This window comes from Streptomyces sp. NPDC004284 (assembly GCF_042874035.1).
In the GTDB taxonomy this organism is placed as follows: Bacteria; Actinomycetota; Actinomycetes; order Streptomycetales; family Streptomycetaceae; genus Streptomyces.
Map to the genome: position 1 here is coordinate 475,485 of NZ_JBIAMJ010000003.1, position 54,588 is coordinate 530,072.

Sequence of the window (54,588 nt, forward strand, 5' to 3'; positions counted from 1 at the left end):
CCCTGCTCACCGAGGACGGCCGGATCACGCTCAGCGCACCGAAGCTGATCATTCGTGCCGGGGGCGAGCGCGAGGAGCGGATCCTCGACGGCGAGGAAGAGGTGAGGAGCGCGTACCGGGAGCTGTTCGGCATCGAATTCGACGTCCTGCCGGCCGTGCGAAGCGGAATCCCCAATTCGGACTCTCGGTAACACTTGCCTCTACTCACCCCGTTTGCCTCGAACGCCTCAATGGTGATCGAATGCAACTTCGTTGCATGATGAATGATTCGCACGGGGGTGCGTGAAGAATGTTCGATCGTCTCTTCGGGAAGCGCGCGGCGGGAGCCGCTCGCGGCGGTCCACTCGCCGGCCTCGCCGTCCCCTCCTCGGCGGGCCTGCTCAGCTGCCGGGTGCTCGACCCCGTGCACGAACCGGTCCGGCAGGCCGAGTTCGTCGTCAGCGACGCGGCCGGCCGCAAGGTCCTGGGAGGCGAGACCGACCCGTACGGCACGGTCCTCGCGACCGTCCCGGCGGGGGAGTACCGGGTCGCCGTCACCTCCGAGGGCTACACCCCGTACCACGGCAGTGCCGTCGTCGCCGAGGGCGAGCACCACGGCCTCGGCGACGTCATGCTCCAGGTCGCGCCCCAGTCGCAGCTCCCGGAGCCGGGCGACTGGGAGATCGACCCCCTGCACTCGCAGATCGGCTTCACGGCGCGCCACATCGGCCTCGCCCGGATCCACGGACGGTTCAACAGCTTCGCGGGGGCGGTGCGGATCGCCGAGCGCATGGAGCACTCCGCGATGCACGTCGTCATCGACGCGGCCTCCATCGACACCGGGGTGCAGATGCGCGACGACCACCTGCGCTCCGGCGACTTCCTCGACGTCGGCGCCTACCCGACGCTGGAGTTCTTCAGCGAGCGCTTCGTCCACCGGGGCGGCAGCCGCTGGGGCGTCACCGGAGCGCTCACCCTGCACGGGGTGAGCCGCACGGTGACCCTGGACACCCAGTACCTGGGCCTCGGCAACGGACTGGAGGGCGAGACCCGGGGCGCCTGCCGGGCCACGACCGAGCTGCACCGCGAGGACTTCACCCTCACCTGGCAGACGCTGCTCGCGCGGGGCATCGCGGCCGTCGGGTCCAGCATCAGCATCGACCTCGACGTCCAGATCGTGCCCAAGAAGGGCTGACGCGTACGACCGGCGGTCCTACGGGGCCTCCAGCCAGCCCTCGTACTCGGCGGCCAGCGCGTCCAGTGCCGTCGGGTCGAGGCGGGCGTCCGGGTCCTCGACGACCACCAGCCACTGCGCGTCCTCGGCGTCGTCCTCCCCGGCCAGGGCGTCCCGCACGAGCTGCGGTTCCTCGGCCAGGCCGAAGCGGTCGGGGAGCTCTTCGGCGACCTCCTCGGCGGCGTCGCGGTCGGGGAGCACCAGTACGTGTCGTTCACTCACCCCGCCATTGTCGTCCCCGTCCCGGGCGTCGGTGTCAGTGGCCCGTGGGATGCTGGACCGCGATGGCCACCAGAAAGACTTCCCCCGACGACCTCCTCGGTCCCGTGACGCTCGCCGTGGGGCAGGAGGACCTGCTCCTCGACCGCGCCGTCCAGGAGGTGGTGGCGGCCGCCCGGGCCGCCGACGCCGACACGGACGTGCGCGACCTCACCTCCGACCAGCTCCAGCCCGGGGCGCTGGCCGAGCTCACCAGCCCCTCGCTCTTCGCCGAGCGCAAGGTGCTGATCGTGCGGAACGCGCAGGACCTCTCCGCCGACACGATCAAGGACGTCAAGGCGTACCTGGACGACCCGATCGAGGACATCTCGCTCGTCCTCCTCCACGCCGGCGGCGCCAAGGGCAAGGGGCTGCTCGACGCGGCGCGCAAGGCGGGGGCTCGGGAGGTCGCCTGCCCGAAGACGACGAAGCCGGCGGAACGGCTGACGTTCGTGCGGCAGGAGTTCCGGGCGCTGGGGCGGTCGGCCACGCCCGAGGCCTGCCAGGCTCTCGTGGACTCGATCGGCAGCGATCTGCGGGAGCTCGCGTCCGCGGTCTCGCAGCTCACCTCCGACGTGGACGGGACGATCGACGAGGCGGTCGTCGGGCGGTACTACACGGGCCGCGCCGAAGCCTCCTCCTTCAACGTCGCGGACCGTGCCGTCGAGGGGCGCGCCGCCGAGGCCCTGGAGGCCCTGCGCTGGTCGCTCTCGACCGGGGTCGCGCCCGTGCTCATCACCAGCGCGCTGGCCCAGGGCGTACGGGCGATCGGCAAGCTCTCCTCGGCGCGGGGCGGTCGGCCCGCCGACCTGGCGCGGGAGCTGGGCATGCCGCCCTGGAAGATCGACCGCGTACGGCAGCAGATGCGGGGCTGGACCCCGGACGGGGTGTCAGTGGCCCTGCGGGCGATCGCGGAGGCGGACGCGGGGGTGAAGGGCGGGGGCGACGACCCGGAGTACGCCCTGGAGAAGGCGGTGGTCGCGGTGGCGCGGGCGGCGAGGATGCGGCGGTCCTAGCGGTTGGCCGTGCGGCGCGGGGCGGTTCGGGGCCCTGCCGCGTCGTGTCGTGCGGGTGGTTCGTGGCTGGTGTTCGAGCGGATCCCCCACCCCGCCCGTCCCCGAAACCCTGCCGGGGGCTGGTGGGGGTCGAGGCCGAGTTCCTTCCAGGGGCTCCGCCCCCGGACCCCCGTCCGTAGCTGGGCGGCAGTTTCGTGCCGCCCGCCCGCGGGCCCCGGATCCGGGCCTGTGCCACGGATGCCTGGGCTCCGCCCCCGGACCCCCGTCCGCTGCGGGGCGGCAGCTTCGCGCCGCCCGCCCCGCAGGCCGCCCCGGATCCGGCCCCTGCGCCACGGACCCCGGGCTCCGCCCTCGGGCCCCTGCGTCGTGCCCCCTGAACCCCGGGCTCCGCGCCCCAGGCCTCTGCTGTTCGCGACGCCCGCCCCGGACCCCGAGCCTCTGGCCCCGAGCCCTTGGCCCCGAGCCCCTGGCCCCGGACCCCCGGAGCCCCGAGCCCAGGCCATGTCCACCCCAGAGCCTGGCCCCGACAGCCCCCGCTTCTCACGGCGCCGGCCCTCCGGACTCACGGCCCCGGCCCGTCTCTCCCGTCCCCCGACAGTCCCGCTGTCCACGCCGCCGGCCTCTTGCCCCTGTCCCCCGACAGTCCCGCTGTCCGCGCCGCCGGCCCCTTGCCCCCGCCCCCCCCGCCTGTCCGAGCCGACTGTCCCCGCCCGTCTTCGGGTGCTCGGGTACGGCGAAGGCCCCGCCCCCTCCTGGGGAAGGAGGGGGCGGGGCCTTCGGCGTTACAGCTGGTGGGCTCGCGCCCGCGTGGCGAACGCGTCCGTGCGCGAGTCCGGGGGGCCGGGTGGGAGCGGGGTAGAGGGCCCGCGGGGTCCCGTGCGGCCGGTCACATCAGAGCTCAGCCCTGGAGGGAGGCAACCTTGGTGGCCAGCGCCGACTTCTTGTTGGCGGCGGCGTTCTTGTGGATGACACCCTTCGAGACAGCCTTGTCGAGCTGACGCGAGGCGGCGCGAGCGGCAACGGTGGCCTTCTCGAGGTCGCCGGCGGCGACAGCCTCACGGGCCTTGCGGATCGCGGTCTTGAGCGAGGACTTGACGGCCTTGTTGCGCAGGCGCGCCTTCTCGTTCGTCTTGTTCCGCTTGATCTGGGACTTGATGTTCGCCACGAAAGAGCCTTTACAGGTTCGATGTTCCTTCTGGACGCGCCTCGCAGCTGAGAGGGCATGCGAGACACAGCTGTCCACACTATCAGCCACCCTCAGGGCCGCCCAAACCGGGCGCCGGGCGCCGGGCATGGGACCATGGTGTCTACGTGTCCGTAATGAACATCGCCCGAGACGAGATCCCTGCGTGCCCGCGACTCCTACCAACGTGCCCGAGCCGAGCCGTACCGACCCGGCTCTGATCCGCAACTTCTGCATCATCGCGCACATCGACCACGGCAAGTCCACGCTCGCCGACCGGATGCTCCAGCTGACCGGTGTGGTCGACCAGCGGCAGATGCGTGCCCAGTACCTCGACCGGATGGACATCGAGCGGGAGCGCGGCATCACGATCAAGTCCCAGGCGGTCCGGCTGCCGTGGGCGCCGACCGAGGGGCCGGCTCAGGGCAGTACGCACATCCTGAACATGATCGACACTCCCGGGCACGTCGACTTCACCTACGAGGTCTCGCGCTCGCTGGCCGCCTGTGAGGGCACGATCCTGCTCGTCGACGCCGCGCAGGGCATCGAGGCGCAGACGCTCGCGAACCTGTACCTCGCGATGGAGAACGACCTCACGATCGTTCCCGTGCTCAACAAGATCGACCTGCCGGCCGCCCAGCCCGAGAAGTTCGCCGACGAGCTCGCGAACCTCATCGGCTGCCAGCCGGAGGACGTCCTCAAGGTCTCCGCGAAGACCGGCATGGGCGTCGAGGCGCTGCTCGACCGCGTCGTCCAGGACATCCCGGCCCCGGTCGGCGTCGCCGACGCCCCCGCCCGCGCGATGATCTTCGACTCCGTGTACGACTCGTACCGGGGCGTCGTCACGTACGTCCGTGTCGTCGACGGGCAGCTCAACAAGCGCGAGCGCATCCGGATGATGTCGACCGGAGCCACGCACGAGCTCCTGGAGATCGGTGTCTCCTCGCCCGAGATGACCTCCTCCGACGGCCTCGGCGTCGGCGAGGTCGGCTACCTGATCACCGGTGTGAAGGACGTCCGCCAGTCCAAGGTCGGTGACACGATCACCTCCCTGAACCAGGGCGCCACCGAGCCGCTCGGCGGCTACAAGGACCCGAAGCCGATGGTCTTCTCGGGCCTCTACCCGCTGGACGGCTCCGAGTACCCGGACCTCCGCGAGGCCCTCGACAAGCTGCAGCTCAACGACGCCGCGCTGGTCTACGAGCCGGAGACCTCCGCCGCGCTCGGCTTCGGCTTCCGCGTCGGCTTCCTCGGTCTCCTCCACCTCGACGTGATCCGTGAGCGCCTGGAGCGCGAGTTCGGGCTCGACCTGATCGCCACCGCGCCGAACGTGGTCTACCGCGTGGTGATGGAGGACGGCAGCGAGCACACGGTCACGAACCCGAGCGAGTTCCCCGAGGGCAAGATCAGCGACGTGTTCGAGCCCGTCGTGCGCGCCACGATCCTCGCCCCGAGCGAGTTCATCGGCGCGATCATGGAGCTCTGCCAGACCCGTCGCGGCACGCTGATCGGCATGGACTACCTCTCCGAGGACCGGGTCGAGATCCGCTACACCCTGCCCCTCGCCGAGATCGTCTTCGACTTCTTCGACCAGCTGAAGTCCAAGACCCGCGGTTACGCCTCCCTCGACTACGAGCCCACCGGCGAGCAGGCCTCCAGCCTGGTCAAGGTCGACATCCTGCTGCACGGCGACAAGGTCGACGCCTTCTCGGCCGTCACCCACAAGGACGCCGCGTACGCCTACGGCGTCCGGCTCGTCGCCAAGCTCCGCGAGCTCATCCCGCGGCAGGCCTTCGAAGTGCCGATCCAGGCCGCCATCGGCTCCCGGGTCATCGCCCGCGAGACCATCCGCGCCATCCGGAAGGACGTCCTCGCCAAGTGCTACGGCGGTGACATCTCCCGTAAGCGGAAGCTGCTCGAGAAGCAGAAGGAAGGCAAGAAGCGCATGAAGATGGTCGGCTCGGTGGAGGTGCCCCAGGAGGCCTTCATCGCCGTCCTGTCGAGCGACGAGTCCTCCGGCAAGAAGAAGTAGCCCGGACGGCGAGCAGTAGCTGTCCTGTGCAACGAACGGGTCCACGCGCCATGTGCGCGTGGGCCCGTTCGTTATGGAAGCGACGTGAAGCGACGTCCTGTAGGGCCTTACGCGCCGGTCCTCGGCCCTTTACTCTGAACCCGGCTCGAAGGTTACTCGCCAGTTAGTTACGAACCACCAGCAGGCACCGCCGCCGCCCGGAGGACGTCGTGAGCGACACACAGACCCAGATCGAGAACCGGCCGCCCTCCGTGGCGACCCTCTTCCTTGAGCGCGTCGAGCGGACCCCGGACGCGGAGGCCTACCGCTACCCGGTGCCCGCCGCCTCCGGCACCGGCCCGGACGACTGGAAGACGCTCAACTGGGGACAGGCCGCCGAGCGGGTCTACGCGATCGCCGCCGGCCTCGTCGACCTCGGCGTCGAGCCCGAGGAGCGCGTCGCCCTCGCCTCCTCCACCCGGGTCGAGTGGATCCTCGCCGACCTCGGCGTGATGTGCGCGGGCGCCGCGACCACCACGGTCTACCCGCAGACCAACGCCGAGGAGTCGGCGTTCATCCTCTCCGACTCCGAGTCCAAGGTCCTCATCGCCGAGAACGCCGCCCAGCTGGCCAAGGCCGTCGAGCGCCGCGCCGATCTGCCCCGGCTCCGGCACGTGGTCGTCGTCGACACCGCCGGAGTGGAGAGCGACGGCGAGTTCGTCCTCTCCCTCGCGGACCTGGAAGCGCGCGGCAAGGCCTATCTGGAGAAGCACCCCGAGGCCGTCAAGGAGCGGGTCGCCGCGATCACCTCCACGCAGCTCGCCACCCTCATCTACACCTCCGGCACCACCGGCCGCCCCAAGGGCGTCCGCCTCCCGCACGACAACTGGTCGTACATGGCCAAGGCCATCGCCGCCACCGGCCTCGTCACCCAGGCCGACGTCCAGTACCTCTGGCTGCCCCTCGCCCACGTCTTCGGCAAGGTCCTCACCTCCGGCCAGATCGAGGTCGGCCACGTCACCGCCGTCGACGGCCGCGTCGACAAGATCATCGAGAACCTGCCGGTCGTCCGGCCCACCTACATGGCGGCCGTCCCCCGCATCTTCGAGAAGGTCTACAACGGCGTCGCCGCCAAGGCCCGGGCCGGCGGCGGAGCCAAGTACAAGATCTTCCAGTGGGCCGCCGACGTCGCCCGCGAGTACGCCAAGGCCACCCAGGACAACTTCCGCCGCACCGGCACCGCCTCCGCGCCCTTCGGCCTCTCGGCCAAGCACAAGGTCGCCGACGCCCTCGTCTACGCCAAGATCCGCGAGGCCTTCGGCGGCAACCTCCGCGCCTGCATCTCCGGCTCCGCCGCCCTCGCCCCCGAGATCGGCTACTTCTTCGCCGGCGCGGGCATCCACATCCTGGAGGGGTACGGCCTCACGGAGTCCTCCGCCGCCTCCTTCGTCAACCCGGGCGAGGCCTACCGCACCGGCACCGTCGGCAAGCCGCTTCCCGGCACCGAGGTCCGGATCGCCGACGACGGCGAGATCCTGCTGCGCGGCCCCGGCATCATGGAGGGCTACCACGGCCTGCCGGAGAAGACCGCCGAGGTCCTGGAGTCCGACGGCTGGTTCCACACCGGCGACATCGGCGAGCTGTCCGCCGACGGCTACCTCCGGATCACCGACCGCAAGAAGGACCTGATCAAGACGTCCGGCGGCAAGTACATCGCCCCGGCCGAGGTCGAGGGCCAGTTCAAGGCCGTCTGCCCGTTCGTCTCGAACATCCTCGTCCACGGCGCCGACCGGAACTTCTGCACCGCCCTCATCGCCCTCGACGAGCCCTCCCTCCTCGGCTGGGCCGCCGAGCACGGCCTCGGCGGCAAGCCGTACGCCGAGGTCGTCGCCGCCCCCGAGACCGTCAAGCTGATCCAGGGCTACGTCGACCGCCTCAACGAGGGCCTCCAGCGCTGGCAGACGATCAAGAAGTTCCGCCTGCTGCCCCGCGACCTCGACATCGAGCACGGCGAGCTCACCCCGTCCCTGAAGCTGAAGCGCCCGGTCGTCGAGCGCGAGTACAAGGACCTCATCGAGGAGATGTACGCGGGCTCGCGCGAGGCCTGAGCAGCGGTGTAGGACCTTCACCCGGGCAGTACGGGACAATGGGGCTCATGCCTTCCGTACTGCCCGATGGTGAGCCCGTGCCCGACGACGGGGCGCTGCCCCCGAGCGCCCTCGAAGGGGCCGGGGAGCGGCCGCTCGGGTTCTATCTGCACGTGCCGTACTGCGCGACGCGCTGCGGCTACTGCGACTTCAACACGTACACCGCGAGCGAGCTGCGCGGTACGGGTGGGGTGCTCGCCTCCCGTGACAACTACGCCGAGCAGGTCGTCGAGGAGATCCGGCTCGCCCGGAAGGTCCTCGGGGACGACCCGCGGCCCGTGCGGACCGTCTTCGTCGGCGGCGGCACGCCGACGCTGCTCGCCGCCGGGGACCTCGTACGGATGCTGGGGGCGATCCGGGACGAGTTCGGGCTCGCGGACGACGCCGAGGTGACGACGGAGGCCAATCCGGAGTCGGTGAACCCGGCGTATCTGAGCGAGCTGAGGGAGGGCGGCTTCAACCGGATCTCCTTCGGGATGCAGAGCGCCCGGCAGCACGTGCTGAAGATCCTCGACCGGACCCATACGCCCGGGCGGCCCGAGGCGTGCGTCGGCGAGGCGCGGGCCGCCGGGTTCGAGCACGTCAACCTCGATCTCATCTACGGCACGCCCGGGGAGTCCGACGACGACTGGCGGGCCTCGCTGGAGGCGGCGATCGGGGCCGGGCCGGACCACGTGAGCGCCTATGCGCTGATCGTCGAGGAGGGGACGCAGCTCGCCCGGCGCATCCGGCGCGGTGAGGTGCCCATGACGGATGACGACGTGCACGCCGACCGCTACCTGATCGCCGACGCGGCCTTCGAGGACGCGGGCTTCTCCTGGTACGAGGTGTCCAACTGGGCCACCTCCGAGGCCGGCCGCTGCCTCCACAACGAGCTGTACTGGCGCGGCGCCGACTGGTGGGGTGCGGGACCCGGCGCCCACTCGCACGTGGGCGGCGTCCGCTGGTGGAACGTGAAGCACCCCGGCGCGTACGCCGCCGCGCTCGCGGGCGGCCGGTCGCCGGGGGCCGGCCGGGAGATCCTCGCGGAGGAGGACCGGCGGGTGGAGCGGATCCTCCTTGAGCTGCGGCTCCGGGAGGGATGCCCACTGGACCTCCTCAAGCCGGCGGGCCTCGCCGCCGCCGAGCGCGCCCTCGCCGACGGGCTCCTCGCGCCCGAGCCGTACGCGGCCGGGCGGGCGGTCCTCACGCTGCGGGGGCGACTGCTCGCCGACGCGGTGGTGCGGGACCTGGTGGACTGAGCGGGGGCGCCGCCCGGGGCGGCACCGGAGGGCCGGCGGCGCTGAAGGTCTGGCGGTACCGGGGGTCCGGCGGCGCTGAAGGTCTGGCGGTACCGGGGGTCCGGCGGCGCTGGAGGTCTGGCGGTGCCGGAGGCCCGGTGGCGTCGGAGGTCAGGGCACGGTCACGTGGTCGATCAGTCGCTCCACGGCACCCAGCAGCTCCGGCTCCAGGTCCTTGTAGGACGTCACGCGCTTGAGGATCGCCTGCCAGACCGCGCCCGTGTTGTCCGAGGGCCAGCCCAGGGCCCGGCAGACGCCCGTCTTCCAGTCCTGGCCCCGGGGGACCGCCGGCCAGGCCGGGATGCCCAGGACGGACGGTTTCACCGCCTCCCAGACGTCGATGTACGGGTGGCCCACGACCAGCACGTCCGGGGAGGTCACCTGGGCGGCGATCCTCGACTCCTTCGAGCCCGGGACCAGGTGGTCCACCAGGACGCCCAGGCGGGCGTCCGGCGCCGGGCCGAACTCCGCGACGATCGCGGGCAGGTCGTCGACGCCCTCCAGGTACTCCACGACCACGCCCTCGATGCGCAGGTCGTCGCCCCAGACGCGCTCGACGAGCTCCGCGTCGTGGCGGCCCTCGACGTAGATCCGGCCCGCCCGGGCCACGCGCGCGCGTGTGCCCGGGACCGCGATCGAGCCGGAGGCCGTACGGGTGGGGCGCGACGGACCGGACACCGGCCGGACCAGGGTCACCACCTTGCCCTCCAGGAGGAAGCCGCGCGGTTCCAGCGGGAACACCCGGTGCTTGCCGAAGCGGTCCTCCAGGGTCACCGTCCCCGCCTCGCAGCGGATCACCGCCCCGCAGAAGCCCGTGGCGACCTCCTCCACGACCAGGTCGGGGTCCGCCGGGACCTCCGGGACGGGTGCCGACTTCTTCCAGGGCGGGGTCAGGTCGGGGTCGTAGCTGCGCATCCGGGTGACGTTAGGGCACCTCGAAGCGCCGTGCCAGTTCATCGCGTTGTGCCCGGACGAACGTGGCGTCCACCACCGCCCCGTGCCCCGGCACGTACGCCGCCTCCTCGCCGCCCAGGGCGAGCAGCCGGTCCAGGGCGTCCGGCCAGCGGGAGGGGATCGCGTCCGGGCCGGCCTGGGGCTCGCCCGACTCCTCCACGAGGTCCCCGCAGAAGACGGTCTCGCGCCCGCCCGGGACGCAGAGCGCCAGGTCGTGGCCGGTGTGGCCGGGGCCCACGTTCGCCAGGAGGACCTGACGGCCGCCCAGGTCGAGCGTCCACTCGCCCGAGACCACGTGCCGCGGGGCCACCAGGACCTCCGCGGCCGCCTCCGCCACCGCCGGGTCCAGGCCCTGGGCCACCGCGTCCGTGCGCAGCTCCTCCCGGGCCCGGGCGCCGCCCAGGAGCTCGTCCGTCCCCACCGCGCCGAAGACCTCCGCGCCCGCGAAGACCGCGGTGCCGAGGACATGGTCGAAGTGCGGGTGGCTGAGTGCGATGTGCGTCACCTTTCGGCCGCCCGTGAGGGCCGAGATCTGCGCCCGCAGTTCGGCGCCCTCCGCGAGCGAGGAGCCCGTGTCGTACAGCAGCACCGCCTCCGTGCCCAGGACCAGCCCGACCGTGGCGTCCCAGCCGGGCAGCCGTCGCCGGCCCACCCCGTCCGCGAGCCGCTCCCATCCGTACGCTTCCCAATCCACGTCCATGGGGCGACGCTAACCGGTGCGGGCGCCGCCTCCTTGCCAGGAGCGATGCCCGCCGCCGTACACTGGCCGGGGATCGCTGGCACTCGGGCAGGGTGAGTGCCAAAAGCGGAGCAACCGGAACGACGACAGCTGGAGGTGCGCCACGATGCTCAGCGAACGCAGGCTGGAGGTCCTGCGCGCCATCGTCCAGGACTACGTCGGGACGGAGGAGCCCGTCGGCTCCAAGGCGCTCACGGAGCGCCACAAGCTCGGCGTGTCGCCCGCCACCGTGCGCAACGACATGGCCGTGCTCGAGGAGGAGGGGTACATCGCCCAGCCTCACACCAGCGCCGGGCGCATTCCCACCGACAAGGGCTACCGGCTCTTCGTCGACCGGCTCGCCGGCGTCAAGCCGCTGTCGACGCCCGAGCGGCGGGCCATCCACAACTTCCTCGACGGAGCCGTCGACCTCGACGACGTCGTCGGCCGCACGGTGCGGCTGCTCGCGCAGCTGACCCGGCAGGTCGCCGTCGTCCAGTACCCCTCGCTGACCCGCTCGACCGTCCGGCACGTGGAGCTGCTCTCGCTGGCCCCCGCCCGCCTGATGCTCGTCCTCATCACGGACACCGGCCGGGTCGAGCAGCGGGTCGTCGACTGCCCCGCACCCTTCGGCGAGACCTCGCTCGCCGACCTGAGGGCCCGGCTCAACAGCCGGGTCGTCGGCCGCCGGTTCGCCGACGTGCCGCAGCTGGTGCAGGACCTCCCCGAGTCCTTCGAGGAGATCGAGGACCGCGCCACGGTCTCGACCGTGCTCGCGACCCTCCTCGAAACGCTCGTCGAGGAGCACGAGGAGCGGTTGATGATCGGCGGCACCGCCAATCTCACCCGCTTCGGACACGACTTCCCCCTGATGATCAGGCCCGTGCTCGAAGCCCTTGAGGAGCAGGTCGTGCTCCTCAAGCTGCTCGGCGAGGCCAAGGAATCGGGCATGACCGTACGCATCGGGCACGAGAACGCCCACGAGGGGCTGAGCTCCACGTCCGTCGTCTCGGTCGGCTACGGTTCGGGCGGCGAGGCAGTCGCCAAACTCGGCGTGGTCGGACCGACCCGCATGGACTACCCCGGAACGATGGGAGCGGTACGCGCAGTGGCACGTTACGTCGGACAGATCCTGGCGGAGTCGTAAGTGGCCACGGACTACTACGCCGTACTCGGCGTGCGCCGCGACGCTTCCCAGGACGAGATCAAGAAGGCGTTCCGGAGGCTCGCGCGCGAGCTGCACCCGGACGTCAATCCCGATCCCAAGACGCAGGAACGCTTCAAGGAGATCAACGCCGCCTACGAGGTCCTCTCGGACCCGCAGAAGAAGCAGGTCTACGACCTGGGCGGCGACCCGCTCTCGGCCTCCGGCGGCGGTGGCGCGGGCGGCGGCTTCGGGGCCGGTGGCTTCGGCAACTTCTCCGACATCATGGACGCCTTCTTCGGCACGGCTTCGCAGCGCGGCCCGCGCTCGCGGACCCGGCGGGGTCAGGACGCCATGATCCGCCTGGAGATCGACCTCAACGAGGCGGCCTTCGGCACCACCAAGGACATCCAGGTCGACACGGCGGTCGTCTGCACCACCTGTTCGGGTGAGGGTGCCGCGCCCGGCACCTCCGCGCAGACCTGTGACATGTGCCGCGGCCGCGGCGAGGTCTCCCAGGTCACCCGGTCCTTCCTCGGCCAGGTCATGACCTCCCGTCCCTGCCCGCAGTGCCAGGGCTTCGGCACGGTCGTCCCGACCCCGTGCCCCGAGTGCGCGGGCGACGGCCGCGTGCGGTCCCGCCGCACGCTCACGGTCAAGATCCCGGCCGGCGTCGACAACGGCACCCGCATCCAGCTCGCGGGCGAGGGCGAGGTCGGCCCCGGCGGCGGCCCCGCCGGCGACCTGTACGTCGAGATCCACGAGACCCCGCACGAGGTCTTCCAGCGGCGCGGCGACGACCTGCACTGCACGGTCACCATCCCGATGACGGCGGGTGCGCTCGGCACGAAGGTGCCGCTGCAGACCCTCGACGGCACCGAGGAGATCGACATCCGGCCGGGCACGCAGTCCGGCCAGTCGATCCCGCTGCACGGGCGCGGCGTCACGCACCTGCGGGGCAACGGCCGGGGCGACCTGATCGTGCACGTCGAGGTGACGACCCCGAGCAAGCTCGACGCCGAGCAGGAGCGCCTCCTGCGTGAACTGGCCAAGCTGCGCGGCGAGGAACGGCCCACGGGCCAGTTCCAGCCGGGCCAGCAGGGCTTGTTCTCGCGGCTGAAGGACGCGTTCAACGGGCGGTAGGCGCTCGGCTGGGGGTCCGGGGGTCGTCCCCCGGGTCAGCACGGTCAGCCGGGTCGGCAGGGCTTGTTCTCGCGGCTGAAGGACGCGTTCAACGGGCGGTAGGCGCTCGGCTGGGGGTCCGGGGGTCGTCCCCCGGGTCAGCACGGTCAGCCGGGCCAGCAGGGCTTGTTCTCGCGGCTGAAGGATGCCTTCAACGGGCGGTAGGCGCTCGGCTGGGGGTCCGGGGGTCGTCCTCCGGGTCAGCACGGTCAGCCGGGTCGGCGGGGTTTGTCCTCGCGGTTGAAGGACGCCTTCAACGGGCGGTAGGACCTGAGGAAGGGGCGGCACCCGGTGTGCCGCCCCTTTCCGTTGTCCGCGTGCGGGCATGACACGATGCCCATATGTCCACCACCGCACTGAACGATCTCTCTCGTTTCCCGATCGTGCAGGCCCCCATGGCGGGTGGCGCCTCCTGTCCCGAGCTCGTCGGGGCCGTCTGCGAGGCCGGGGCGCTCGGCTTCCTCGCCGGCGGGTACAAGACGGCCGGAGGCCTGTACCAGGAGGTCAAGCGGGTCCGCGGGCTCACCGCACGCCCCTTCGGGGTCAACCTCTTCCTGCCGCAGGACGGCCGGCCCGCCGACCCCGCCGCCGTCGAGGTCTACCGTCACCAGCTCGCCGGCGAGGTCACCTGGTACGAGACCCCGCTCGGCGAGGCGGACGAGTCCCGTGACGACGCCTACGACGCCAAGCTCGCCATCCTCCTGGAGGACCCGGTCCCCGTCGTCTCCTTCACCTTCGGCTGCCCCGCGCGCGAGACCTTCCACGCCTTCGACCGCGTCGGTACGTACACGATCGTCACCGTCACCTCCGTCGACGAGGCCCTCGCCGCGCAGCGGGCCGGCACCGACGCCGTCTGCGTCCAGGGCGTCGAGGCCGGCGGGCACCAGGGCACGTACCGCGACGACCCGGCCGACGAAGGCGCCCCGGGCACCGGGCTCCTCACCCTGATCACCCAGGTCCGCGAGGCCGTCGCGCTGCCGATCGTCGCCGCCGGAGGCATCATGCGCGGCGCGCAGATCGCCGCCGTCCTCGCCGCCGGCGCCGACGCCGCCCAGCTCGGCACCGCCTTCCTCAGCTGCCCCGAGTCGGGCGCCCACCCCCTGCACAAGCAGGCCCTGACGGACCCGCTGTTCACCCGGACCGCCCTCACCCGGGCCTTCTCCGGGCGCCCGGCGCGCGGCCTCGTCAACCGCTTCATGCGCGAGCACGGGCCGTACGCCCCCGCCGCCTACCCCGAGATCCACCACCTCACCGCCCCGCTCCGCAAGGCCGCCGCCGACGCCGGCGACGCCCAGGGCATGGCCCTGTGGGCCGGCCAGGGCCACCGCCTCGCCCGCGAACTCCCCGCCGGGCAGCTGGTCGAGGTGCTGGCCGCCGAACTGGACACCGCCCTCTCCGAGCTCGCCCACAGGAGCACCTCATGACCGCACCCGTCTTCGTCGTCGACACCGTCCCCGGTGCCGGGAGTTTCCTCCTGGACGGGCCCGAGGGACGGCACGCCGTCTCCGTGAAGCGGCTGCGGGCCGGGGAGGAACTCGTGCTCGCCGACGGGCGCGGCCGCTGGGCCGAGTGCGTGGTGGTCTCCGCCGAGGGCAGGGACGAGCTGACCGTGCGGGTCGACGAGGTCCACGAGGACCCCGAGGAGGAGCCCCGCATCACCGTCGTCCAGGCGCTCCCCAAGGGCGACCGGGGCGAACTCGCCGTCGAGACCATGACCGAGACCGGCGTGGACGCGATCGTGCCCTGGGCCGCCTCCCGCTGCATCACCCAGTGGAAGGGCGACCGGGGCCTCAAGGCGCTCGGCAAGTGGCGGTCCACCGCGCGCGAGGCCGGCAAGCAGTCCCGCCGCACCCGCTTCCCCGAGGTCGCCGAGCCCATGACGACCAAGCAGGTCGCCGCCCTCCTCGCGGGCGCCGACTTCGCGGCCGTCCTGCACGAGGACCGCGACCACCCCAGCGGCGCCCTCGCCACCGCCGAACTCCCCGCCAAGGGCTCGATCGTGCTCGTCGTCGGCCCCGAGGGAGGGGTCTCCCCGGACGAGCTCGCCGCCTTCGAGGCCGCGGGCGCGAAGCCGTACCGCCTCGGCCGCAGCGTCCTGCGCACGTCGACGGCCGGCACGGCGGCCACGGCCCTCGTGCTGGGGCGCACCGGCCGCTGGGGCTAGGGCCCGTCCGGGCCGGTCAGCGTGTCGTAGAGCGGCCAGGCGTCCTCCTCGCGGACGCCGTGGACGGTGGGGAGGAGGTCTCGGGCCCCGGCCTCCTCCAGGAAGCGGCGTACGACCCCGGGCATGTTCAGGTTCAGGATGTCGCCGTCGGCCGAGGCCACGTCGCCCAGACCGAAGGGGTACCCGGCCACGATGCGGCCCGGTCCTTCCCGGAAGACGAGACGCAGCTGCGCGTGAGGGTGCTCCGCGCGGCGCAGCGAGAGCACCGTCCGGCAGTCGGGGTGCCGGTGCCGGACGTTCCACAGCCACACGGTGCCGTCCACGGTCAGTCTGCGCGGTGCGCCTTCCCGTCTCATGCCGCGCACCCTACGCCCCGTACCCGGTGGACAGGGGGCCCCGGACGCTCCTTAGGCTGACCCGCATGGCCGACGAGTCCCCCCTCATCCGCAGTCTGCGCGCCGCCGTGGCCGCCGCCCCCGGTGACGTGCCCCTGCGCCTCCACTTCGCCGAACTCCTCCTCGCGGAGGGGCGGAACGACGAGGCCGTCGCGGAGGCGGCCGTCGCCCTCCAGCACGCGCCCGGTGACGCGGACGCGCGGGCGCTGATGGTGCGGGCGATGGGGATGCAGCCGGCGGGGCCCCCGCCGGTGGAGCCCCCGCCCGCTCCGGCCGCCGAGGCCCCCGCCTTCGACTGGGACGCCGCCGAGCAGCAGGTGCGGGACCTCGTCGGGCCCCGGTTCCTCGACGATCCGCAGGCCGACGGCGGCGAGGGGACCGCCGGGGACGCCGCCGCCTGGGACGTCGACGCGCCCGGTGCCGTCCGCCTCGCCGACGTCGGCGGCATGGAGGAGGTCAAGGAGCGGCTGGAGGCCGCCTTCCTCGCGCCCATGCGCAACCCCGAACTGCGCAGGCTGTACGGCAAGTCGCTGCGCGGCGGCCTGCTCCTCTACGGTCCGCCCGGCTGCGGCAAGACCTTCATCGCGAGGGCCGTCGCGGGCGAACTCGGCGCGAACTTCCTCACGGTCTCGCTCTCCGACGTCCTCGACATGTGGATCGGGGCCTCCGAGAAGAACATCCACGACATCTTCGAGACCGCCCGCCGCCAGGCGCCCTGCGTCGTCTTCCTCGACGAGCTCGACGCCCTCGGCGCCAAGCGCTCGCGCACCCACCACAGCGGCCTGCGCAACGTCGTCAACCAGCTCCTCACCGAGCTCGACGGCATCGCGAGCGGCGCCGGGAACGAGGGCGTCTTCGTGCTCGCCGCCACCAACGTGCCCTGGGACGTGGACATCGCGCTGCGCCGCCCGGGCCGTCTCGACCGCACCCTGCTCGTGCTGCCGCCGGACGCCGCCGCCCGCGAGTCGATCCTCCGCTACCACCTGCGGGAGCGCCCCATCGAGGCCGTCGACCTCGGCAAGCTCGTCAAGGCCACCGAGGACTTCTCCGGCGCGGACCTCGCCCACGTCTGCGAGAGCGCCGCCGAGGCCGCGCTCCTCGACTCCGCCCGCACCGGCTCCGTACGCCTGATCACCACCAAGGACCTGCTCGGCGCGGCCCGGCAGATCAAGCCGTCCACGGAGCCGTGGTTCGCCGCCGCCCGGAACGTCGCCATGTTCGCCAACGAGGGCGGCCTGTACGACGACCTCCTCGCCCACCTCAAGCGGAAGCGCAAGCTGTGACCGTCCCCACCGAACTCGCCCGCGCCGAGGCGCTCTACGAGACCGGGCGGTACGCGCAGGCCGGCGAGCTCGTCGCCCGGCACCTGGCGGGCGAACCGGAGGACGCCGAGGCGCTCGTCCTGCTCGCCCGCTGCCAGCACCGGGCCGGCGACCGGGCCGCCGCCCTCTCCGCCGTCGACCAGGCGCTGCGGGCCGGGCCCGAACTGCTCGGCGGCTGGCTGATGCGCGTCCACATCCTCCTCGCCGACAAGCGGTACGAGGAGGCCGAGGCCACCGCCCGGCACGCCGTCGCCCTCGCCCCGAACCACTGGGGCACCCACTACGCGCTCGGCACCGCCCTCGCCGAGCACGGCGAGGCCACCCGCACGCACGCGCGTACCGTCGAGGCCTACGAGGCGGCCCGGACCGCCGTGAACCTCGCCCCCGAGGAGGACGCCGCCCACTTCCTCGTCGGTCTCACCGCCCAGCGGCGCGGCGACCACGCCACCGCCCAGCGGGCGTACGAGGCGACGCTGCGCCTCAACCCGCAGAGCAGCGAGGCCCACAACAACCTCTCGCTGCTGAGGCTGCGCCGCCGCTGGTTCCGGCGCGGTGCCTGGACCCAGGCCGCCGAGGGCTTCGTCGCCTCCGCCGCGCTCGACCTCCAGGACCGCAAGGCCCGCTACAACCTGGAGGCCATGGCCTGGAACACCTCCGCCGGGGCCCGCTGGGTCGCCCTCCTCGGCTTCGTGGCCTCCGCCGCCGCCCGCACCTCGATCCCCGACGGCGCGATCTGGGCCGATGCGGCCGTCCCGCTCCTGGTCGGCACGGCCGTGGTCCTCGGCGCCTGGACCGGATGGGCGGTGTGGATGGGCCGCCGGGTGCCGCCCCGGCTGCGCCGGCCGCTGCTCCTGGTGGCCCGCAACTGCCGGCCCGTGCTCTTCATGGCCGGGGCCGTCGGGCTCCTCGGCCTCTACTCGCTCGTCTCGCTCCTTCTCTGGTCCTTCGACCCGGGCACGGTGAGCGGATTCGGCACGCCCCTGTTCTGGGGCGTGATCATCACGTACTGGGTGAGCCGCTCGGCGCTCAACCGGCGCGCACCGAGGGACTGAGGGTTTTCCACAGGCTGCCGCCGGCTCCCCCCGGCTGCCGGGGACGGCGGATAGCATGACCGGGTAGTGATCGTCAGTAGTCGGCAGCATCAGACCGAGGAGGTCCGGGACATGGCCGGAGAGCCGCAGAGCGACTGCCTGTTCTGCAAGATCGCGGAAGGGGAGGTGCCGGCGACGATCGTGCGCGAGACGGAGACCACCGTCGCGTTCCGCGACATCAACCCGCAGGCGCCCACACACGTCCTCGTGATCCCGCGCGTCCACTACCCCGACGCCGCCTCGCTGGCCGCCGCCGCGCCGACCGTCGCCGCCGACATACTGCGCGAGGCGGGCGAGGTCGCCGAGCAGGAGAAGATCGACGGCAGCGGCTTCCGGATCGTCTTCAACACCGGCGCCGGCGCCGGCCAGACCGTCTTCCACGCCCACGCGCACGTCCTCGGCGGCCGTGGCCTCAACTGGCCCCCCGGATAAGACGTGTCCGTACGCGAACTGGTCGTCCTCGGCACCGCCAGCCAGGTCCCGACCCGGCACCGCAACCACAACGGCTACGTGCTGCGCTGGGACGGCCGGGGCATCCTCTTCGACCCCGGCGAGGGCACCCAGCGGCAGATGCTGCGCGCCGGGGTCGCCGCGCACGACCTCGACCGGATCTGCGTCACGCACTTCCACGGCGACCACTCGCTCGGCCTGGCCGGGGTGATCCAGCGGATCAACCTCGACCAGGTCCCGCACCCGGTCACCGCCCACTACCCGGCGAGCGGACAGCACTTCTTCGAGCGGCTGCGGTACGCCACGGCCTACCGCGAGACCGTGAAGCTGACCGAGGCGCCGGTCGCCGCCGACGGGCCGCTCGCCGTCACCGAGGACTTCACCCTCGACGCCCGCCGGCTCTCCCACCCCGTCGAGTCCTACGGCTACCGGATCACCGAGCCCGACGGGCGCCGCCTCCTGCCCGAGAAGCTCGCCGCGCACGGCATCAAGGGCCCCGACGTCGGCCGGATCCAGCGCGACGGCAGTCTGAACGGCATCGGCCTCGACGAGGTCAGCGAGGTCCGGCGCGGGCAGCGCTTCGCCTTCGTCATGGACACCCGCCTCTGCGACGGGGTGCACGCCCTCGCCGAAGGCGCCGACATGCTCGTCATCGAGTCGACCTTCCTCGACGAGGACGTCCGCCTCGCCACCGACCACGGCCATCTGACGGCCGGACAGGCCGCGGCCGTCGCCCGGGACGCGGGCGTGCGGCACCTCGTCCTCACCCACTTCTCGCAGCGCTACTCCGACCCCGCCGCGTTCGAACGGCAGGCGCGGGCGGCCGGGTTCGACGGCGAGCTGAGCATTGCCCAGGACCTCATGAGGGTCCCCGTACCGAAACGAACGTGAACATGCCTGTACCCAAGGCCGAACTGCACCTCCACATCGAAGGCACCCTCGAACCCGAGCTGGCCTTCGCGCTCGCCGCCCGCAACGGCGTCACCCTGCCGTACGCCGACACCGACGCCCTCCGCGAGGCGTACCGCTTCAGCGACCTCCAGTCCTTCCTGGACCTCTACTACGGCCTGATGGCGGTCCTGCGCACCGCCGAGGACTTCACCGAGCTCGCCGACGCCTATCTGGAGCGGGCAGCCGCCCAGGGCGTCCGGCACGCCGAGATCTTCTTCGATCCGCAGGCGCACACCGCCCGCGGCGTCCCCCTCGGGACCGTGATCGAGGGGCTCGGCGCCTCCCTCGACCGCGCCGAGGAGCGGTACGGGATCTCCACCCGGCTCATCCTGTGCTTCCTGCGCGACGAGTCCGCCGAGTCCGCGCTCGCGACCCTGGAGGCCGCGAAGCCGTACCTCCACCGCATCACCGGCGTCGGCCTCGACTCGGCCGAGGTCGGCCACCCGCCGGCCAAGTTCCGCGAGGTGTACGAGGAGGCCGCCCGGCTCGGCCTGCGCCGCGTCGCCCACGCGGGCGAGGAGGGCCCCGCCGCCTACGTGCGCGAAGCCCTCGACGTCCTCGGCGCCGAGCGCATCGACCACGGCCTGCGCTGCATGGAGGACCCCTCGCTCGTCGAGCGGCTGGCCCACGAGCGGGTGCCGCTCACCCTCTGTCCCTTCTCGAACGTCCGGCTCCGCGTCATCGACACCCTCGCCGACCATCCGCTGCGCGCCATGATGACGGCGGGGCTGCTCGTCACCGTCAACTCCGACGACCCGGCGTACTTCGGGGGATACGTGGGAGACAACTTCGACGGGGTGCGGGACGCGCTGGGCCTCACCGAGGACCAGCTCCGCGAGCTGGCGCGGAACTCCTTCGAGGCGTCGTTCCTGGAGGACGACGAGGAGCGCCGGGCGCGGTACCTCGCCGAGGTGGAGGCGTACGAGTTCGGAGGCCGGTGACCGGGCGGTGCCGGGGCCGGTGACGGGGAGACACCGGGGCCGGTGACCCGGAGACGCCGGGCGTACGTGTTTTCGGATTGCGGGTCTCCGGGTCCGGCCGTGGGGTGATACTCGGGCGACGACAGTTGTTTCGGGGGGAGCAGCACGTGTCAGACACGCTCGGTCCCACGGGGGACACCACGGCCACGCCGCCGAGCCCCCCGGCCTCGGGAGCCGCCTCGGGAGCCGCCTCGGGAGCCGCCCCAGCCGAGCGGGCGGCGGCCCCGCACCCGCCCCGGTGGGCCTGGTGGGTGGCCGGAGTGGTGGTGCCCCTGGTCGGTGCTCTGGCCACGGTCCTGACCCAGACGCAGCGCACCGGCGGCACGGCGGCGCCGCCGCCCGCGCAGGTCCTGCCCACGGGAGCCACGTCCACCGCGAGCGGGACACCCGGCACCGGACCGACCTCCGCGACGCCGTCCCCGACGGCCGCGGCAACGGGAACCACACCCCCGGGGGCCGCCGCGCCCACCTCCGCCCCGGCCCCGACCCGCGCCCCCACCCGGGCGCCCGGGACGACCCCGCCCGCCCGGCAGTCCCCGACGCGGGTGCCGCCCGCGCCGAGGGACGGCGGCGCGGTGGCGCCCCCGGTGGGCCCGGCGGTACGGATCGTGAACGCCAACAGCGGCCTGTGCCTCGCCGTGCCCGGGGCCTCGACGGCGGTCGTCGATCTGAACCAGTTCGGCTGCGGCCCGTACGCCGACCACTTCTGGCGCCTCTCTCCCGGCGGCACGGACGGCGCCGGGCGGGTCCGCTACCGGATCGTGAACGACAACAGCGGGTACTGCGCGGCCGTTCCGGGGGCGAGCAGGGACACCGCCGTGAACGTCAACCAGTACCCCTGCGGCGACTATCCGGACCACTTCTGGCGGGTCGAGTACCAGAAGCGGGACGCGGCCGGACGCCCGCTCTACCGGATCGTCAACGCCAACAGCGGGCTCTGCCTCGCCGTCCCCGGGGCGAGCACCCGGCAGACCGCGCCGGTCAACCAGTACCCGTGCGGCCCGTACCCCGACCACTTCTGGCGGTTCGGGCAGGAGTGAGGCCTCAGCCCCGGTCCGCGAGGACCGCCGCGGGGGCCGCCGCGGGGGCCCCGCCGCGGCGGCGGACCGGGCCCGGGCGCCGCCCCGAGGCGTGGTGGGCCACCGCCGTCATCGGGACGGCCACGAGCAGGAGCAGGGCGCACAGGACCAGGCCCATGCCCGGGTAGCCGGCCCGGTCGGAGAGCAGGGAGCCGACCGCCGGACCGCAGGCCGTGCCGAGGGACGAGGCCGAGCCGACCATGACGGCCCAGCGGCCGCGTGGGTCGAGGGAGGCGGCCAGGCCCAGGAGGTAGGAGAGGACGACGGGGTAGACGGCGTTCCAGAGGATCTCGCCGGTCGCGAAGCCCGCGAGGCCCTCGGCGTTCGAGCTCAGCAGGACGCAGCCCGCGATCGTGACCGTGCCCGCGCCGATCGGGACGGCCCGGCCCAGGCGGGAGCCGAGGGCGCCCGCCGCGGTGACGCCGGCGAGGCCCGCGCCGAGCGCCGTCGCGAAGACCGCGCCGACGGTGACCTCGGAGAGGCCGGCCTGGGTGAGTCCGATGCGGCCGCTCACGCCCCAGAGGGCGTTCTGGGCGAGGGACCAGCAGAGGATGCCTCCGGCGAGGACGGCGCCGGAGCGGAGGCGGGGGAGGGGGTCGGGGGCCGTCGTCGCCTCCCGTGCCGCGTGCGGGGTGTCCGGGAGGCGGCCGGTGACCGGCCAGGCCAGGGCCGCCGCGCAGGCGATGGCGAGGAGCGGGGCGGAGTGGCCGCCGTCCAGGTGCGGGAGGGTCAGGTAGAGGGCGCCGGCCGTCGCCGAGACGGAGAGCAGGCCGAGGGTCGAGGCGCGGTGCGGGTCCCGCCGGCCCGCGATCCCGGCCACGGCCACCGCCGTCGCCGTGCCCGAGCCGAGGCCGCCGAGGACCGCGCCCGTGATCACCAGCGGTACGAGGCCGGTCGCGGCGGCGGAGCCGTATCCGACGGCCATCGCGAGCAGGCCCGCGCGGGCGGCCCGGCGCGGGCCGATCCGGTCCCCGCGCGCGGCGAGCGTGAAGCCGGCCGTGGAGGAGCCGAGGAGCAGGACGGATCCGATCAGGCCCGCCTGGGCGGGGGCGAGGGCGAGCCCGGCGGAGAGGCGGCCCACGACGGTCGGCAGGAGGTACGGGGCGAGGTAGCCGGCCGTGAAGAGGGCGACGAGGGCGGCGAGGGCCCCCGTGTCGCGGGGCCGCGAGGACATGGGCGTTCCCTGAGATGGAAAAGGGGAGGGGGAGCGCCCGGTGGTGTGCGCGGGGCACGGGGTCGCGCGACCATGTGTATCAAGCGGATGAGCGGCGGGAGAAGACGGTTTCCGTCGATTCGGTGCATGATCTGGATCACTTGAGGTTTGATCGCGAGGATCGCGGGTAAGAGGCCGCTCTTCCTGTGCGTCCCACCCGCCACCCCACCCCCATCGGGCACACTGATCTGATCCGCACCACGACCGGGGAGCCTGCCGTGACCACAGCAAGGGGAGAGCAGCCGCAACACGACGCCGGGGTCGACCCGTTGGTGTGCCTGCGCGAGCCCACCGACCCCGCCTGCGACGTCTTCCTCACGGGCACGGTCTTCCTCGACATCATCTTCACCGGCCTGGACAGCGCCCCCGTCCGCGGCACCGAGTCCTGGGCCCGGGGCATGGGGTCGAGCCCCGGCGGCGTCGCCAACATGGCCACCGCCCTCGCCCGGCTCGGACTGCGGACCTCGCTCGCCGCCGCGTTCGGCGACGACCACTACGGCGAGTACTGCTGGGACGCCCTGGAGCAGGGCGAGGGCATCGACCTCTCGCTCTCCCGGACCGTCCCCGGCTGGCACTCCCCGGTCACCGTCTCCATGGCCTACGAGGGCGAGCGCACGATGGTCTCCCACGGCCACGAGGCCCCGCCCCTCGACGGCGCCCTGCCCGCCTACCCGCCGCACGCGCGCGCGGCCGTCGCCTCCCTCGTGCCCGGCCGCACCGAGGACTGGGTCGCCCAGGCCGCCCGCGGCGGCGCCAAGGTCTTCGCCGACGTCGGCTGGGACGACACCGGCCGCTGGGACCTCGACGGCCTCACCGACCTCCAGCACTGCGAGGCCTTCCTGCCCAACGCCGCCGAGGCGATGCGCTACACCCGCACCGACTGCCCCCGGGCCGCCGCCCGCGCCCTCGCCGACAAGGTCCGCTACGCCGTGGTCACCCTCGGCTCCGAGGGCGCCTACGCCGTCGACGGGGGCACCGGCGAGACCGCCGAGGTCCCCGCCATCCAGGTCTCCGCCCTCGACCCGACCGGGGCCGGGGACGTCTTCGTCGCCGGTTTCGTCACCGGCACCCTCGCCGACTGGCCGCTCGCCGACCGGCTCGCCTTCGCCGGCCTGACCGCCGCGCTCTCCGTGCAGGAGTTCGGCGGCTCGCTGTCCGCCCCGACCTGGGGCGAGATCGCCGCCTGGTGGCAGCACGTCCAGGGGCACGCCCGGCAGGACCCCGAGGCGCTGCGCGGCCGCTACGCCTTCCTGGAGCGGCTCCTGCCCGCCCCCGCCCGCCCCTGGCCGCTGCGCAGGGCCGTACCGACCATCGGCTTCCGGGCCGCTCATTCGTAAACCCTTACGAGCTTGACGGTGCCTGGTCGTAGGCTTGGTAGCCGAGAGGTTGTCGAGCAGCGAGAACCCTGCAACGGGAGGTATGTGCAGGCCACAGTGCCGGCCCATGACTCAGACACCCACAGCCCACAACGGAGCACCCCACGACGGGGTGCCAGGACAGGCCCGCGCCCGCTTCACCGTCCCCGCGAAGCACCCCATGGTGACGATCCTCGGTTCCGGTGACTCCCTGCTCCGCGTGATCGAGCGGTCGTTCCCGCAGGCCGACATCCACGTCCGTGGCAACGAGGTCAGCGCGGTCGGCGACGCGGTGGAAGTCGCCCTGATCCAGCGCCTGTTCGACGAGATGATGCTGGTGCTCCGCACCGGTCAGCCGATGACGGAGGACGCAGTGGAACGCTCGATCGCCATGCTCAGGGCGAGCGAGAACGGATCGGCGGAGGGCGGCGAGGAGACTCCCGCCGAGGTGCTCACGCAGAACATCCTCTCCAGCCGGGGACGCACGATCCGTCCCAAGACGCTCAACCAGAAGCGGTACGTCGACGCGATCGACAAGCACACGATCGTCTTCGGCATCGGCCCCGCCGGCACCGGCAAGACCTACCTCGCCATGGCGAAGGCGGTCCAGGCCCTGCAGTCCAAGCAGGTCAACCGGATCATCCTGACCCGGCCCGCCGTCGAGGCGGGCGAGCGGCTCGGCTTCCTGCCCGGCACGCTCTACGAGAAGATCGACCCGTACCTGCGGCCGCTCTACGACGCCCTGCACGACATGCTCGACCCCGACTCGATCCCCAAGCTCATGGCGAGCGGGACGATCGAGGTCGCGCCCCTGGCGTACATGCGCGGACGCACGCTGAACGACGCGTTCATCATCCTCGACGAGGCGCAGAACACGAACCCCGAGCAGATGAAGATGTTCCTCACCCGCCTCGGCTTCGACTCGAAGATCGTCATCACCGGTGACGTCACCCAGGTCGACCTGCCGAACGGGACGAAGAGCGGTCTGCGGCAGGTCCGCGACATCCTCGACGGCGTCCCGGACGTGCACTTCTCGATGCTCACGTCGCAGGATGTCGTCCGGCACAAGCTCGTCGGCCGTATCGTCGACGCGTACGAGCAGTACGACAGCCGCAACGGGAAGTAGCAGAAACAGCACATGTCGATCGACGTCAACAACGAGTCCGGAACCGAGGTCGACGAGCAGGCGATCCTCGACATCGCCCGCTACGCGCTCGCGCGCATGCGCATCCACCCGCTCTCCGAGCTCTCGGTGATCGTCGTGGACGCGGAGGCGATGGAGCAGCTCCACATCCAGTGGATGGACCTGCCCGGACCGACGGACGTCATGTCCTTCCCGATGGACGAGCTGCGCCCGCCGTCGAAGGACGACGAGGAGCCCCCGCAGGGCCTCCTCGGCGACATCGTGCTCTGCCCCGAGGTCGCCACCCAGCAGGGCAAGGACGCGCCGACGCAGCACTCCATGGACGAGGAGCTCCAGCTCCTCACCGTCCACGGCGTGCTGCACCTGCTCGGGTACGACCACGAGGAGCCGGACGAGAAGGCCGAGATGTTCGGCCTCCAGGCGGCGATCGTCGACGGCTGGCGCGCGGAGAAGGGGCTCACCGGCCCGTCCCCGGCGCCGACCGTCTCCTGACCCGATGGACGTCTCGCTGATCCTCGGCGCGGTCGCGCTGGTCATCGTCGCCTGGCTCGCCGCCTGCGCCGAGGCCGGTCTCGCCCGCGTCTCCAGCTTCCGCGCCGCCGAGGCCGTACGGTCCGGGCGGCGCGGAGCCGACCGGCTGGCCCAGGTCACGGCCGACCCGACCCGCTACCTCAACGTGGCGCTGCTCGTCCGCGTCTCCTGCGAGATGGCGGCCGGCGTCCTCGTCACGTACGTCTGCCTCAAGGGCTTCCCGGAGACCTGGCAGGCGCTGCTCGTCGCGATCGTCGTCATGGTCCTCGTCTCGTACGTGGCCGTCGGCGTCTCGCCGCGCACCATCGGCCGCCAGCACCCGCTGAACACGGCGACCGCCGCCGCGTACGTGCTGCTGCCGCTGGCCCGGATCATGGGTCCGATCCCGCAGCTGCTGATCCTCATCGGCAACGCGCTGACCCCGGGCAAGGGCTTCCGCAAGGGCCCCTTCGCCTCCGAGGCCGAGCTGCGGGCCATGGTCGACCTCGCCGAGGCCGAGTCGCTGATCGAGGACGAGGAGCGCCGCATGGTGCACTCGGTCTTCGAGCTGGGCGACACCCTCGTCCGCGAGGTGATGGTGCCCCGGACCGATCTGATCTGCATCGAGCGGTACAAGACGATCCGTCAGGCCCTCACCCTCGCGCTGCGCTCCGGGTTCTCCCGGATCCCGGTCACCGGGGAGAACGAGGACGACATCGTCGGCATCGTCTACCTGAAGGACCTGGTCCGCAGGACCCACATCAACCGGGACTCCGAGGCCGACCTGGTGTCCACCGCGATGCGGTCCGCCGTCTTCGTGCCCGACACCAAGAACGCCGGTGACCTGCTGCGCGAGATGCAGCAGCAGCGCAACCACGTCGCCGTCGTCATCGACGAGTACGGCGGCACGGCCGGCATCGTCACCATCGAGGACATCCTGGAGGAGATCGTCGGCGAGATCACCGACGAGTACGACCGGGAGCTGCCGCCCGTCGAGGAGCTCGGCGACGACCGCTACCGGGTCACCGCCCGCCTCGACATCGGCGACCTCGGCGAGCTGTACGGCTTCGGCCCCGACGAGTACGACGACGAGGACGTGGAGACCGTCGGCGGTCTGCTCGCCAAGGCGCTCGGCCGGGTCCCGATCTCCGGGGCCAAGGCGGTCGTGGAGCTGCCGGACGGCCGCTCGCTGCGGCTGACGGCCGAGTCCCCCGCCGGCCGCCGGAACAAGATCGTCACCGTGCTCGTGGAGCCGCTCGTGGAACCGCTGGAACCGGAGGAGAAGACGGAATGACCCCCGACGAGCTGCGCGCCTTCTGCCTGGACTTCAACGACGCCTCGGAGGAGTTCCCGTTCGGTCCGGACACCTCCGTGTTCAAGGTCGCCGGGAAGATGTTCGCGCTCTCGTGGCTCGACGGCCGGCCGCTGCGGGTCAACCTCAAGTGCGACCCGGACGAGGCCGTGCGGCTCCGCGAGGAGCACCCGGCGATCGCCCCCGGCTACCACATGAACAAGCGGCACTGGAACACCGTGACCGTGGGAGAGCTCCCGGACCGGATGGTCCGGGAGCTCGTCGAGGACTCGTACGACCTCGTCGTCGCCGGTCTTCCGAAGGCGGTACGGCTCCGCCTCGACCGCCCCTGAGTCAGGACCGGCGCCGCAGGCCGAGGGCGACCAGGAGCGCCGCCCCGACCACGATCGCCGCGTCGAGGGCGATGACCGTGCGGACCCCGGCGAAGAGGTCGGAGCCGGTGGTGGCGAGCACGCCGAGCAGCGGGATGCCGACGGTCAGGCCGACCTGCTGGGTCGTGGTGACCAGACCGGTCGCGAGCCCCTGCTCCTCGTCGCGGACGCCGGAGGTGACGGTCACGCCGTACGAGATGATCGCGCCGAGGTGCAGCATCGACGCCAGCGAGACGGCGACGGTCGCCAGGACCGCGCCCGACTCCCGGCCGATGCCGAGGATCGCGGCGGTCAGCAGGCCCTGGCCGAGGAGCGAGACCACCAGGGTGCGGTGGGCGCCGAAGCGGCCGATCACCTTCGGGGTGAGCATGCCGGCGAGCACCGAGAACGCGCCCTGGACGCCGAAGACGATGCCGGAGGCGAAGGCCGAGAGGCCCAGGGTCTCCTGGAGGTACAGGGTCAGGACGAAGACGATCGTCGACATCATCGAGAACGTGACCAGACCGCCCAGGTTGCCGAAGGCGACGGTGCGGCGGCGCAGCACCGGCAGCGAGACCAGCGGGGCCGGGTGCCGGGACTCGATCACGCCGAAGGCGGCGAGCAGCAGCACGCCGAGGGCGAGGGCGACGGGGACGTCCACGCCGTCGAAGCCGCGCTCGGCCGCCGTCGTCAGGGCGTAGATCAGGGAGAGCAGACCGCCGGTGACGGTCAGCGCGCCGGGCACGTCGAGGCGGGGCCGCTCGGGGGTGCGGGACTCGGGCAGCAGGCCCGGGGCGAGCGGCAGCACGATCAGGGTGAAGACGGCGAGCAGGCCCATCGTGGAGCGCCAGCCGAGGGTGTCGGTCATGACGCCGCCGAGCACCATGCCGATGGTGAAGCCGAGGGACATCAGGGTGCCGGAGATGCCGAGCGCCCTCGCTCGCAGCGGGCCCTCGGGGAAGACGGTGGTGAGCAGCGCCATGCCGGTCGGCACGATCGCCGCCGCGCCGAGGCCCTGGAGGGCGCGGCCGGCGAGGAAGGCGCCGGGGCTCCAGGCGAGGGTCGCGAGCAGGGAGGCCGCGCCGAAGAGCACGAGGCCGGAGAGGAAGAGCTTCTTGCGGCCGAAGAGGTCGCCGATCCGGCCGAAGAGGAGCAGGAAGCCGCCGGAGGGCAGGGCGAAGGCGGTGACGGCCCACTGGAGGGCGGACTGGTCGAAGTGCAGGTCGGCGCCGAGGACGGGCAGGGCGACGTTCAGGACGGAGAAGTCGAGCGCCACCATGAACTGGGCGGCGCACAGGACGAAGAGGACGAGCCGGTCGCGGCGGGTGAGGGCCGGGGGAGCGGCGGGGGTCTCGGCGGGGGCGGTGGTGGGGGACTCGGGCGGGGTGGTCGTCGTTGCCATGCGCCCACCTTCGGCGGGCGGGAACAACGGTGGGGAGCGGGAACTTATCCTGTTGGTCGCACCACCAGGCACCACCAGGCACCACCAGGCGCCACCAGGCACCACCAGGCACCACCAGGCACCCGCCATCTGCGTCCAGGGGGAGGAAGCACACATGGCCACCGCTCTCGAGAGTGCCGGCGCGAAGCAGCACCGACTCGGTGAACTGCGCGAGTTCCTGATGAGCCGCCGGGCCCGGGTCACCCCGGCCGAGGCGGGACTCCCGGACGGCGGCGCCCGGCGCCGCACCCCGGGCCTGCGCCGCGAGGAGGTCGCGGTCCTCGCGGGCGTCGGGGTCTCCTGGTACCAGTGGCTGGAGCAGGGCCGGGACATCACGGTCTCCCCGCAGGTCCTCGACTCGGTGGCGCGGGTGCTGCGGCTGAGCCCGGCGGAGCGCCGCCATCTGTACGTCCTGGCGGCGCTGAACCCGCCGGCGCTCGAACTGGCCCCGGAGGACCGGGACATGTGCCACGGCCTGCAGCGGCTCATCGACGCGTGGATGCCGTTCCCGGCGCACATCATGGACCAGTACTGGAACACCGTGATGTGGAACGACGCGGCGGCGATCGTGCTCGGGATGCGGCCGGAGATCGCCCAGAACTGCCTGGTCGCGTTCTTCACGGACCCGCTGTACCGCTCGCGGTCGACGCGCTGGGAGGAGCTCGCGCCGAAGGTCGTCGCGCAGTTCCGCTCGGCCTGCTCCGAGTGCCCGGACGACGAGGGCTTCCAGGCCGTGGTCGAGGAGGCCAAGGCGGTCAGCCCGGAGTTCGCGGAGCTGTGGGAGCGGCGGGACATCCTGCCCGGCGGCCAGAACCGCAAGGAGATGGAGCACCCGCTGGTCGGCACGCTGGTCGTCGAGGCCACCCAGCTGAGGGTTCCCGCCCGCCCGGACCTGGTCATCGTGATGCACACGCCCCTCCCCGAGGCGGACACGGCCGAGAAGCTGGAGTGGCTGGTGTCGCCGGAGGGGCGCCGGGGGGCGATGTACCCGGTCGCGGGCTGATCACCGGCGCGGACCTATGCTCGGTCCATGACACTCAGCAGCGAGCACGGCGACCTCGGCGCCGAGGACCTCAAGATCATCACTCTTGCGCGGAGCGCCCGTGCGCGTAACGGCGTGCCCGAGGGGGCGGCCGTGCGGGACGAGACGGGGCGCACGTACGTGGCCGGGACCGTGGAGTTGGAGTCGCTCAGGTTGAGCGCGCTGCGGACCGCGGTCGCGATGGCGGTGGCCAGTGGGGCCGAGTCGCTGGAGGCGGCGGCCGTGGTGTCGAACGCCGAGGCGCTCTCGGACGAGGACCGTGCGGCGGTACGGGACCTGGGCGGGGCGAAGACGCCGGTGCTGCTCGCGGGGCCGGACGGGAAGCTGCGGGCGGCCGTCACGGCGGGCTGAGCCGGCGGGCGCGCTACGGCGAGAACAGGACAGCGGGGGTCCGGCGGGACGCCGGACCCCCGCTGTCTTTGTGTGTTTGTGAAGGATCACCGCATCTTCTCTTGCCTTCCCCGGCGGTCTGCGCGTCAATGACAGCGGTTCGTCCGACGGACCGTCAGATCTCCGTCATTTCACGCAGTGCCCGCACCCCTGCGTTCGGCATCGGAAGGGGTTCGAACTCGCCATGAGAAACAGAAGCACCTTAGGGACCGTCGCGGTACTCACCGGGGCGCTCGCCGCCGCCGGACTCGCCTTCGCCCCGACGGCCGGCGCCGTCGCACCGGGCTCGGCGACAGCGACGTACGACTGTGGCACCTGGGGCAGCGGCACCGCCAACCTCACGGCCACGCAGAGCGGCACCGCCGCGACCATCACCCTCACGTCGGCCATCACGACGCCGGTCTCGGTCGGCGCCGACACGATCAGCTCCACCCTGACGATGGCCAAGGGCGGTGGCGGCACCCGGGTCTTCACCGGGAAGAAGAACCCGGCGCTCTCCGCCGGGCAGTCCGTCAAGATCGGTCCGCTCAGCGGGACCGTGGCCTCGGGCGACAGTCTCAACTCGTACTTCGCGGGGGTCGCGCTCAAGATGGTGATCTTCGGGGTGACGGTGAACTGTGACGCGGTGACCTCTCAGTCACCGGGCCCGTTCGTCTTCAGCTGAGCCCGCACCACCCGGACCGGTGTCGCCCTGGGCGGCACCGGTCTCTCGCGCGCCCGCGACGGTTGTGACCTGCGGAAACGTCACCAGTGGCGGGATCTTGACAGTATCTGATGGGCCATCAGTCGGTGTGTCTCGATTGCGTTGACTTCTCTCCGCCCGTGGCCGTCAATGGCGCCCACTCATCCCTCAGGAGGGGGCACACATGGCACTCAACCGATCCCGGGCGGCGACCCGAAGACGGCGCTGGACCGCCGCCCTCGGCGTCACCGCCCTCGCGGTCGCCGGAGGCGCGTTCGCCGCACCGGCCGGCGCGACCACCACCTCCCAGGCGGTGGAATTCCAGACCCGCTGCGTCCCGCCGCCGATCGCCCAGATCCCGCCGATCGAGGGCGCGACCACCGCCCAGATCACGGTCGACAAGCCGAGCCCCAAGGTCGGCGAGACCGTCACCGTGACCTACACGATCACCAAGCCCGCCGCGTCCAACCCCGTCGACCTCGCGCTCCCGGCCGACATCATGACGCCCACCGGCAAGGTGGTCCTCGGCGGCGCCCAGAGCGGCACGGTCACCGTCACCGGCCCCAAGAAGAACCCGCCGGTCCCCGGCAAGGGCTCCTTCCCGGCCTTCTCCATGACGGGCACCTTCACCGCCACCGAGGCCGGATCGATCACCCTCGCGCCCGGCGACTACAACATCCACACCAGCTACCTCATGGAGCTGGACACCCCCTGTACGGTGCTCAACCCGCCCGCCCCGGTCTCCGAGACGGTCGTCGCGAGCCCCGTGACCGCCCCCAACACCCGCGCGCTCCAGCTCGACAACGCCTCCGGCGACCCCGGCGTCCGGGTGACCGTCACCGGCTCCAAGTTCACCCCGCTCACCGAGGTGACCGTCGTCGGCCGCGCCGGAGCGGCGGAGACCGCCGACAAGATGACCGTCACGACCGACAGCGAGGGCGGCTTCGCCGCGCGCCTGAAGGTCAACGACCCGGCGACCACCGGGATCGTGGCGTACGAGGGCACGGCCTGGGACCCGGACAAGGGCGCCGGACCCGCCGCGTACAAGGTCATCGTCCCGGCTCCGCCGAACAGCCAGACGATCACCGCGGCCGTCAACGCGGGTGAGCTGTCGATGACCCAGGCCGGGGACGCCGTCCAGCTGTCCTCCGTCGACTTCGGCGCGGGCGGCGCGGCCACCGGCGCGCTCCAGACGGTGACCGTCAAGGACTTCCGCGGCGGCCCCGCCGGCTGGTCCCTGACCGGCAAGGTCACCGACTTCACCGGCCCCGGCGGAGCCATCGGCGCCGGGAACCTCTCCTGGACGCCCGCCTGCACCGCCAAGGCCGGCAGCCCCAGCACCTGCGCCGCCGGCTCGGCGGGACCGGTCGGCAGCGGCGGCGCGACCCTCGCCTCCACCCCGAACGGCACCCTCACGGGCGGCGAGTTCACCGTCGACGCGCAGCTCTCCCTCGACGTCCCGGCGTTCACCGCGCCCGGCTCGTACGCGGGCGTGCTCACGCTGACCCTGTCCTGACCGCCCCGCGGGCCGGGCGCGCACCCGGCCGGCCCGCTCCTCTCCGCACCCGTCTCCGATCCGCACCCCGGGGGTCCGCACCCGTGCGCACGAAGCCGTACGTCCTCCTCCTGAGCACCCTGACCACGCTCCTCGTGCTGCTCGGCCCCGCGCCGGGCGCCCGGGCCGCCGAGAACGGCGAGTGGGCCGTCTACCCGGCCGCCTCCAAGCTCGGCGGCCGCCCGTACTTCTACCTCTCCGCCGACCCCGGCACCACGCTCACCGACAGGGTCACCGTCGCCAACAAGACGGCCGCCCCGCTCACCTTCCGGCTGTACGGCGCCGACGCCTACAACACCGACCGGGACGGCGGCTTCGCCGTCCGCACCCAGAAGGAGAAGCAGACCGGCGCGGGCGCCTGGATCAGACCCGAGCGGACCCGGATCACCGTCCCGCCCCGCTCCGCCGTCACCGTCCCCTACACCCTGACCGTCCCCGCCGACGCCGACCCCGGCGACCACCCCGGCGCCCTCGTCGCCCTCGACGAGCGGATCGCCCCCGGCGGGAAGGGCTCCGTCGCCGTCGGCGTCCAGCGCGCGGTCGGCGCCCGCGTCTACCTGAGGGTCAACGGCCCGACCGTCCCCGCCCTCGCCGTCGAGGACGTCACCCTCGACCAGGACCGGCCGCTGGTCCCCGGCACCCGCACGAGCAGCGCCCTCGTCTCGTACACCCTGACCAACCGGGGCAACGTCACCCTCAACCCCAAGGTCGTCCTCAGGGCCGAGGGCCTCTTCGGCCGCACCCTCCTCGACCGCGACCTGGCCAAGGTCCCGGCCGAGCTGCTGCCCCGGCAGAAGATCCGGCTCACCGAGCGCTGGACCGGCTCCCCGCAGTTCGACTGGGGCGACGTCACCCTCACCGCCACCGCGAAGGGCGTGAAGGAGACCGGCGCCGTGTCCTTCCTGGCCCTGCCCTGGCTGGCGGCCTCGGTCCTCGTCGTGGGCGGCGCGGCCGGGCTCTACGGCCTGCGGATACGCCGCCGCCGGGCACTGAGTGCGTGACGCGGGCGCTCATCGGGGACAATGGCCCCCATGAGCGCTCGCAACCAAGAAACCGAAGCCGTCCACCGGGCCGGCTTCGCCTGCTTCGTCGGCCGCCCCAACGCGGGCAAGTCCACCCTCACGAACGCTCTGGTCGGCCAGAAGGTGGCCATCACCTCGAACCGGCCGCAGACCACCCGGCACACCGTCCGCGGCATCGTGCACCGCCCGGACGCGCAGCTGATCCTGGTCGACACCCCCGGCCTCCACAAGCCGCGCACCCTCCTCGGCGAGCGGCTCAACGACGTCGTGCGCACCACCTGGGCCGAGGTCGACGTCATCGGCTTCTGCCTGCCCGCCGACCAGAAGCTCGGCCCCGGCGACCGCTTCATCGCCAAGGAGCTCGCCGAGATCAAGAAGACCCCCAAGGTCGCCATCGTCACCAAGACCGACCTGGTCGACTCCAAGACCCTCGCCGAGCAGCTGATCGCCATCGACCAGCTCGGCCGGGAGCTCGGCATCGAGTGGGCCGAGATCGTGCCCGTCTCCGCCGTCGGCGACAAGCAGGTCCAGCTCGTCGCCGACCTGCTGATCCCGCTCCTCCCGCAGTCCCCGCCGCTCTACCCGGAGGGCGACCTCACGGACGAGCCGGAGCAGGTCATGGTCGCGGAGCTGATCCGCGAGGCCGCGCTCGAAGGCGTACGGGACGAGCTGCCGCACTCCATCGCGGTGGTCGTCGAGGAGATGATCCCGCGCGAGAACCGCCCGGCGGACCGGCCGCTGCTCGACATCCACGCGAACGTGTACATCGAGCGCCCCAGCCAGAAGGGCATCATCATCGGCCCCAAGGGCAGCCGCCTCAAGGAGGTCGGCATGAAGTCCCGCAAGCACATCGAGGCCCTCCTCGGCACCCCCGTCTTCCTCGACCTCCACGTGAAGGTCGCGAAGGACTGGCAGCGCGACCCCAAGCAGCTGAGGAAGCTCGGCTTCTAGCCGGAGCCCTCCACCGTCCGGCCGGAGGCCGGCGCAGCCGCCCGAAGCCCGTGAGGCCCCCTGGGGCCGAGTGGTGCGAGGACGGCAGTGGAAAAGGGGTCCCGAAGCGGCTGAGGAAGCTCGGCTTCTGAGAGGAACCCTCCGGCAAGGAGGAATCCTCCGGGTGTCCCGTCCGTGACCCGGTACGACTCGGGACGCCCGGCCCCTCCCCGGGACGGTGTGCCGCGTTGTTCCCCCGTGCCCCCCGGCGCGAGCATCCCTCCCGACATGTTCGGGAAAGGCCGGTCGGCCGGACACGGGGGAAAACATGGAAGCGGTCTTCGACAGTGACGCGACACCGGCCGGGGCCGTGGCCCTGGGGGAGGGCGTCGAGCTCTCCGTGCTCGCCGGAGGGTCCCTGGCCTGGCGGCGGAGTCCGGGACGGTACGGGCTCGCGCTGATCACGGGCGGGCGGCAGGAGTGGGAGCAGGACGGCCGGAGGGTGTCGCTGGGCCGGGGCGAGATGGTGCTGTACGACGGGGCGCACCCGTGCGAGGCCCGGGCCGCCGGCGAGGGCTCCCCGGCGGGCTCGGTCGTCCTGCACGTCCCCAAGCGGCTGCTGCCGTTCCGCGACGCCCAGGTCTCCCGGCTCCTCGCCGAGCCGCTCTCCGCCCGGCAGGGCGTGGGCCGGCTGTTCGCGCGCTTCCTCACCGGCCTGGGCGAGGAGGCGGCGCACTGCACCCCGCAGGACACGGACAGGCTCCGGACCACCGCCCTCGAACTGGCGGGCGCGGTGCTCGCCCACCACCTCGACCGGGACCAGGCCCTCCCGGACGACTCCCGGCAGCGCGCCCTGTTCCTGCGGATCGCCTCGTTCATCCGCGCCCATCTGGCCTCCGAGGACCTGACGCCCCCCACCGTCGCCTCGGCGCACCAGATGTCCGTACGCGCCCTGCACCGGCTCTTCGGGCACCACAACACCTCGGTCGCCGAGTTCATCCGCACGCAGCGCCTCGAACACTGCCGGCGCGATCTGGCCGCCCCGCACCTCGGCCACCTCACCGTGCACGCCATCGGCGCGCGCTGGGGGTTCCCGCAGCCCGCCGTCTTCAGCCGGGCCTTCCGCGCCGCGTACGGGCTGCCGCCGGGGGCGTACCGGCGCGGGCACGCAGGGGTAACCACTGGGCACGCTGTGCGAATGCCCCGGCGGGGGGAGGCTGGCTAGCGTCCTCTTCCGGGCGGTGGAACCACCACCGGCCGGAAACGGGAGGAAGAACCACATGCTGAAGAAGCTGATCGCGAGTGTGGCCGTGATCGCCGCGGCCGGGCTCGGCGCCGGCCTCTCCGCCTCGTCGGCGTCCGCCGACGCATGCCCGTCGGGCGCCCTCTGCGCCTACCTCTACACGGACTACCAGGGCACCCCGGGCACGGTCTACGGCAACAACACCAACCTGCTCCAGTACAACAAGTTCGACAACGCGGTCTCCGTGTCGAACTCGGGCACCCAGTGCAGCGTCCGCGTCTACAGCGGCACGGGCTACAGCGGTTCCTCGATGAACATCCCGCGCGGGTACGGCCTGGGCGACCTCTCCGGCACCCCGTACTACAAGAACATCGCGTCGAACTACTGGTGCTGATGCCGTGAACCTGCGACCAGCAGCCTTGTTCGTCCTGTGCCTGCTGGCAGTGGGCGGGTGCTCCTCGGCACCCGCCCACCGGGACGCGAGCAGCCTCCCCGTCCCCCTGGACGGGGCCACCGCCGTCGCCGAGCGACAGGCCGGGGCGCTGCACGAGGCCGAGGAACGAGCCGTCGAGGCGTGCATGCGCGGGCGCGGCTTCGCGTACGAGCCGATGCCGGCCGCCCGGTACGTCTCCGTCAACCCGTACGGGCTGCTCACGGAGGACGCGGCCAGGGACGACGGCTACAGCCTCGCCTCCACCGCCCTCGCCGGCCGCCCCACAGACCCCAACGCGCCCGCCCTCGCACGGCTGCCCGAGCCCCGGCGCACGGCCTGGCAGCAGGCGCTCATCGGCACCGGGAAGAAGCAGATCACCCTGACGACCGACGGCGCGCCCTCCCTGCGCGTCAACACCGACGGCTGCGTGTACCTGGCCCGCCGCGAGGTGTACGGCGGCGCGTGGGAGCAGGCGGAGATCGACGCCACCGGAGCGAGCACCCAGGTCGTCGCCCGGGTCGCCGCCGCCCCCGAGTTCCTGGCCGCCCAGCGGACGTGGGCGGCCTGCATGAAGGAGCAGGGCGAGAAGGTCACCACGCTCCAGGAGGCCAGGGGCCTCATCCAGCAGGCGGTGGCCCAGGACCGGGACGACCGCCCGGCCCTGCTGCGGACGGGCCGGCGCGAGCAGGAACTCGCGAAGCACGACGCGCTCTGCCAGGACCGCGGAGCCCTCGCCGAGGCCACGCGCACGGCCCAGGAGCGCGTCCAGGCCCGGCTGCCGAAGACCACATGGGCCAAGGCCACCCAGGTCAGGGAGCTGCGCGAGGCCGCATTGCGGCGGACCGGAGCGTGACCCCGGAGGGACGGTTCAGGCGCCTTCCTTGAGGACCCTCGTGACGAGGGTCCTCTGCGCGTCCGTGAGGCGCGGGTCGCGGCAGCGGACCGTGCGGCCGTCGATGTCGATCTCGTACGAGAAGCCGTCCGGCACGCCCCGGCCGTCGCCGCCGTCCCCGTCCGCGAGGACGGCGGAGGTCAGGGACTCCCATTCGGGTCCCGAGACCTCCACCTCCGCCGACCGCTCGATGCCCGCGAAACCGCCCGTGCGCCGCACTCGAATCCGCATGGGTCCTGTCTACCAGCCGGGATCAGTCGGTGGGTACGCCCACGGTCGACCAGGCCTTGACGACGGCCTGGATCTCCGCCCCGTCGCCGTACCGGGCCTTCGCCGCCGCGGCCGTGGCCCGGGCGAAGTCGGCGAAGTCGGTGTCCGGGGCCAGGGCGCCGCCCGTCATCACGTCGAACCAGATCTGCCCGGTCCGCTCCCAGGCGTTGCCGCCCAGCTCGGTCGCCGCGAGGTAGAAGGCGTGGTTGGGGATGCCCGAGTTGATGTGGACCCCGCCGTTGTCGCGGCTGGTGCGGACGTAGTGGTCCATCGTCGCGGGCTGCGGGTCCTTGCCGAGGACGTCGTCGTCGTACGCCGTGCCCGGCTCCTTCATCGAGCGCAGTGCCACGCCGGTCACGTCCGGGCCGAGCAGCCCTTGGCCGATCAGCCAGTCGGCCTGCTCGGCGGTCTGCCCGAGGGCGTACTGCTTCACGAGCGAGCCGAAGACGTCGGAGACGGACTCGTTGAGCGCGCCCGACTGGCCGTAGTACTCCAGGCCCGCCGTGTACTGGGTGAAGCCGTGGGTCAGTTCGTGGCCGATGACGTCCACCGGGATCGTGAAGTCGAGGAAGACCTCGCCGTCGCCGTCGCCGAACACCATCTGCTCGCCGTCCCAGAAGGCGTTGTTGTACTTCTCGTCGTAGTGGACGGTGCCGATGAGGGGCAGGCCGGCCCCGTCCATCGAGTCGCGTCCGTAGACCTTCCGGAAGAGGTCGAAGGTGGCGCCGAGGCCCGTGTGGGCGCGGTTCACGGTGGCGTCGGAGGAGGGGCCGTCACCCTCGGCGCGGACCTTCCGCCCCGGCAGCGTGGTGCCGTGCCCGGCGTCGTAGATCGTGCGCTTCGGCTTCTCGGAGTCCGTGGGCGCCGAGGCGGTCAGGCCCCGCAGCCCGGTGACGCGGCGGCGGGTCCGCAGGGCGCCGTCGTGCTCCAGGGTGCGGCGGGCGGCTTCGTTGCCTTCCTGGGCCAGCTTGTCGAGGACGTGGGGCGGGACGACGGTGCAGAAGACGGGAGTGTGGGGAGTCATGTCAGCAATGTGGCACTGAGTGATGCCACTGTCACGAGCTGAGACGAGGATTGGCGAAATGGAGTGATGGGTCACCTTTGGGGATTGACGCGGGCGCCGTCCCGCATACTGAAACGGAGCGTCCGGCACTCCCGGACCTGGGCTATGGTGACGCACATCATGCGTTTCGGGCTGCTTCTCCTTAGCTGCCGCGGCGAGGGCCTGTAGTCGTAGGCCGACCCCCTCCCCGCGGGTTTCGGTGTTGCGTCGAAAGTCGGCCTCCCCCAAGCTCTCGGCTTCGCTCGAGCAGGGGGGACCCCCGTTCTTGCCGGACCCGAGGAGCCCCACGCAATGTCCCAGTCGCCTTTCGTCAGCCGCCCGACGCCCGTCACCAACGCGACCCACACGCAGCAGCCGTCCGGGATGCCGATCCACAAGTACGGCCGGTACGAGGCCGTGACCATCCCCGACCGGACGTGGCCCGAGCAGCGCATCACCAAGGCGCCCCGCTGGCTGTCCACCGACCTGCGCGACGGCAACCAGGCGCTGATCGACCCGATGTCCCCGGCCCGCAAGCGCGAGATGTTCGACCTGCTCGTACGCATGGGCTACAAGGAGATCGAGGTCGGCTTCCCGTCCTCCGGCGAGACCGACTTCGCGTTCGTGCGCTCCATCATCGAAGAGGGCGCGATCCCGGACGACGTCACCATCTCCGTCCTGACCCAGGCCCGCGAGGACCTGATCGAGCGGACCGTGGAGTCCCTGATCGGCGCCAAGCGCGCCACGGTCCACCTGTACAACGCCACCGCGCCCACCTTCCGCCGGGTCGTCTTCCGCGGCTCGAAGGAGCAGATCAAGCAGATCGCCGTGGACGGCACCCGCCTGGTGATGGAGTACGCGGAGAAGCTGCTGGGCCCGGAGACCACCTTCGGCTACCAGTACAGCCCCGAGATCTTCACCGACACCGAGCTGGACTTCGCCCTGGAGGTCTGCGAGGCGGTCTGTGACGTGTGGCAGCCCGGCCCGGGCCGCGAGATCATCCTGAACCTGCCCGCCACCGTGGAGCGTTCGACGCCGTCCACGCACGCGGACCGCTTCGAGTGGATGTCCCGGAACCTGACCCGCCGTGCGCACGTCTGCCTGTCCGTCCACCCGCACAACGACCGCGGCACGGCCGTGGCGGCGGCCGAGCTGGCCATCATGGCCGGCGCCGACCGCATCGAGGGCTGCCTGTTCGGGCAGGGCGAGCGGACCGGCAACGTCGACCTGGTGACGCTGGGCATGAACCTGTTCTCGCAGGGCGTCGACCCGCAGATCGACTTCTCGCAGATCGACGAGGTGCGCCGCACCTCCGAGTACTGCAACCAGATGGAGGTCCACCCGCGCCACCCCTACGCGGGCGACCTGGTCTACACGGCCTTCTCCGGCTCCCACCAGGACGCCATCAAGAAGGGCTTCGACGCCATGGAGGCCGACGCGGCCGCCCAGGGCAAGACCGTCGACGAGATCGAGTGGGCCGTCCCGTACCTGCCGATCGACCCGAAGGACGTCGGCCGCTCCTACGAGGCCGTCATCCGGGTCAACTCGCAGTCCGGCAAGGGCGGCATCGCGTACGTCCTGAAGAACGACCACAAGCTGGACCTGCCCCGCCGGATGCAGATCGAGTTCTCGAAGATCATCCAGCAGAAGACCGACACCGAGGGCGGCGAGGTCACCCCGGCCGCGATCTGGGCCGTCTTCCAGGACGAGTACCTGCCCAACCCGAACAACGCCTGGGGTCGCATCCAGCTGCGTTCGGGCCAGTCGACCTCCGACACCGACGGCACGGACACGCTGACCGTCGAGGCGGTCGTGGACGGCGTCGACACCGTCCTGACGGGCTCCGGCAACGGTCCGATCTCCGCGTTCTTCGCCGCGCTGCAGTCCATCGGCGTCGACGCCCGCCTGCTGGACTACCAGGAGCACACGATGAGCGAGGGCGCCTCCGCGCAGGCCGCCTCGTACATCGAGTGCGCCATCGACGGCAAGGTCCTGTGGGGCATCGGCATCGACGCCAACACGACCCGCGCCTCCCTGAAGGCGGTCATCTCGGCGGTCAACCGCTCCGCCCGCTGACCCCTTCGCCCCCGCCGTCCGCTGCCCCGCACCCTTCCTCCCGGAGGGTGCGGGGCAGCGGCGCGTGTGATCCGCGTCACGGTTTGAGGTTCGTTCAGGTTCGCTTAAGGAAGATCGCCCCGGCATGCCGGAATCGGTGCCATATCAGGTGAGTTGACGGCACATCGGGGAATGGCGGAAGGTCGGCTCGTCCCGCTCGGACACTCCCCCCACGCACCCTCCCCGTACCTCCCTGACCTGGAGTTTCGCATGCGTACGACCGCTGCCGTGGCCGCCGTCCTCGCGGTGACCGGTGCCGCCCTCACCTGGGCCCCCGCCGCTTCCGCCACCCCCGCGGAGTGCGTGACGCAACCGCTCGGCACGGCCGGCCTGTACGCCGAGTTCATAGAGAAGGACTCCGTCCGCCACGCGGACTCCGAGGGCGCGGTCGCGGTCGGCGGCGACGCCACCCTCGGCGAGCCGGGCCTGTCCGGCTTCTCCGTCGGCTCCAAGCTCTCCGACGCCGACCTCGCCAAGCTGCCCGGCGGGCACAGCCTCGTCGTCGGCGGCACCCTCAAGGCCAACGGCGTGGTCCTGGTGAAGGGCTCCGGCGTCGCCGGCAAGGTCGTCGACAACTCCCGGGGCGGCGGCTTCGACGTCGACGGCGACAAGGTCGCGACCGGTCCCTCCCCGATCGACTTCGGCAAGGAGTTCACCGAGCTCCGCAAGCGCTCCACCGCCTGGGCGGGCGTGCAGCCCAACGGCGAGGCGGCCGTCGACGGGCGCAGCCTCTACCTCACCGGCACCGACGCGAAGCTGAACGTCTTCGCCCTGAGCAGCGCCGACCTGGAGAAGGCCGGCGAGATCTACCTCAAGGTCCCGGTCGGCTCCTCCACCCTCGTGAACGTCATCGGCACCTCGTACGACATGCAGGCCAAGCCCACCTCGGGCGTCTGGATCTCCGAGGGCGGCGCGTACGTCCAGGACGACTACGACCAGCACACCGACGGCCACAAGAGCATCCGCTCCAAGCTGCTGTGGAACTTCCCGCAGGCCGAGACCGTCAAGAAGAACTACGCCGCCTGGCCCGGCGCGATCCTCGCGCCCAACGCCGCCGTCAGCATGGGCGGCAAGGGCGGCTACGGCCCCGGCCACATCAACGGCTCCGTGATCGCCGAGTCGCTGGACACCGTCCCCGGCGCCGAGACCCACCAGATGAACTTCACCGGCTGCCTCCCCGAGGTGACCACCCCCGGCCCGGTCGTCACCCCCGGGACGCCCAAGCCGACCGACACCCCCGCGCCCAAGCCGTCGGTCACCACCCCGGCGCCCGAGGGCACGCCGACCGCCCCGGAGGGCACCGAGACCCCCTCCGCGTCGCCGTCCACCCCGGGCGCCCCGGGCGAGACCCCCGACGGGACCCCCTCGGGCACGGCCCCGGCCCCGGCTCCGTCCGCCACCCCGGAGGGTGATCTCGCGACGACCGGTTCGGCCATCGGTCCGGGCGTGATCGGAGCCGCCGTGGCCGCCGTCGTCGTCGGCGGAGGCTTCCTGGCCTTCGCGAAGCGCCGTCGCCGCACTTCCTGAGCGCGCGAGAGCGGTGGCATGTCTCGGCCAACTAGGCGGCGAACTCCTGACGGGGTGCTGACGCCACATCGAGGATGTGGCTAACATCACGCCAACGCCGGCAGTGCAGCCGGGCCGTTGAGGAGGTGCGTGTGCGGTCTGCCCGGAATTCACGTGGTGGGAAACTCGGCATCTGCGGAATCCGCACCTCCTGGAGCACCGTCGGAGACGGCGAGTTCTTCTGCGAGGAGTGCGGGGGCGACCGCAACTACCGGCGGCGCACCGGCCGCCGCAGGTTCGCCGTCCTGGGCGTCCCCGTCCTGCCCCGGGGCTGTACGGGCCCCGTCGTCGAGTGCGCCGCCTGTCACGCGCACTTCGGTACGGAGGTGCTCGACCACCCGACGACGAGCCGTTTCTCGGCGATGCTGCGGGACGCCGTGCACACCGTCGCCCTGGCCGTCCTCGCGGCCGGCGGCACCGATTCCAGCGAGGTCCTGGACCGGGCCGTCAGCGCGGTCCGGTCCGCCGGCTTCGCCGAGTGCACGGCCGTCCAGCTCGTCGACCTCGTCGAGGCCCTGGAGGCCGACACCGGGCGCTTCATGCCCGAGGTGAACCCCGAGGGCACGCTCCTCGCGATCGAGCTCCACGAGGCCCTGGAGCCGCTCACCCCGCACCTGGCCCCCGCCGGGCGGGAGTCGATCCTGCTCCAGGCCGCCCGGATCGCCCTCGCGGACGGCGCCTACAGCCCGGCCGAGACCGAGGTCCTCGGAACCGTCGGGAACGCGCTCGCGCTCGCCCCCGAGGACACCGTCCGCCTCCTCGCCTCGGCCCGGACCGTCTCCTAGCCGGGGCCCGTCAGCCGAAGGCGGGCAGCGCGAGGGCGACCGTGCCCCAGCAGGCGAGCGCCGTGGGGACGAGGAGGAACACCGCCCCGATCAGCGTCTTGACCACGGAGCCCACGCCCTTGAGGGGGGTCGCCCTGGACGGCTCGCGCGGGTGGTAGGCGATCCTGATGGTCTCGCCCCTGGCCTTGTCGCCGGCGCCGACGGGACGGAGCTTTCCGGTGGTGTCCGTGTACGCGTAGGTGCCCCGGCCCTCGATGAGGACGGGGTCCGCCTCCACGGTGATGCCGTGGCGGGGCAGGTACCAGTCCTCCCACGCCGTCCACAGCGCCAGCCAGGCGAGGAAGCCGAACCCCCCGGCGACGAAGCCGAGCATCAGCACCGCGACCGCCCGGTCCAGGTCCTTCCCGGCGACCCCGACGGCCACGGAGAAGGCGACGAGCAGCAGGCCGAACGCCAGGGGGACCCGGGTGAGGGCGGCTCCGACCTTCTCCTCTTCCTCCTCGCCCCCCTCCTCCGCGTCCGCGGCGCCGAGGGCGGTGACGACGACGAGGGCGGAGCCGTCGACCGGCTCCTCCCCGGCACGGTCCGGCAGCGCGCCGTTCACGGCGTCCGCGAAGACGCCGGCGGCGGCCCTGCTCACGTCCTCGATCCGGTACGAGACCGCCTCGGCCCCGGTCGGAGCCGTCAACTCGACGGTGACGTCACGGCCTTCGGCGCGGATCCGCGCGATCGCCGCCAGCGGGATGCGCACCTCCTCGCGAGGACGGCGCAGCAGCAACGCCTCGCCCTCGGAACGGAGTTCGGCGTTCCCGTCCCCCAGGAGGACGGGTATGGGCGAAGAGATCGACATGGGGGTGATGGTAGGACCTGCGTTGCCGTACCGTCCGCCCTGTGAACATGGTGAACGTGGTACTCGTCTGCGCCGCCGTCGTGTCCGTGCCGGCGTGCGTCTTCAGCCTGATGGTGATGGCCGGTTCGCGGCAGGAGGCGAAGCGGATGAAGGCGCTCGACGAGACGGGCGTCCTGGTCCAGGCGCGTCTGGTGCATCTGGTGCCGTTCGGCAACAGGGGCACCGCGCACGTCCGGTACGAGTTCCCGGGGCTGAACGGGGAGACCGCCCGGTACGACACGGGCGTGACGGCCTACCCGGTCCACGTGGTGGACGAGACGTACCCGCTCGTCCACCACCCCCGGAACGTGAAGAGCGTGTACCAGGGGACGAGGGCGGCCGTCCGCACCGAGCGCAGGGCCCAGGAGGGCTTCATGAAGGGCGCCGGCTGGATCGCGTGCTTCTTCTTCCTGACGGGCGGCCTCTCGATCACGGCCCTGGTCCTCTGACGCCCCTGGGCCTTTCAGACCGGTACGGCCCCGAGCCGCTCGAACACCGCCCGCGCCGCGGCCAGTTCCCGGCGGGCCGTCGCCTCGTCGCCCACCGCCCGGCGGGCCGCCGCGAGCAGCGTCCGCACCCGCGCCGCCTCGTACGGCACCCGCAGCTCCAGCCATCCGGCGAGCGCCCGGCGCAGCAGCCGCAGCGCGGGCCGGGGCCGGGCCTCCGCGAGCGCCACCGCGCCCCGCGCCGAGTCGGCCATCGCCCGGAGCAGCGGTACGTCCCCGGCCAGGACCTCCAGTTCGGCGGCCGCGCCCGCCGCCCCCGGCGCGTCGTGGACGGCGAGGGCCACTTCCGTACGGGCCGAGAGGAGCCGGGCCCGGCCGAGGAGGTCGTGGCGGGGGTCGCTCTGGCAGGCGAGCGCCAGCTCGACGCCCGCCACCGCCGCCTCGGCCCGGCCCTGCGCGAGCCGCAGCAGCGCGAGCCCCGGCTGCGGGATCCGGCCCAGCTCGTGCGCGTGCGCGTACGAGACGGCGGCCTGCTCCAGGCGGCCCTGGCGCCGTTGGACGTCCCCGGCGGCGCAGTACGCGGCGGCCGCCGCGTCCAGGCGGTCCACCGGCACCTCCCGGCACGCCTGCCGCGCCTCCGCCTCCGCGAGCGCCCACGCCCCGAGGAGGTCGAGGACCTGGACCCGGTGCGCCCGGCACACCCCCCGGAAGGGGTTCTCGCCGGAGGGGACGGGGCCCGTACCGGCCGGGCGGCCGGTCCACGGGGGCGCGCACCACTCCATCGCCGCGTTCGTCCACTCCACGGAGCGGCCGAACTCCGCCGCCTCCCCGCACCGGGTCAGGACCAGGTCGTACAGCAGGCCCGTGAACAGGCCGGTCAGTTCGCCCGCCGCGACCGCGCGCATCGCCTCGTCCAGGAGCGCCAGGGCCTCGGCGCGGCGGCCGTGCGCGAGGAGGACCGAGGCCTCGGCCTGGCGGCTCAGGGCGAGCAGGTCGGGGCTGCCGGAGCGGAGCGCGAGCCGGGTCATCCGGCGGGTCGCGGCGAGGGCGGCCGCGCGGTCGCCGCCGGCCGTCGCCTGCTCGGCGTCGGTCCACGCGGGGAGGCACTGCTCGGGGCAGGGCGGCTCGTCGTCCAGATGGTGGTGGGCCCGGTGCAGCCAGCCGGCCGCCGCCGCGGGCCGCCCCAGGCCCTCGTACTCGTACGAGAGCCACCAGGCGGCGAGCCCCGCGCCCCGGTGGTCGCCGCCCGCCACGTACGCCGCGTGGGCCCGCAGCCGGGCCGCGACGGACTCGTCCACGTGCCCCGACCACCAGGCCGCTTCGGCCAGGATCATCAGGTCGCCGGCGGTCGGCGCGCGGGAGGGGTGCGCGTCGTGGGCGCGCAGCAGTCCGTACGCCTCGGCCCAGGACTCGCGGGCCGCCGCGCTCCTCGCCCGCGCGATCCGGTCGGTCGTGGGTGCGGACATGGCCCTCACCTCTTCCGGGTCCTTCTCAGGGTAGGACCGGGAAGGGGCGAGGGCCCCGCGAGCCGCTAGTCGATCGCGCCGCTCGCGCGCAGCATGTCCTCGCGCTCGACGATCTTCACGCGCTCGCGGCCCTGCGGCTCGCCGAGCGCCTTCTCGGCGGCGTCGAGGGCGTACCAGCCCTCCCACGTCGTGTACGTGACGCCCTTGCCCTCCAGGAAGGACACGACCGCGTCCTCCTCCGGGGTCTCGGGGGCGAGCAGGCGCCCGTTCGCGAAGTCGTCCAGGAGGTTCGCCACGGTCTCGTTGGCGTCGCCCTTGGTGTGGCCGATGAGGCCGACGGGGCCGCGCCGGATCCAGCCGGTGCAGTACGTGGAGGCCAGGTGCTCGCCGGTCTCCTCGATCACGCGGCCGCCCTGGTCCGGGATGGTGCCGGAGACGGCGTCCCAGGGGATCTTGGGCAGCTCGTCGGAGAGGTAGCCCACGGCCCGGTACACGGCCTGGACGTCCCAGTCGGTGGTGGTGCCGGTGCCCTTGACGTTGCCCGTGCCGTCGAGCTCGGTGCGCTCGGTGCGCAGGCCGACGACCTGCCCGTCCTCGCCGAGGATCTCGACGGGGGACTCGAAGAAGTGCAGGAAGAGCTTGTGCGGGCGGTCGCCGACGTCGCGGATCGCCCAGTTCTCCAGGGTCTTGGCGACCATGTCGGTCTGCTTGTTCTTGCGGCGCTCGGCGATCGAGCCCTCGTCGTAGTCGATGTCCTCGGGGTTGACGATGACCTCGATGTTCGGCGAGTGGTCGAGCTCGCGCAGCTCCATCGGGCTGAACTTCGCCTGTGCCGGACCGCGACGGCCGAAGACGTGGATCTCGACGGCCTTGTTGGCCTTGAGGCCGTCGTGGACGTTCGCCGGGATCTCCGTGGGCAGCAGCTCGTCCGCCGTCTTGGCGAGGATCCGCGCGATGTCCAGGGCCACGTTGCCGACGCCGAGGACGGCGACCTTCTCGGCCTCCAGGGGCCAGGTGCGCGGGACGTCCGGGTGGCCGTCGTACCAGGACGCGAAGTCGGCCGCGCCGTACGAGCCGTCGAGCTCCACACCGGGAATCCTCAGCTCGCGGTCGAACATGGCGCCGGTCGAGAAGATCACCGCGTCGTAGAAGGAGCGCAGGTCGTCGAGGTGGACGTCGGTGCCGTAGTTCACGTTGCCGAAGAGGCGGACCTGCGGCTTGTCGAGGACCTGGTGGAGGGCGGTGATGATGCCCTTGATGCGCGGGTGGTCGGGGGCGACGCCGTAGCGGATCAGGCCGAACGGCGCGGGCATCCGCTCGAAGAGGTCGATCGACACGCCCGGCTCGGCGGCGGCGTCGGACTTCAGCAGCGCATCGGCGGCGTAGATTCCGGCGGGGCCGGCGCCGACGATCGCGACCCGGAGGGGGCGGGGCATGACGGGGTTTCCCTTCGCAAGCGACGTGGCGGCGAAGCCGCCGACACTTAGGCCACCCTAAATAACGCCTCGCGCGGAGTGGTACCCGCCCCCGGTCTATGGCCTCATAAGGTCAACTTATGACTTCCATAAGTAACCCTAGAAGGCGCCGGAGACCGACTCGGGATCGACGAACGCCATGACCGCCCAGGCGACCGTACCGGTCAGGCCGGCGAGCGCGACGAGGGTGCAGAGCAGGCCGAGCGCGAGCTCCCCGCGCCGGAACAGGGCGGTCCTCGGGAGGACGACGTTCCCCGGGTCGACGGGGTCGTAGCTGACCTTGACGGCGATGCCGCCGGCCCAGGTGAACACATGGCGGATCAGCCCCGCCGGGTCCGTGTACAGGTACATCCCCGGCCTCTCCGGGACCTCGGCGGCGAAGGTCGTGATGCCGTGCCGGACCAGACGCCACTCGCGGTACCAGTTGGCCAGCGCGTTCGCGCCGAGGGCGAGGGCCGCGACCGCGACGATCCCTCCGGGCGCGAAGGCGATCACGGCGACCGGTTGCCCGGCGACGGCCATGAGCACGCACGAGAGGACGAGCAGCCCGAAGGCGCCGGCCGACAGCCACATCACGCGCCGCAGCTTCCTCGACCGCCGGCTCAGGGGGAGCCCGCGCGTCTCCACGAGGGCGGTCCCGTCGGCCGCCGTGTCCCGCCCGGGCGTCCCCGGCAGGGCGGCGTTCACGGTCTCGGCGAACATGCCGGCCCCCGCCTCGCTCACCCCGTCGATCCGGTGCACGTAGCGGGTCGTTCCCGCCGGAGCCGTCAGCTCGACGGTGAGCGTCCGCCCCTCGGCCCGTATCCGCTCGACCGCCGCCAGCGGGATGCGCGTCTCCTCGTGCGGGCGGCTCAGGAGCAGCGCGTCGCCTTCGAGTTGGAGGGAGGCCTTCTGGGAGCCCTGGACGACGGGTGTGGACGGGGTGATCGGCATGGACGGGATGGTAGGGGCGGGGCCCGGTTCACGGGAGGGGGGCCGCCCGGGGGTTGGACGGCGCCCGCTTCCGTTTCGTGGCACGGGGGTTGGCCCCATCCCGGGCGCGGGGGTCGCCACCATGTCCGCGGCCGGACCCGCGTGATCGGCTGGGGGGATGAGAGAACGCATCGGTTGTGCCGCGTGGATCGCGGGTGTGGTCCAGTTCTTCGTCGTCCACGGAATCGTGGAGTCCGCCTGGGCGAGTCCCTACAGCTGGGCCCACAACAACATCAGCGACCTGGGGAACGCGCTCTGCGCGCTCCAGGGCGAGCCGGAGCCCCGCTTCGTATGCTCGCCCGAACACGGCCTGATGAACGGCTCGTTCGTCGCCCTCGGCGTCCTGCTCGCCGTCGGCGCCGTGCTGACCGGCCCGCTGTGGCGCCGGGGCGCCGCCGCCGTCACGGCGCGGGCCCTGCTGACCGTGGCCGGCCTCGGCTTCGTCCTCGTGGGCCTCGCGCCCGCCGACACCGACGAGAACCAGCACGTCCTCGGCGCCCTCCTCGTCATGGGCCTGGGCAACATCGGCCTCGTGGCGGCGGGCGGCGGCCTGGCCCGGGAGCTGCCGGGCGCGCTGCGTCGGGCCGCGAGCGTGCTCGGCCTCGTCGCGCTGACGGCCTTCGGGCTCTTCCTGTCCCGCCACTACCTGGGCCTCGGCATGGGCGGCATGGAGCGCGTCGCCGCGCTGCCCGTCCTGCTGTGGGCGACGGCGGCGGGCGCGTACGGCCTCGGTCGACTGCCCGCGCGACGGCTCACTTCGGCTTGAAGAGGATCTTCTCCGAAGGGATCGTCATCCGCACCGTGTTGCCGTTGGTGATCTCGACGATCCGGTGCAGCCCGATCTGCTCCTTCGGGTCGGTCTGCGTCAGGTCGAGGAACTTGTCCGCGGCTCCCGCCAGGTAGGCGGGGAGGGCGTCGAGCGTGGTGTTGCCGAGCGAGAAGTACTCCTTCATGCGCCGGAAGAGCTTCGGGAGGATCACCACGTCGCCGGTGATCGAGTCCATCCCGGTGATCTTCGCCCCGCTGAGGGTCACGTCACCCATCGAGTCGGTCGCGATGTTCCAGATGCCCTTGCCGACCCCGGCCTGCGCCTCCGCCTTGCCGTCGGCCAGCGCGTTGCGCAGCACGGGGAGCAGGCCCTCGTAGAACGTCGGATACACCAGACCCTCGGAGAGCAGGTGGTAGTTGGCCGTCCTCTCCTTCAGGAGCTTCACCGACACGTCCAGCTCATAGCCACTGGCCCCCGGCGGCTCGCCCACGCAGGCGAACGCCACGCAGCGGCCGAAGACGTCGGCGCCGTTGGTGAGGATGAAGCCCGGGACCGACTCCGGGGTCGCCGAGATCATGTCGTGCGGGTGGTGCGGGTCGGGGGTCCGCCGGATGTCGCTGAAGCCGAGGAACGTCAGCAGCGCGTCCGTGGCCTGGTCGCCGAACTTGGCCGGCTGGCGCTTCTCGTCCCCGTAGTTCCCCGAGTAGTGGGTCTCCAGCGCGTCGATGCCTTCGAGTCGGATGTCGACGTGCCCGTCGCGCGCCGGCTGGGGCTTCTCGCAGCCCCGGACGAGCTTCCACTCGCCCACGTAGTCCGGAATGAAGGGGACGGTGTCCCCGTCGGGGGCCGTGAAGCCCGAGAGATGGAAGGATCCCTTGATCAGCAGCATGGGCATGGTGACTCCCACGGCGATGTGCGTGCGGCATGGAAGGGAACCGGTTCTCCTCCTTCCATGCTGCGACCGCGCGCGTCGGAGCGCCAACGGGGGAGGGGCGGATATGGGCCGACGCGGCAGCAGATGGACGCTCGACGAGGAGAACTGGTCGCAGCCCTGGTGGATGCCGCTCACCGCCGTGGTCCTCGCGGCCGTGACCTGGGGCCTCCTCGGCCTCGTCGAAGGCGGCTGCCGAACCGGCCCCCGCGGCGGCTGCGTTGCCGCCGAGGGCTACCGGCTCAACGGCTGGGTCCTCGCCCTCGCCGCCATACCCGCGTACGCCGTCGTCATCACGGGTCTGGCCGCGGACCGCTGGCCGCCCGCGCTCGGCCTCACCCTCGGCGGGACGGCCTGCGCGGCGTACACGCTCACACAGGGGCGTACGCCGGCGCACTTGGCCATCACCGGCGCACTCCTCGTCCTCGCGGCGCTCGCGCCCGCGCTGACGTGGTGGCGCAAGCGTCGGGCGGCGTCGCTCACTCCTTGACGCCGGCGGCGAAGGCGGTCCGGGCGGCGGCCGGGGCGATGAGGACGGGGCCGTCGGTGACCTTGCCGTCGCGGACGGGGGCGACGCCGGTGAAGTCGTATGCGCCCTCGACGCGGTTGCCGCCTCCACCGTTGCCGCGGCTGCTCTTGAACCGGTGGGCGTTGTTCAGGTCGTACGCGCGCGTCGTCTGAAGTCCTCCGCCGCCGGCTCGATCAGGGCCGGCTTCGCCACCTCGGTGAAATAGGACGCGTACGGTGATGTGTTGATGGGCTTCCGGACCGGCTGTTCGAAAAAACTGCCGGTTTGTAGGGCCTCTTCGATTCTTACCGCCACGTCCGGCTGGGGCTTTCGAATTCCCCGCTCGAACAGTCCGATGTACGCCCCTGATGCGAACACCCGTATGTCCAGCTCGTTCTGAGTGGGTCCCGTCGCCCCGTGGCGTTCCTTGAGGGGCTCACCGGAGAACTCCCACGGCTCCTGCCGCTTGCTCTTGGCCATGGATTAACTCCCCAACCCTACGCCGCAGTTGTACGACCTGCGCGTCTGCCGATTCTACGGATCTGCCCGCACCCTGGAGAGGCGAAGCGGGAAATGGATTCAGAAAGGCATACGTTGGTGAAGGAAGACACCATGAAGGCGATCTCGGGGACGGCAGGAACCGCACAAGAGGCGGTGGCGGAATTGCGCGAGGCACTCGCGAGGGCGGGAATCACCCTGCCCTCGCTCGGGCTCGACGTCGTCACGCTCGCCGCGGAGCCCCCGCGGCCGCTCGTGGAATTGGGATGCTGCACGGTGGAAACGGCCCGGCTCCTCGCCGCCGCCGTACTGCCGAGGGAGGAGAGTCGCTCGTGACGCTGCCCATCGGGTCGTACGTCGTCGAGATCCGCACCGGACGGGTCGGGACGCTCATGGGGCGTGAGGGTCCGTACGTCCAGATCCGGCCGCTGGGGGGCGGACGGGAGTGGGACGTGGAGCCGGAGGGGGTGCGGGAGGCCACCTCGGCGGAGCGGCTGAGCGCGGCGACGGCGCACGTCAACGCGCGGAGCCGGGGCGAGGTGCCCTGAGCGGCCCGTGACCCTGGGTCACGTCTGTTAGTCCATCCGCCGCGCCCGCGCTGCACGCACCTCGCAGCCCCGGTTACGTGGTCGTCGCGAACCGGTTCGGGTTCGTCGACCACGAAAGGGAAGCGAGGTGTTCGGCATGGCGGGATCGGCGTACCGGCTGGCCGCGGTGTCCGCGGCGGCAGGCGCGTTGCTGGCGGGGGGACTCACGGGGGCCGAGGCGACGGAGGGGAGGGGCGCGGAACCGGAAGGGCGGTACGTGGTCGTCCTCAAGGACTCGGCCCGCGACCGGCTCGAAACGGTCGTGCAGGGGCACGGGCGGGACCACGGGGCGCGGGCGGGCTTCCGGTACCAGGACGCGATCGTCGGGTACTCGGCGGTGATCCCGGAGTCCCAGGTGGCCGCGCTGCGGGCGGACCCGAACGTCAAGGCGGTCGCCCCCGATCTGCCCGTGCACGCCACCCAGCAGGTGCTGCCGACCGGGGTGGACCGGATCCAGGCCGACGTGAGCAGTACGGCCGCCGGGAACGGGTCGGGCGGCGTCGACGCGGCGGTGGCGATCCTCGACACCGGGATCGACACCGGACACCGCGATCTCAACGTGGTCGGCGGCTACAACTGCATGAATCCCTTCCTGCCCAACTCCTACCGGGACAACAACGGCCACGGCACCCACGTGGCCGGCACCGTCGCCGCCCGGGACAACGGCGACGACGTGGTCGGGGTCGCGCCCGGCGCCCGGCTGTACTCGGTGAAGGTGCTCGGCGCCAACGGCAGCGGAAGCACCTCCAACATCATCTGCGGGCTCAACTGGCTGGCGAACAACGCCGCCCGGTACGGCATCAAGGTCGCGAACATGAGCCTCGGCGGCGACGGGGCCGACGACGGCAACTGCGGGAACAGCAACCAGGACCCCTGGCACCAGGCGATCTGCAACGTGGTGAAGAACAAGGGCGTCACCCTGGTGGCCGCGGCCGGCAACAGCACCGACGACATCGCCAACCACCGGCCCGCCTCCTACGACGAGGTCCTCACCGTGACCGCCATGGCCGACTTCAACGGGCAGTCCGGCGGAGGCGCCGCCGCGACCTGCCGGGCCGACGTCGACGAGACGGCGGCCGACTTCTCCAGCTTCGCCGTGAGCACGGCGGACGCCGCCCACACCATCGCCGGTCCGGGGGTGTGCATCAACTCCACCCGCAACGGCGGCGGCACCACCGTCCTCTCCGGTACGTCGATGGCCTCGCCGCACGTGGCCGGCACGGCCGCGCTGTGCATCGCCGCCGGGCCGTGCGCGGGCCTGTCCCCGGCCGGAGTGGCCGCCGAACTCCGCGGCCACGCCTCGGCCCAGCCGCTCTCGTACGGCTTCGCGGGCGACCCGAACACGCCCGTCGCCGGGCGCTACTACGGGTACCTCGTCCACGCCGGCGGCTACTGAGCACACACCACCGCCCCCCGCTGACGGTGTCAGCGGGGGCTGCGGCGCACCCGCTGGACCTCGCGGGTGACGGCCCAGGGGTCGGCGACCGGACCGAGGTGGGCGAGCTTGTCGGGGTTGAGGACCGCGCGGATGGTCTGGACCCGCCCGTCGAGGACGTCGAGGGCGAAGATCTGGAGGATCCCGCCGTCGCGGTCGCGGTAGATCGCGCCGGGCTGGCCGTTGACCTCGTGCGGCTCGCACGTGACGTCGATCGCGACGAGGGAGGGGAAGACCGCGCCGAGGAGCCGCGCCACCTTCTCCGCGCCCACGATGGTCCGGGCGAAGCGCGGGGCCTTGCCGCCGCTGTCGCCGACGAGCTGGACGTCGGCCGCCAGGAGGTCCTGGAGCCCGCCGACGTCGCCGTTCCTGAGCGCGTCGAAGAACCGGGTGGAGAGCTCCTGCCGCTCCCGGCGGTCGGCCGTGAAGCGGGGGCGTCCGTCGTGCATGTGCCGCCGGGCCCGTACGAGCAGCTGACGGCAGGCCGCCTCCGAGCGGTCCACGGCCTCGGCGATGTCCTGGAAGTCGAAGGCGAAGACCTCCCGCAGGAGGAAGACCGCCCGCTCCAGGGGGCTGAGCCGTTCCAGGAGCAGCAGCGCCGCCATCGAGACCGAGTCGGCCAGCTCCACCGCGCGAGCCGGGTCCTCGTACGGATCGCTGAGCAGCGGCTCGGGGAACCAGGGGCCGACGTACTCCTCGCGCCGCACGCGCGCGGAGCGCAGGACGTCGATCGAGAGACGGGTGACCGTGGCGGAGAGGAACGCCTTGGTCGACGTGGGCCGGGTCGAGGAGCCGTCGAAGCGCAGCCAGGTCTCCTGGACCGCGTCCTCGGCCTCGCTGACGCTGCCGAGGATCCGGTAGGCGATCGAGAACAGCAGGGGGCGCAGTCCCTCGAACTCCTCGACCTTGCTGAACTCCTCGGCCTTGCTCATGACGGCGTCCTCTCCCCGTACCGGTGAAACTTCATGATCATCCAGGCGGGCGGGTCCGTCAGTGGAACCGGCCGACCTCGTAGTCGCCCGCCGGCTGCCGGGTGATGACGTTGATCCGGTTCGCCAGGTTCATGAAGGCGATGTGGAGGACGAGGGCGGTGAGCTGCTCCTCGTCGTAGTGCCGGGCGGCCCGCTCCCAGACCTCGTCGCTGACGCCGCCGGCCCCGTCGGCGGTCCGGGTGCCCTCCTCGGCGAGTTCGAGCGCGGCGCGCTCGGCCTCGGTGTAGACGGTGGCCTCGCGCCAGGCCGCCACCAGGTGGAGCCGCAGCGCCGTCTCGCCGGCGTGGGCGGCCTCCTTCGTGTGCATGTCGATGCAGACGGCACAGCCGTTGATCTGGCTCACGCGCAGCGAGACCAGCTCCTGGGTCGTGATCGGGAGCCTCGACTCCCTGACCGTCATGCCCGCCGCCATCACGTGCTTGAAGGCCTTGCCGGCGGTGGCGCTGGCGAAGAGGTTCAGTCGTGCGTCCATGGGGTGCTCCTCGGGGTGGGTCGTCTATCGGTCACACCCACGAGACGAGGCAGCCCGAGCCCCTGTGACACGGCCAGGTGTGACCCGCGTCTCCCCGGGGCCGTGAGTCCCTCCTGTCAGTGCCGTACGGGAGAATGGACCGCATGAGTCTGTTCCGCGACGACGGCATCGTGCTGCGCACCCAGAAGCTGGGCGAAGCGGACCGCATCATCACGATCCTCACGCGCGGTCACGGCCGCGTACGCGCCGTCGCGCGGGGCGTGCGCCGGACGAAGTCGAAGTTCGGGGCGCGCCTCGAACCCTTCTCGCACGTGGACG

58 protein-coding genes (2 of these 58 running past the window's edge) are annotated in these 54,588 nt (G+C 72.4%); 40 read left to right on the plus strand and 18 right to left on the minus strand.

Going from position 1 to position 54,588, the window contains the following annotated elements; translation table 11 throughout:
- Positions 1–191, plus strand: partial view of an arylamine N-acetyltransferase gene (locus tag ACFYUS_RS11730; RefSeq protein WP_388848832.1) — the 3' portion only. It extends 619 nt beyond the left edge of the window; only the last 191 of its 810 coding nucleotides appear in the window; its start codon lies off the left edge, out of view; its stop codon occupies positions 189–191.
- A 98-nt stretch (positions 192–289) separates the two neighbouring features.
- Positions 290–1,174, plus strand: coding sequence for a YceI family protein (locus ACFYUS_RS11735; protein WP_388848835.1), 885 nt, complete (start codon positions 290–292; stop codon positions 1,172–1,174).
- An 18-nt stretch (positions 1,175–1,192) separates the two neighbouring features.
- Here the strand turns inward: ACFYUS_RS11735 and ACFYUS_RS11740 are convergent, their stop codons facing one another.
- A complete protein-coding gene (locus ACFYUS_RS11740) occupies positions 1,193–1,435 on the minus strand; it encodes a hypothetical protein (protein ID WP_388848838.1) in 243 nt (80 codons plus the stop codon).
- 62 nt (positions 1,436–1,497) lie between these two features.
- Here ACFYUS_RS11740 and holA point away from each other — a divergent pair, with 62 nt between their 5' ends.
- Positions 1,498–2,487 carry a DNA polymerase III subunit delta gene (gene holA / locus ACFYUS_RS11745; protein ID WP_388848841.1) on the plus strand — a complete coding sequence of 330 codons (990 nt, stop codon included), beginning with the start codon at positions 1,498–1,500 and terminating at the stop codon, positions 2,485–2,487.
- An 898-nt stretch (positions 2,488–3,385) separates the two neighbouring features.
- On the opposite strand, the gene rpsT is transcribed toward holA, so the two are convergent.
- Positions 3,386–3,652: a 30S ribosomal protein S20 gene (rpsT, locus tag ACFYUS_RS11750; protein WP_030211082.1), complete on the minus strand. Its 267-nt coding sequence runs from the start codon at positions 3,650–3,652 to the stop codon at positions 3,386–3,388.
- A 184-nt stretch (positions 3,653–3,836) separates the two neighbouring features.
- Between rpsT and lepA the strand changes: the two genes are divergently transcribed.
- From lepA to hemW, 3 genes are all read left to right on the plus strand, one after another.
- Complete coding sequence (gene lepA, locus ACFYUS_RS11755; protein ID WP_388848844.1) at positions 3,837–5,702, plus strand: translation elongation factor 4; 1,866 nt, start codon at positions 3,837–3,839, stop codon at positions 5,700–5,702.
- A gap of 209 nt (positions 5,703–5,911) precedes the next feature.
- Positions 5,912–7,789, plus strand: a complete 1,878-nt coding sequence (locus ACFYUS_RS11760; protein ID WP_388848847.1) for an AMP-dependent synthetase/ligase — start codon at positions 5,912–5,914, stop codon at positions 7,787–7,789.
- Positions 7,790–7,836: 47 nt separating this feature from the next.
- On the plus strand, positions 7,837–9,069 hold the full coding sequence (gene hemW, locus ACFYUS_RS11765; RefSeq protein ID WP_388848850.1) for a radical SAM family heme chaperone HemW: 1,233 nt from the start codon (positions 7,837–7,839) through the stop codon (positions 9,067–9,069).
- Positions 9,070–9,219: 150 nt separating this feature from the next.
- Here the strand turns inward: hemW and ACFYUS_RS11770 are convergent, their stop codons facing one another.
- Positions 9,220–10,023, minus strand: coding sequence for a DUF3097 domain-containing protein (locus ACFYUS_RS11770; protein WP_388848853.1), 804 nt, complete (start codon positions 10,021–10,023; stop codon positions 9,220–9,222).
- A gap of 10 nt (positions 10,024–10,033) precedes the next feature.
- A complete protein-coding gene (locus ACFYUS_RS11775; protein WP_388848856.1) occupies positions 10,034–10,762 on the minus strand; it encodes an MBL fold metallo-hydrolase in 729 nt (242 codons plus the stop codon).
- 145 nt (positions 10,763–10,907) lie between these two features.
- Here ACFYUS_RS11775 and hrcA point away from each other — a divergent pair, with 145 nt between their 5' ends.
- The 4 genes from hrcA to ACFYUS_RS11795 all read left to right on the plus strand — a co-directional run bounded on the left by hrcA (position 10,908) and on the right by ACFYUS_RS11795 (position 15,270).
- Positions 10,908–11,927 carry a heat-inducible transcriptional repressor HrcA gene (hrcA, locus tag ACFYUS_RS11780; protein WP_376438464.1) on the plus strand — a complete coding sequence of 340 codons (1,020 nt, stop codon included), beginning with the start codon at positions 10,908–10,910 and terminating at the stop codon, positions 11,925–11,927.
- The gene (gene dnaJ, locus ACFYUS_RS11785) at positions 11,928–13,067 is read left to right on the plus strand and encodes a molecular chaperone DnaJ (protein WP_388848859.1); all 1,140 of its coding nucleotides are present in this window, start codon (positions 11,928–11,930) and stop codon (positions 13,065–13,067) included.
- A 380-nt stretch (positions 13,068–13,447) separates the two neighbouring features.
- A complete protein-coding gene (locus tag ACFYUS_RS11790) occupies positions 13,448–14,530 on the plus strand; it encodes a nitronate monooxygenase (protein WP_388848862.1) in 1,083 nt (360 codons plus the stop codon).
- Positions 14,527–15,270, plus strand: coding sequence for a 16S rRNA (uracil(1498)-N(3))-methyltransferase (locus ACFYUS_RS11795; protein WP_388848865.1), 744 nt, complete (start codon positions 14,527–14,529; stop codon positions 15,268–15,270). The genes ACFYUS_RS11790 and ACFYUS_RS11795 overlap by 4 nt, the downstream gene beginning before the upstream one ends.
- Here ACFYUS_RS11795 and ACFYUS_RS11800 read toward each other — a convergent pair.
- Positions 15,267–15,626, minus strand: coding sequence for a hypothetical protein (locus ACFYUS_RS11800; RefSeq protein WP_388848868.1), 360 nt, complete (start codon positions 15,624–15,626; stop codon positions 15,267–15,269). The two genes, ACFYUS_RS11795 and ACFYUS_RS11800, sit on opposite strands and share 4 nt — an antisense overlap.
- Positions 15,627–15,691: 65 nt before the next feature.
- On the opposite strand from ACFYUS_RS11800, the gene ACFYUS_RS11805 reads away from it, so the two are divergent.
- The 6 genes from ACFYUS_RS11805 to ACFYUS_RS11830 all read left to right on the plus strand — a co-directional run bounded on the left by ACFYUS_RS11805 (position 15,692) and on the right by ACFYUS_RS11830 (position 21,499).
- Positions 15,692–16,948 (plus strand): ATP-binding protein, encoded by a 1,257-nt coding sequence (locus ACFYUS_RS11805; protein ID WP_388848871.1) that lies wholly within the window; start codon positions 15,692–15,694, stop codon positions 16,946–16,948.
- Entirely contained in the window at positions 16,945–18,039 is a 1,095-nt protein-coding gene (locus tag ACFYUS_RS11810) for a tetratricopeptide repeat protein (protein WP_388848874.1), read from the plus strand. Before ACFYUS_RS11805 ends, ACFYUS_RS11810 begins: the two co-directional genes overlap by 4 nt.
- 111 nt (positions 18,040–18,150) lie before the next feature.
- Positions 18,151–18,510 carry a histidine triad nucleotide-binding protein gene (locus ACFYUS_RS11815; RefSeq protein WP_041129179.1) on the plus strand — a complete coding sequence of 120 codons (360 nt, stop codon included), beginning with the start codon at positions 18,151–18,153 and terminating at the stop codon, positions 18,508–18,510.
- Between the two features lie 3 nt (positions 18,511–18,513).
- On the plus strand, positions 18,514–19,419 hold the full coding sequence (locus tag ACFYUS_RS11820) for a ribonuclease Z (protein ID WP_388848877.1): 906 nt from the start codon (positions 18,514–18,516) through the stop codon (positions 19,417–19,419).
- 2 nt (positions 19,420–19,421) lie between these two features.
- Complete coding sequence (locus ACFYUS_RS11825) at positions 19,422–20,420, plus strand: adenosine deaminase (protein ID WP_388848880.1); 999 nt, start codon at positions 19,422–19,424, stop codon at positions 20,418–20,420.
- Positions 20,421–20,566: 146 nt separating this feature from the next.
- On the plus strand, positions 20,567–21,499 hold the full coding sequence (locus ACFYUS_RS11830; protein WP_388848883.1) for an RICIN domain-containing protein: 933 nt from the start codon (positions 20,567–20,569) through the stop codon (positions 21,497–21,499).
- Between the two features lie 4 nt (positions 21,500–21,503).
- Here ACFYUS_RS11830 and ACFYUS_RS11835 read toward each other — a convergent pair whose 3' ends face one another.
- On the minus strand, positions 21,504–22,712 hold the full coding sequence (locus tag ACFYUS_RS11835; protein ID WP_388848886.1) for an MFS transporter: 1,209 nt from the start codon (positions 22,710–22,712) through the stop codon (positions 21,504–21,506).
- Positions 22,713–22,969: 257 nt separating this feature from the next.
- On the opposite strand from ACFYUS_RS11835, the gene ACFYUS_RS11840 reads away from it, so the two are divergent.
- The 5 genes from ACFYUS_RS11840 (at position 22,970) to ACFYUS_RS11860 (ending at position 27,404) form a co-directional block, all read left to right on the plus strand.
- Entirely contained in the window at positions 22,970–24,088 is a 1,119-nt protein-coding gene (locus ACFYUS_RS11840) for a carbohydrate kinase family protein (protein ID WP_388848889.1), read from the plus strand.
- A gap of 106 nt (positions 24,089–24,194) precedes the next feature.
- Positions 24,195–25,232 carry a PhoH family protein gene (locus ACFYUS_RS11845; RefSeq protein ID WP_388848892.1) on the plus strand — a complete coding sequence of 346 codons (1,038 nt, stop codon included), beginning with the start codon at positions 24,195–24,197 and terminating at the stop codon, positions 25,230–25,232.
- A 12-nt stretch (positions 25,233–25,244) separates the two neighbouring features.
- A complete protein-coding gene (gene ybeY / locus ACFYUS_RS11850; RefSeq protein ID WP_041129173.1) occupies positions 25,245–25,742 on the plus strand; it encodes an rRNA maturation RNase YbeY in 498 nt (165 codons plus the stop codon).
- A gap of 4 nt (positions 25,743–25,746) precedes the next feature.
- On the plus strand, positions 25,747–27,054 hold the full coding sequence (locus ACFYUS_RS11855; RefSeq protein ID WP_388848896.1) for a hemolysin family protein: 1,308 nt from the start codon (positions 25,747–25,749) through the stop codon (positions 27,052–27,054).
- The gene (locus tag ACFYUS_RS11860) at positions 27,051–27,404 is read left to right on the plus strand and encodes an MmcQ/YjbR family DNA-binding protein (RefSeq protein ID WP_086832460.1); all 354 of its coding nucleotides are present in this window, start codon (positions 27,051–27,053) and stop codon (positions 27,402–27,404) included. Before ACFYUS_RS11855 ends, ACFYUS_RS11860 begins: the two co-directional genes overlap by 4 nt.
- Position 27,405: 1 nt before the next feature.
- On the opposite strand, the gene ACFYUS_RS11865 is transcribed toward ACFYUS_RS11860, so the two are convergent.
- Complete coding sequence (locus ACFYUS_RS11865) at positions 27,406–28,824, minus strand: MFS transporter (protein WP_388848901.1); 1,419 nt, start codon at positions 28,822–28,824, stop codon at positions 27,406–27,408.
- Positions 28,825–28,978: 154 nt separating this feature from the next.
- On the opposite strand from ACFYUS_RS11865, the gene ACFYUS_RS11870 reads away from it, so the two are divergent.
- The 9 genes from ACFYUS_RS11870 to ACFYUS_RS11910 all read left to right on the plus strand — a co-directional run bounded on the left by ACFYUS_RS11870 (position 28,979) and on the right by ACFYUS_RS11910 (position 37,013).
- Positions 28,979–29,866 carry a helix-turn-helix transcriptional regulator gene (locus ACFYUS_RS11870; RefSeq protein ID WP_388848904.1) on the plus strand — a complete coding sequence of 296 codons (888 nt, stop codon included), beginning with the start codon at positions 28,979–28,981 and terminating at the stop codon, positions 29,864–29,866.
- Positions 29,867–29,893: 27 nt separating this feature from the next.
- Positions 29,894–30,256: a cytidine deaminase gene (locus tag ACFYUS_RS11875; RefSeq protein ID WP_388848907.1), complete on the plus strand. Its 363-nt coding sequence runs from the start codon at positions 29,894–29,896 to the stop codon at positions 30,254–30,256.
- A gap of 223 nt (positions 30,257–30,479) precedes the next feature.
- Positions 30,480–30,959 carry a hypothetical protein gene (locus ACFYUS_RS11880; protein WP_388848910.1) on the plus strand — a complete coding sequence of 160 codons (480 nt, stop codon included), beginning with the start codon at positions 30,480–30,482 and terminating at the stop codon, positions 30,957–30,959.
- Between the two features lie 202 nt (positions 30,960–31,161).
- Positions 31,162–32,493 carry a beta-xylosidase gene (locus ACFYUS_RS11885; RefSeq protein ID WP_388848913.1) on the plus strand — a complete coding sequence of 444 codons (1,332 nt, stop codon included), beginning with the start codon at positions 31,162–31,164 and terminating at the stop codon, positions 32,491–32,493.
- A gap of 83 nt (positions 32,494–32,576) precedes the next feature.
- Complete coding sequence (locus ACFYUS_RS11890) at positions 32,577–33,533, plus strand: WxL protein peptidoglycan domain-containing protein (protein ID WP_388848916.1); 957 nt, start codon at positions 32,577–32,579, stop codon at positions 33,531–33,533.
- A gap of 21 nt (positions 33,534–33,554) precedes the next feature.
- Positions 33,555–34,505, plus strand: coding sequence for a GTPase Era (era, locus tag ACFYUS_RS11895; RefSeq protein ID WP_388848919.1), 951 nt, complete (start codon positions 33,555–33,557; stop codon positions 34,503–34,505).
- 307 nt (positions 34,506–34,812) lie between these two features.
- The gene (locus ACFYUS_RS11900) at positions 34,813–35,709 is read left to right on the plus strand and encodes a helix-turn-helix domain-containing protein (RefSeq protein ID WP_388848922.1); all 897 of its coding nucleotides are present in this window, start codon (positions 34,813–34,815) and stop codon (positions 35,707–35,709) included.
- Between the two features lie 55 nt (positions 35,710–35,764).
- Positions 35,765–36,121, plus strand: coding sequence for a peptidase inhibitor family I36 protein (locus ACFYUS_RS11905; protein ID WP_388848925.1), 357 nt, complete (start codon positions 35,765–35,767; stop codon positions 36,119–36,121).
- A gap of 4 nt (positions 36,122–36,125) precedes the next feature.
- Positions 36,126–37,013, plus strand: coding sequence for a hypothetical protein (locus tag ACFYUS_RS11910; RefSeq protein ID WP_388848929.1), 888 nt, complete (start codon positions 36,126–36,128; stop codon positions 37,011–37,013).
- 15 nt (positions 37,014–37,028) lie between these two features.
- Here the strand turns inward: ACFYUS_RS11910 and ACFYUS_RS11915 are convergent, their stop codons facing one another.
- Together ACFYUS_RS11915 and ACFYUS_RS11920 are read right to left on the minus strand one after the other, a co-directional pair.
- A complete protein-coding gene (locus ACFYUS_RS11915; protein ID WP_388848932.1) occupies positions 37,029–37,283 on the minus strand; it encodes a protealysin inhibitor emfourin in 255 nt (84 codons plus the stop codon).
- Between the two features lie 22 nt (positions 37,284–37,305).
- Positions 37,306–38,346 carry a M4 family metallopeptidase gene (locus ACFYUS_RS11920; protein WP_388848935.1) on the minus strand — a complete coding sequence of 347 codons (1,041 nt, stop codon included), beginning with the start codon at positions 38,344–38,346 and terminating at the stop codon, positions 37,306–37,308.
- Positions 38,347–38,676: 330 nt separating this feature from the next.
- On the opposite strand from ACFYUS_RS11920, the gene leuA reads away from it, so the two are divergent.
- From leuA to ACFYUS_RS11935, 3 genes are all read left to right on the plus strand, one after another.
- Positions 38,677–40,440, plus strand: a complete 1,764-nt coding sequence (gene leuA, locus ACFYUS_RS11925) for a 2-isopropylmalate synthase (protein ID WP_388848938.1) — start codon at positions 38,677–38,679, stop codon at positions 40,438–40,440.
- A gap of 249 nt (positions 40,441–40,689) precedes the next feature.
- On the plus strand, positions 40,690–42,006 hold the full coding sequence (locus tag ACFYUS_RS11930) for a choice-of-anchor A family protein (protein ID WP_388848941.1): 1,317 nt from the start codon (positions 40,690–40,692) through the stop codon (positions 42,004–42,006).
- A gap of 131 nt (positions 42,007–42,137) precedes the next feature.
- On the plus strand, positions 42,138–42,830 hold the full coding sequence (locus tag ACFYUS_RS11935; protein ID WP_388848944.1) for a TerB family tellurite resistance protein: 693 nt from the start codon (positions 42,138–42,140) through the stop codon (positions 42,828–42,830).
- Positions 42,831–42,840: 10 nt separating this feature from the next.
- Here the strand turns inward: ACFYUS_RS11935 and ACFYUS_RS11940 are convergent, their stop codons facing one another.
- Positions 42,841–43,680: a hypothetical protein gene (locus ACFYUS_RS11940; RefSeq protein WP_388848947.1), complete on the minus strand. Its 840-nt coding sequence runs from the start codon at positions 43,678–43,680 to the stop codon at positions 42,841–42,843.
- 47 nt (positions 43,681–43,727) lie between these two features.
- On the opposite strand from ACFYUS_RS11940, the gene ACFYUS_RS11945 reads away from it, so the two are divergent.
- Positions 43,728–44,168, plus strand: a complete 441-nt coding sequence (locus tag ACFYUS_RS11945; RefSeq protein WP_388848950.1) for a hypothetical protein — start codon at positions 43,728–43,730, stop codon at positions 44,166–44,168.
- 14 nt (positions 44,169–44,182) lie between these two features.
- On the opposite strand, the gene ACFYUS_RS11950 is transcribed toward ACFYUS_RS11945, so the two are convergent.
- The 3 genes from ACFYUS_RS11950 to ACFYUS_RS11960 all read right to left on the minus strand — a co-directional run bounded on the left by ACFYUS_RS11950 (position 44,183) and on the right by ACFYUS_RS11960 (position 48,039).
- On the minus strand, positions 44,183–45,631 hold the full coding sequence (locus ACFYUS_RS11950; RefSeq protein ID WP_388848953.1) for a LuxR family transcriptional regulator: 1,449 nt from the start codon (positions 45,629–45,631) through the stop codon (positions 44,183–44,185).
- A 65-nt stretch (positions 45,632–45,696) separates the two neighbouring features.
- Positions 45,697–47,067, minus strand: coding sequence for an FAD-dependent oxidoreductase (locus tag ACFYUS_RS11955; RefSeq protein WP_388848957.1), 1,371 nt, complete (start codon positions 47,065–47,067; stop codon positions 45,697–45,699).
- Positions 47,068–47,205: 138 nt separating this feature from the next.
- A complete protein-coding gene (locus ACFYUS_RS11960; protein ID WP_388848961.1) occupies positions 47,206–48,039 on the minus strand; it encodes a hypothetical protein in 834 nt (277 codons plus the stop codon).
- A gap of 157 nt (positions 48,040–48,196) precedes the next feature.
- Here ACFYUS_RS11960 and ACFYUS_RS11965 point away from each other — a divergent pair, with 157 nt between their 5' ends.
- A complete protein-coding gene (locus ACFYUS_RS11965; protein WP_388848964.1) occupies positions 48,197–48,844 on the plus strand; it encodes a DUF998 domain-containing protein in 648 nt (215 codons plus the stop codon).
- On the opposite strand, the gene ACFYUS_RS11970 is transcribed toward ACFYUS_RS11965, so the two are convergent.
- Positions 48,831–49,742, minus strand: a complete 912-nt coding sequence (locus tag ACFYUS_RS11970; protein WP_388848967.1) for a nuclease — start codon at positions 49,740–49,742, stop codon at positions 48,831–48,833. The genes ACFYUS_RS11965 and ACFYUS_RS11970 overlap by 14 nt on opposite strands.
- Before the next feature lie 103 nt (positions 49,743–49,845).
- On the opposite strand from ACFYUS_RS11970, the gene ACFYUS_RS11975 reads away from it, so the two are divergent.
- The gene (locus ACFYUS_RS11975; protein ID WP_388848970.1) at positions 49,846–50,268 is read left to right on the plus strand and encodes a hypothetical protein; all 423 of its coding nucleotides are present in this window, start codon (positions 49,846–49,848) and stop codon (positions 50,266–50,268) included.
- Here the strand turns inward: ACFYUS_RS11975 and ACFYUS_RS11980 are convergent.
- The gene (locus ACFYUS_RS11980) at positions 50,258–50,527 is read right to left on the minus strand and encodes a DUF397 domain-containing protein (protein ID WP_388849186.1); all 270 of its coding nucleotides are present in this window, start codon (positions 50,525–50,527) and stop codon (positions 50,258–50,260) included. The genes ACFYUS_RS11975 and ACFYUS_RS11980 overlap by 11 nt on opposite strands.
- The gene (locus ACFYUS_RS11985; RefSeq protein ID WP_388848973.1) at positions 50,434–50,766 is read right to left on the minus strand and encodes a helix-turn-helix domain-containing protein; all 333 of its coding nucleotides are present in this window, start codon (positions 50,764–50,766) and stop codon (positions 50,434–50,436) included. The genes ACFYUS_RS11980 and ACFYUS_RS11985 overlap by 94 nt, the downstream gene beginning before the upstream one ends.
- 132 nt (positions 50,767–50,898) lie before the next feature.
- Here ACFYUS_RS11985 and ACFYUS_RS11990 point away from each other — a divergent pair, with 132 nt between their 5' ends.
- The 3 genes from ACFYUS_RS11990 to ACFYUS_RS12000 all read left to right on the plus strand — a co-directional run bounded on the left by ACFYUS_RS11990 (position 50,899) and on the right by ACFYUS_RS12000 (position 52,767).
- Positions 50,899–51,120, plus strand: a complete 222-nt coding sequence (locus tag ACFYUS_RS11990; RefSeq protein ID WP_388848976.1) for a hypothetical protein — start codon at positions 50,899–50,901, stop codon at positions 51,118–51,120.
- The gene (locus ACFYUS_RS11995; RefSeq protein WP_376590413.1) at positions 51,117–51,332 is read left to right on the plus strand and encodes a hypothetical protein; all 216 of its coding nucleotides are present in this window, start codon (positions 51,117–51,119) and stop codon (positions 51,330–51,332) included. The genes ACFYUS_RS11990 and ACFYUS_RS11995 overlap by 4 nt, the downstream gene beginning before the upstream one ends.
- Before the next feature lie 136 nt (positions 51,333–51,468).
- Entirely contained in the window at positions 51,469–52,767 is a 1,299-nt protein-coding gene (locus ACFYUS_RS12000; RefSeq protein ID WP_388848979.1) for a S8 family serine peptidase, read from the plus strand.
- Positions 52,768–52,796: 29 nt separating this feature from the next.
- Here ACFYUS_RS12000 and ACFYUS_RS12005 read toward each other — a convergent pair whose 3' ends face one another.
- Both ACFYUS_RS12005 and ACFYUS_RS12010 read right to left on the minus strand, forming a co-directional pair.
- Positions 52,797–53,738 (minus strand): RNA polymerase sigma-70 factor, encoded by a 942-nt coding sequence (locus ACFYUS_RS12005; protein ID WP_388848982.1) that lies wholly within the window; start codon positions 53,736–53,738, stop codon positions 52,797–52,799.
- A 58-nt stretch (positions 53,739–53,796) separates the two neighbouring features.
- Positions 53,797–54,270, minus strand: coding sequence for a carboxymuconolactone decarboxylase family protein (locus ACFYUS_RS12010; RefSeq protein WP_388848985.1), 474 nt, complete (start codon positions 54,268–54,270; stop codon positions 53,797–53,799).
- A gap of 143 nt (positions 54,271–54,413) precedes the next feature.
- Here ACFYUS_RS12010 and recO point away from each other — a divergent pair, with 143 nt between their 5' ends.
- Positions 54,414–54,588, plus strand: the 5' end (the start) of a protein-coding gene (recO, locus tag ACFYUS_RS12015) for a DNA repair protein RecO (RefSeq protein ID WP_388848988.1). Its footprint extends 575 nt past the window's final position; only the first 175 of its 750 coding nucleotides appear in the window; the start codon lies at positions 54,414–54,416; its stop codon lies off the right edge, out of view.

Excerpts from the sequence above, each read along its gene's own strand:
- ACFYUS_RS11735 (WP_388848835.1), top strand. The coding sequence starts at position 290 with ATGTTCGATCGTCTCTTCGGGAAGCGCGCGGCGGGAGCCGCTCGCGGC.
- holA (WP_388848841.1), top strand. The coding sequence starts at position 1,498 with ATGGCCACCAGAAAGACTTCCCCCGACGACCTCCTCGGTCCCGTGACG.
- hemW (WP_388848850.1), top strand. The coding sequence starts at position 7,837 with ATGCCTTCCGTACTGCCCGATGGTGAGCCCGTGCCCGACGACGGGGCG.
- ACFYUS_RS11770 (WP_388848853.1), bottom strand. The coding sequence starts at position 10,023 with ATGCGCAGCTACGACCCCGACCTGACCCCGCCCTGGAAGAAGTCGGCA.
- ACFYUS_RS11775 (WP_388848856.1), bottom strand. The coding sequence starts at position 10,762 with ATGGACGTGGATTGGGAAGCGTACGGATGGGAGCGGCTCGCGGACGGG.
- hrcA (WP_376438464.1), top strand. The coding sequence starts at position 10,908 with ATGCTCAGCGAACGCAGGCTGGAGGTCCTGCGCGCCATCGTCCAGGAC.
- ACFYUS_RS11790 (WP_388848862.1), top strand. The coding sequence starts at position 13,448 with ATGTCCACCACCGCACTGAACGATCTCTCTCGTTTCCCGATCGTGCAG.
- ACFYUS_RS11795 (WP_388848865.1), top strand. The coding sequence starts at position 14,527 with ATGACCGCACCCGTCTTCGTCGTCGACACCGTCCCCGGTGCCGGGAGT.
- ACFYUS_RS11800 (WP_388848868.1), bottom strand. The coding sequence starts at position 15,626 with ATGAGACGGGAAGGCGCACCGCGCAGACTGACCGTGGACGGCACCGTG.
- ACFYUS_RS11805 (WP_388848871.1), top strand. The coding sequence starts at position 15,692 with ATGGCCGACGAGTCCCCCCTCATCCGCAGTCTGCGCGCCGCCGTGGCC.
- ACFYUS_RS11815 (WP_041129179.1), top strand. The coding sequence starts at position 18,151 with ATGGCCGGAGAGCCGCAGAGCGACTGCCTGTTCTGCAAGATCGCGGAA.
- ACFYUS_RS11825 (WP_388848880.1), top strand. The coding sequence starts at position 19,422 with ATGCCTGTACCCAAGGCCGAACTGCACCTCCACATCGAAGGCACCCTC.
- ACFYUS_RS11835 (WP_388848886.1), bottom strand. The coding sequence starts at position 22,712 with ATGTCCTCGCGGCCCCGCGACACGGGGGCCCTCGCCGCCCTCGTCGCC.
- ACFYUS_RS11845 (WP_388848892.1), top strand. The coding sequence starts at position 24,195 with ATGACTCAGACACCCACAGCCCACAACGGAGCACCCCACGACGGGGTG.
- ybeY (WP_041129173.1), top strand. The coding sequence starts at position 25,245 with ATGTCGATCGACGTCAACAACGAGTCCGGAACCGAGGTCGACGAGCAG.
- ACFYUS_RS11855 (WP_388848896.1), top strand. The coding sequence starts at position 25,747 with ATGGACGTCTCGCTGATCCTCGGCGCGGTCGCGCTGGTCATCGTCGCC.
- ACFYUS_RS11860 (WP_086832460.1), top strand. The coding sequence starts at position 27,051 with ATGACCCCCGACGAGCTGCGCGCCTTCTGCCTGGACTTCAACGACGCC.
- ACFYUS_RS11865 (WP_388848901.1), bottom strand. The coding sequence starts at position 28,824 with ATGGCAACGACGACCACCCCGCCCGAGTCCCCCACCACCGCCCCCGCC.
- ACFYUS_RS11870 (WP_388848904.1), top strand. The coding sequence starts at position 28,979 with ATGGCCACCGCTCTCGAGAGTGCCGGCGCGAAGCAGCACCGACTCGGT.
- ACFYUS_RS11875 (WP_388848907.1), top strand. The coding sequence starts at position 29,894 with ATGACACTCAGCAGCGAGCACGGCGACCTCGGCGCCGAGGACCTCAAG.
- ACFYUS_RS11880 (WP_388848910.1), top strand. The coding sequence starts at position 30,480 with ATGAGAAACAGAAGCACCTTAGGGACCGTCGCGGTACTCACCGGGGCG.
- ACFYUS_RS11885 (WP_388848913.1), top strand. The coding sequence starts at position 31,162 with ATGGCACTCAACCGATCCCGGGCGGCGACCCGAAGACGGCGCTGGACC.
- era (WP_388848919.1), top strand. The coding sequence starts at position 33,555 with ATGGCCCCCATGAGCGCTCGCAACCAAGAAACCGAAGCCGTCCACCGG.
- ACFYUS_RS11900 (WP_388848922.1), top strand. The coding sequence starts at position 34,813 with ATGGAAGCGGTCTTCGACAGTGACGCGACACCGGCCGGGGCCGTGGCC.
- ACFYUS_RS11905 (WP_388848925.1), top strand. The coding sequence starts at position 35,765 with ATGCTGAAGAAGCTGATCGCGAGTGTGGCCGTGATCGCCGCGGCCGGG.
- ACFYUS_RS11915 (WP_388848932.1), bottom strand. The coding sequence starts at position 37,283 with ATGCGGATTCGAGTGCGGCGCACGGGCGGTTTCGCGGGCATCGAGCGG.
- ACFYUS_RS11920 (WP_388848935.1), bottom strand. The coding sequence starts at position 38,346 with ATGACTCCCCACACTCCCGTCTTCTGCACCGTCGTCCCGCCCCACGTC.
- leuA (WP_388848938.1), top strand. The coding sequence starts at position 38,677 with ATGTCCCAGTCGCCTTTCGTCAGCCGCCCGACGCCCGTCACCAACGCG.
- ACFYUS_RS11930 (WP_388848941.1), top strand. The coding sequence starts at position 40,690 with ATGCGTACGACCGCTGCCGTGGCCGCCGTCCTCGCGGTGACCGGTGCC.
- ACFYUS_RS11940 (WP_388848947.1), bottom strand. The coding sequence starts at position 43,680 with ATGTCGATCTCTTCGCCCATACCCGTCCTCCTGGGGGACGGGAACGCC.
- ACFYUS_RS11945 (WP_388848950.1), top strand. The coding sequence starts at position 43,728 with ATGGTGAACGTGGTACTCGTCTGCGCCGCCGTCGTGTCCGTGCCGGCG.
- ACFYUS_RS11950 (WP_388848953.1), bottom strand. The coding sequence starts at position 45,631 with ATGTCCGCACCCACGACCGACCGGATCGCGCGGGCGAGGAGCGCGGCG.
- ACFYUS_RS11955 (WP_388848957.1), bottom strand. The coding sequence starts at position 47,067 with ATGCCCCGCCCCCTCCGGGTCGCGATCGTCGGCGCCGGCCCCGCCGGA.
- ACFYUS_RS11960 (WP_388848961.1), bottom strand. The coding sequence starts at position 48,039 with ATGCCGATCACCCCGTCCACACCCGTCGTCCAGGGCTCCCAGAAGGCC.
- ACFYUS_RS11965 (WP_388848964.1), top strand. The coding sequence starts at position 48,197 with ATGAGAGAACGCATCGGTTGTGCCGCGTGGATCGCGGGTGTGGTCCAG.
- ACFYUS_RS11970 (WP_388848967.1), bottom strand. The coding sequence starts at position 49,742 with ATGCCCATGCTGCTGATCAAGGGATCCTTCCATCTCTCGGGCTTCACG.
- ACFYUS_RS11975 (WP_388848970.1), top strand. The coding sequence starts at position 49,846 with ATGGGCCGACGCGGCAGCAGATGGACGCTCGACGAGGAGAACTGGTCG.
- ACFYUS_RS11985 (WP_388848973.1), bottom strand. The coding sequence starts at position 50,766 with ATGGCCAAGAGCAAGCGGCAGGAGCCGTGGGAGTTCTCCGGTGAGCCC.
- ACFYUS_RS11990 (WP_388848976.1), top strand. The coding sequence starts at position 50,899 with ATGAAGGCGATCTCGGGGACGGCAGGAACCGCACAAGAGGCGGTGGCG.
- ACFYUS_RS12000 (WP_388848979.1), top strand. The coding sequence starts at position 51,469 with ATGGCGGGATCGGCGTACCGGCTGGCCGCGGTGTCCGCGGCGGCAGGC.
- ACFYUS_RS12005 (WP_388848982.1), bottom strand. The coding sequence starts at position 53,738 with ATGAGCAAGGCCGAGGAGTTCAGCAAGGTCGAGGAGTTCGAGGGACTG.
- ACFYUS_RS12010 (WP_388848985.1), bottom strand. The coding sequence starts at position 54,270 with ATGGACGCACGACTGAACCTCTTCGCCAGCGCCACCGCCGGCAAGGCC.